The organism is Mesorhizobium sp. P2_D6, from assembly GCF_056404315.1.
Window position 1 is genome coordinate 1 of the sequence record NZ_JBFUEG010000005.1, and the last position, 55,149, is coordinate 55,149.

56 protein-coding genes and 3 tRNA genes (1 of these 59 only partly in view) are annotated in these 55,149 nt (G+C 62.2%); 26 read left to right on the top strand and 33 right to left on the bottom strand.

The window, feature by feature from the left end; genetic code table 11:
* Position 1 precedes the first annotated feature (1 nt).
* Positions 2-1,177 carry an elongation factor Tu gene (gene tuf, locus AC1D1L_RS11960; RefSeq protein WP_013895701.1) on the bottom strand — a complete coding sequence of 392 codons (1,176 nt, stop codon included), beginning with the start codon at positions 1,175-1,177 and terminating at the stop codon, positions 2-4.
* A gap of 294 nt (positions 1,178-1,471) precedes the next feature.
* On the opposite strand from tuf, the gene AC1D1L_RS11965 reads away from it, so the two are divergent.
* Positions 1,472-2,359 carry a DMT family transporter gene (locus AC1D1L_RS11965; RefSeq protein WP_477341489.1) on the top strand — a complete coding sequence of 296 codons (888 nt, stop codon included), beginning with the start codon at positions 1,472-1,474 and terminating at the stop codon, positions 2,357-2,359.
* Positions 2,360-2,407: 48 nt separating this feature from the next.
* On the opposite strand, the gene AC1D1L_RS11970 is transcribed toward AC1D1L_RS11965, so the two are convergent.
* Entirely contained in the window at positions 2,408-2,665 is a 258-nt protein-coding gene (locus AC1D1L_RS11970; protein WP_477341491.1) for a GlsB/YeaQ/YmgE family stress response membrane protein, read from the bottom strand.
* Between the two features lie 133 nt (positions 2,666-2,798).
* On the opposite strand from AC1D1L_RS11970, the gene AC1D1L_RS11975 reads away from it, so the two are divergent.
* Positions 2,799-3,260, top strand: coding sequence for a YidB family protein (locus AC1D1L_RS11975; RefSeq protein ID WP_477341493.1), 462 nt, complete (start codon positions 2,799-2,801; stop codon positions 3,258-3,260).
* A 185-nt stretch (positions 3,261-3,445) separates the two neighbouring features.
* Here AC1D1L_RS11975 and AC1D1L_RS11980 read toward each other — a convergent pair.
* Positions 3,446-3,519, bottom strand: a tRNA-Gly gene (locus AC1D1L_RS11980).
* Between the two features lie 27 nt (positions 3,520-3,546).
* Positions 3,547-3,631: transfer RNA gene (locus AC1D1L_RS11985), tRNA-Tyr, on the bottom strand.
* A gap of 210 nt (positions 3,632-3,841) precedes the next feature.
* Here AC1D1L_RS11985 and AC1D1L_RS11990 point away from each other — a divergent pair.
* Entirely contained in the window at positions 3,842-4,693 is an 852-nt protein-coding gene (locus tag AC1D1L_RS11990; protein ID WP_477341495.1) for a TrmH family RNA methyltransferase, read from the top strand.
* A 44-nt stretch (positions 4,694-4,737) separates the two neighbouring features.
* Here AC1D1L_RS11990 and AC1D1L_RS11995 read toward each other — a convergent pair whose 3' ends face one another.
* The 3 genes from AC1D1L_RS11995 to gcl all read right to left on the bottom strand — a co-directional run bounded on the left by AC1D1L_RS11995 (position 4,738) and on the right by gcl (position 8,423).
* Entirely contained in the window at positions 4,738-5,625 is an 888-nt protein-coding gene (locus AC1D1L_RS11995) for a 2-hydroxy-3-oxopropionate reductase (protein ID WP_477341497.1), read from the bottom strand.
* Positions 5,626-5,816: 191 nt separating this feature from the next.
* Complete coding sequence (otnI, locus tag AC1D1L_RS12000) at positions 5,817-6,614, bottom strand: 2-oxo-tetronate isomerase (protein WP_477341499.1); 798 nt, start codon at positions 6,612-6,614, stop codon at positions 5,817-5,819.
* Positions 6,615-6,641: 27 nt separating this feature from the next.
* Positions 6,642-8,423, bottom strand: a complete 1,782-nt coding sequence (gene gcl / locus AC1D1L_RS12005; RefSeq protein ID WP_477341501.1) for a glyoxylate carboligase — start codon at positions 8,421-8,423, stop codon at positions 6,642-6,644.
* Between the two features lie 204 nt (positions 8,424-8,627).
* Between gcl and bhcR the strand changes: the two genes are divergently transcribed.
* Positions 8,628-9,449 carry an HTH-type transcriptional regulator BhcR gene (gene bhcR / locus AC1D1L_RS12010; RefSeq protein ID WP_477341503.1) on the top strand — a complete coding sequence of 274 codons (822 nt, stop codon included), beginning with the start codon at positions 8,628-8,630 and terminating at the stop codon, positions 9,447-9,449.
* Here the strand turns inward: bhcR and AC1D1L_RS12015 are convergent, their stop codons facing one another.
* Positions 9,450-9,806: a hypothetical protein gene (locus AC1D1L_RS12015; protein ID WP_181061891.1), complete on the bottom strand. Its 357-nt coding sequence runs from the start codon at positions 9,804-9,806 to the stop codon at positions 9,450-9,452.
* 172 nt (positions 9,807-9,978) lie between these two features.
* Between AC1D1L_RS12015 and AC1D1L_RS12020 the strand changes: the two genes are divergently transcribed.
* Positions 9,979-10,350, top strand: coding sequence for a hypothetical protein (locus AC1D1L_RS12020; RefSeq protein ID WP_477341505.1), 372 nt, complete (start codon positions 9,979-9,981; stop codon positions 10,348-10,350).
* A 54-nt stretch (positions 10,351-10,404) separates the two neighbouring features.
* On the opposite strand, the gene AC1D1L_RS12025 is transcribed toward AC1D1L_RS12020, so the two are convergent.
* A complete protein-coding gene (locus AC1D1L_RS12025) occupies positions 10,405-10,713 on the bottom strand; it encodes a BA14K family protein (protein WP_477341507.1) in 309 nt (102 codons plus the stop codon).
* A gap of 275 nt (positions 10,714-10,988) precedes the next feature.
* A complete protein-coding gene (locus tag AC1D1L_RS12030) occupies positions 10,989-11,156 on the bottom strand; it encodes a hypothetical protein (protein WP_112567179.1) in 168 nt (55 codons plus the stop codon).
* Positions 11,157-11,314: 158 nt separating this feature from the next.
* Between AC1D1L_RS12030 and AC1D1L_RS12035 the strand changes: the two genes are divergently transcribed.
* A tRNA-Thr gene (locus tag AC1D1L_RS12035) sits at positions 11,315-11,390 on the top strand.
* 153 nt (positions 11,391-11,543) lie between these two features.
* On the opposite strand, the gene AC1D1L_RS12040 is transcribed toward AC1D1L_RS12035, so the two are convergent.
* From AC1D1L_RS12040 to AC1D1L_RS12055, 4 genes are all read right to left on the bottom strand, one after another.
* A complete protein-coding gene (locus AC1D1L_RS12040; protein WP_477341509.1) occupies positions 11,544-12,095 on the bottom strand; it encodes a DUF2569 family protein in 552 nt (183 codons plus the stop codon).
* A 111-nt stretch (positions 12,096-12,206) separates the two neighbouring features.
* The gene (locus AC1D1L_RS12045; RefSeq protein ID WP_477341511.1) at positions 12,207-12,896 is read right to left on the bottom strand and encodes a TetR/AcrR family transcriptional regulator; all 690 of its coding nucleotides are present in this window, start codon (positions 12,894-12,896) and stop codon (positions 12,207-12,209) included.
* Between the two features lie 65 nt (positions 12,897-12,961).
* Positions 12,962-14,389: an amidase gene (locus AC1D1L_RS12050; RefSeq protein WP_477341513.1), complete on the bottom strand. Its 1,428-nt coding sequence runs from the start codon at positions 14,387-14,389 to the stop codon at positions 12,962-12,964.
* A 99-nt stretch (positions 14,390-14,488) separates the two neighbouring features.
* Positions 14,489-15,517 carry an extracellular solute-binding protein gene (locus AC1D1L_RS12055; RefSeq protein WP_477341515.1) on the bottom strand — a complete coding sequence of 343 codons (1,029 nt, stop codon included), beginning with the start codon at positions 15,515-15,517 and terminating at the stop codon, positions 14,489-14,491.
* Positions 15,518-16,199: 682 nt separating this feature from the next.
* Here AC1D1L_RS12055 and AC1D1L_RS12060 point away from each other — a divergent pair.
* Entirely contained in the window at positions 16,200-16,967 is a 768-nt protein-coding gene (locus AC1D1L_RS12060) for an NAD kinase (RefSeq protein WP_477341517.1), read from the top strand.
* A gap of 191 nt (positions 16,968-17,158) precedes the next feature.
* A complete protein-coding gene (locus tag AC1D1L_RS12065; protein ID WP_477341519.1) occupies positions 17,159-18,754 on the top strand; it encodes a DEAD/DEAH box helicase in 1,596 nt (531 codons plus the stop codon).
* Positions 18,755-18,822: 68 nt separating this feature from the next.
* Here AC1D1L_RS12065 and AC1D1L_RS12070 read toward each other — a convergent pair whose 3' ends face one another.
* The 4 genes from AC1D1L_RS12070 to AC1D1L_RS12085 all read right to left on the bottom strand — a co-directional run bounded on the left by AC1D1L_RS12070 (position 18,823) and on the right by AC1D1L_RS12085 (position 21,861).
* On the bottom strand, positions 18,823-19,431 hold the full coding sequence (locus tag AC1D1L_RS12070; protein WP_477341521.1) for a hypothetical protein: 609 nt from the start codon (positions 19,429-19,431) through the stop codon (positions 18,823-18,825).
* A gap of 238 nt (positions 19,432-19,669) precedes the next feature.
* Positions 19,670-20,320, bottom strand: coding sequence for a YiaD family glycine zipper/OmpA-like lipoprotein (locus AC1D1L_RS12075; protein ID WP_112564362.1), 651 nt, complete (start codon positions 20,318-20,320; stop codon positions 19,670-19,672).
* A 154-nt stretch (positions 20,321-20,474) separates the two neighbouring features.
* The gene (locus AC1D1L_RS12080; RefSeq protein ID WP_477341523.1) at positions 20,475-20,843 is read right to left on the bottom strand and encodes a GFA family protein; all 369 of its coding nucleotides are present in this window, start codon (positions 20,841-20,843) and stop codon (positions 20,475-20,477) included.
* Positions 20,844-20,973: 130 nt separating this feature from the next.
* A complete protein-coding gene (locus AC1D1L_RS12085) occupies positions 20,974-21,861 on the bottom strand; it encodes a LysR family transcriptional regulator (protein ID WP_477341525.1) in 888 nt (295 codons plus the stop codon).
* A 104-nt stretch (positions 21,862-21,965) separates the two neighbouring features.
* Between AC1D1L_RS12085 and AC1D1L_RS12090 the strand changes: the two genes are divergently transcribed.
* On the top strand, positions 21,966-22,835 hold the full coding sequence (locus AC1D1L_RS12090) for an SDR family oxidoreductase (protein ID WP_477341527.1): 870 nt from the start codon (positions 21,966-21,968) through the stop codon (positions 22,833-22,835).
* Between the two features lie 134 nt (positions 22,836-22,969).
* Here the strand turns inward: AC1D1L_RS12090 and AC1D1L_RS12095 are convergent, their stop codons facing one another.
* The 5 genes from AC1D1L_RS12095 to AC1D1L_RS12115 form a co-directional block, all read right to left on the bottom strand.
* Positions 22,970-23,347 carry a hypothetical protein gene (locus AC1D1L_RS12095; RefSeq protein ID WP_112564358.1) on the bottom strand — a complete coding sequence of 126 codons (378 nt, stop codon included), beginning with the start codon at positions 23,345-23,347 and terminating at the stop codon, positions 22,970-22,972.
* A gap of 267 nt (positions 23,348-23,614) precedes the next feature.
* Positions 23,615-24,022, bottom strand: coding sequence for a GFA family protein (locus AC1D1L_RS12100; RefSeq protein ID WP_477341529.1), 408 nt, complete (start codon positions 24,020-24,022; stop codon positions 23,615-23,617).
* A 41-nt stretch (positions 24,023-24,063) separates the two neighbouring features.
* A protein-coding gene (gene prfB / locus AC1D1L_RS12105) for a peptide chain release factor 2 (RefSeq protein ID WP_112564354.1) occupies positions 24,064-25,195 on the bottom strand; the annotation gives its coding sequence in 2 pieces (ribosomal slippage) (positions 24,064-25,128 and positions 25,130-25,195; 1,131 coding nt in all).
* Between the two features lie 130 nt (positions 25,196-25,325).
* Positions 25,326-27,782 (bottom strand): penicillin-binding protein 1A, encoded by a 2,457-nt coding sequence (locus tag AC1D1L_RS12110; RefSeq protein WP_477341531.1) that lies wholly within the window; start codon positions 27,780-27,782, stop codon positions 25,326-25,328.
* A gap of 213 nt (positions 27,783-27,995) precedes the next feature.
* Positions 27,996-29,255, bottom strand: coding sequence for an N-acetylmuramoyl-L-alanine amidase (locus AC1D1L_RS12115; RefSeq protein ID WP_477341533.1), 1,260 nt, complete (start codon positions 29,253-29,255; stop codon positions 27,996-27,998).
* A gap of 649 nt (positions 29,256-29,904) precedes the next feature.
* Here AC1D1L_RS12115 and AC1D1L_RS12120 point away from each other — a divergent pair.
* Positions 29,905-32,880: an Rne/Rng family ribonuclease gene (locus AC1D1L_RS12120; protein WP_477341534.1), complete on the top strand. Its 2,976-nt coding sequence runs from the start codon at positions 29,905-29,907 to the stop codon at positions 32,878-32,880.
* A gap of 232 nt (positions 32,881-33,112) precedes the next feature.
* On the opposite strand, the gene AC1D1L_RS12125 is transcribed toward AC1D1L_RS12120, so the two are convergent.
* Together AC1D1L_RS12125 and AC1D1L_RS12130 are read right to left on the bottom strand one after the other, a co-directional pair.
* Positions 33,113-34,042 carry a glutaminase gene (locus tag AC1D1L_RS12125; protein WP_203279456.1) on the bottom strand — a complete coding sequence of 310 codons (930 nt, stop codon included), beginning with the start codon at positions 34,040-34,042 and terminating at the stop codon, positions 33,113-33,115.
* An 11-nt stretch (positions 34,043-34,053) separates the two neighbouring features.
* On the bottom strand, positions 34,054-35,202 hold the full coding sequence (locus AC1D1L_RS12130; RefSeq protein ID WP_477341537.1) for a pyridoxal phosphate-dependent aminotransferase: 1,149 nt from the start codon (positions 35,200-35,202) through the stop codon (positions 34,054-34,056).
* Positions 35,203-35,357: 155 nt separating this feature from the next.
* Between AC1D1L_RS12130 and AC1D1L_RS12135 the strand changes: the two genes are divergently transcribed.
* From AC1D1L_RS12135 to aat, 6 genes are all read left to right on the top strand, one after another.
* On the top strand, positions 35,358-36,770 hold the full coding sequence (locus AC1D1L_RS12135; RefSeq protein WP_477341539.1) for a M48 family metalloprotease: 1,413 nt from the start codon (positions 35,358-35,360) through the stop codon (positions 36,768-36,770).
* A gap of 57 nt (positions 36,771-36,827) precedes the next feature.
* Positions 36,828-37,631 (top strand): DsbA family protein, encoded by an 804-nt coding sequence (locus AC1D1L_RS12140; protein ID WP_192251637.1) that lies wholly within the window; start codon positions 36,828-36,830, stop codon positions 37,629-37,631.
* A gap of 150 nt (positions 37,632-37,781) precedes the next feature.
* Positions 37,782-38,216, top strand: coding sequence for a type II 3-dehydroquinate dehydratase (gene aroQ, locus AC1D1L_RS12145; RefSeq protein ID WP_112564337.1), 435 nt, complete (start codon positions 37,782-37,784; stop codon positions 38,214-38,216).
* Between the two features lie 26 nt (positions 38,217-38,242).
* The gene (gene accB, locus AC1D1L_RS12150; protein WP_112564335.1) at positions 38,243-38,704 is read left to right on the top strand and encodes an acetyl-CoA carboxylase biotin carboxyl carrier protein; all 462 of its coding nucleotides are present in this window, start codon (positions 38,243-38,245) and stop codon (positions 38,702-38,704) included.
* A 10-nt stretch (positions 38,705-38,714) separates the two neighbouring features.
* Positions 38,715-40,058, top strand: a complete 1,344-nt coding sequence (gene accC, locus AC1D1L_RS12155; protein ID WP_112564333.1) for an acetyl-CoA carboxylase biotin carboxylase subunit — start codon at positions 38,715-38,717, stop codon at positions 40,056-40,058.
* 27 nt (positions 40,059-40,085) lie between these two features.
* A complete protein-coding gene (aat, locus tag AC1D1L_RS12160; RefSeq protein ID WP_477341542.1) occupies positions 40,086-40,703 on the top strand; it encodes a leucyl/phenylalanyl-tRNA--protein transferase in 618 nt (205 codons plus the stop codon).
* Between the two features lie 45 nt (positions 40,704-40,748).
* Here the strand turns inward: aat and AC1D1L_RS12165 are convergent, their stop codons facing one another.
* From AC1D1L_RS12165 to AC1D1L_RS12175, 3 genes are all read right to left on the bottom strand, one after another.
* Positions 40,749-41,135, bottom strand: coding sequence for a hypothetical protein (locus AC1D1L_RS12165; RefSeq protein ID WP_477341544.1), 387 nt, complete (start codon positions 41,133-41,135; stop codon positions 40,749-40,751).
* Positions 41,136-41,211: 76 nt separating this feature from the next.
* Entirely contained in the window at positions 41,212-41,763 is a 552-nt protein-coding gene (locus tag AC1D1L_RS12170; protein WP_477341546.1) for a DUF2155 domain-containing protein, read from the bottom strand.
* Between the two features lie 116 nt (positions 41,764-41,879).
* Positions 41,880-42,278, bottom strand: a complete 399-nt coding sequence (locus tag AC1D1L_RS12175) for an NADH:ubiquinone oxidoreductase subunit NDUFA12 (protein WP_112564327.1) — start codon at positions 42,276-42,278, stop codon at positions 41,880-41,882.
* Between the two features lie 227 nt (positions 42,279-42,505).
* Here AC1D1L_RS12175 and panB point away from each other — a divergent pair, with 227 nt between their 5' ends.
* The 3 genes from panB to AC1D1L_RS12190 all read left to right on the top strand — a co-directional run bounded on the left by panB (position 42,506) and on the right by AC1D1L_RS12190 (position 45,569).
* Positions 42,506-43,336, top strand: a complete 831-nt coding sequence (gene panB, locus AC1D1L_RS12180) for a 3-methyl-2-oxobutanoate hydroxymethyltransferase (protein ID WP_477341548.1) — start codon at positions 42,506-42,508, stop codon at positions 43,334-43,336.
* Positions 43,333-44,190: a pantoate--beta-alanine ligase gene (gene panC / locus AC1D1L_RS12185; protein ID WP_477341550.1), complete on the top strand. Its 858-nt coding sequence runs from the start codon at positions 43,333-43,335 to the stop codon at positions 44,188-44,190. The genes panB and panC overlap by 4 nt, the downstream gene beginning before the upstream one ends.
* A 218-nt stretch (positions 44,191-44,408) precedes the next feature.
* Complete coding sequence (locus AC1D1L_RS12190; RefSeq protein WP_477341552.1) at positions 44,409-45,569, top strand: helix-turn-helix transcriptional regulator; 1,161 nt, start codon at positions 44,409-44,411, stop codon at positions 45,567-45,569.
* Between the two features lie 17 nt (positions 45,570-45,586).
* Here AC1D1L_RS12190 and AC1D1L_RS12195 read toward each other — a convergent pair whose 3' ends face one another.
* Positions 45,587-46,075, bottom strand: coding sequence for an N-acetyltransferase family protein (locus AC1D1L_RS12195; protein ID WP_477341554.1), 489 nt, complete (start codon positions 46,073-46,075; stop codon positions 45,587-45,589).
* Between the two features lie 4 nt (positions 46,076-46,079).
* Positions 46,080-47,579: an Asp-tRNA(Asn)/Glu-tRNA(Gln) amidotransferase subunit GatB gene (gene gatB / locus AC1D1L_RS12200; protein ID WP_477341556.1), complete on the bottom strand. Its 1,500-nt coding sequence runs from the start codon at positions 47,577-47,579 to the stop codon at positions 46,080-46,082.
* Positions 47,580-47,861: 282 nt separating this feature from the next.
* Here gatB and AC1D1L_RS12205 point away from each other — a divergent pair, with 282 nt between their 5' ends.
* Entirely contained in the window at positions 47,862-48,119 is a 258-nt protein-coding gene (locus AC1D1L_RS12205; protein WP_112564315.1) for a YjhX family toxin, read from the top strand.
* A 48-nt stretch (positions 48,120-48,167) separates the two neighbouring features.
* On the opposite strand, the gene AC1D1L_RS12210 is transcribed toward AC1D1L_RS12205, so the two are convergent.
* Together AC1D1L_RS12210 and AC1D1L_RS12215 are read right to left on the bottom strand one after the other, a co-directional pair.
* A complete protein-coding gene (locus tag AC1D1L_RS12210; RefSeq protein ID WP_112564313.1) occupies positions 48,168-48,599 on the bottom strand; it encodes a CBS domain-containing protein in 432 nt (143 codons plus the stop codon).
* A gap of 90 nt (positions 48,600-48,689) precedes the next feature.
* The gene (locus AC1D1L_RS12215) at positions 48,690-49,460 is read right to left on the bottom strand and encodes a rhomboid family intramembrane serine protease (RefSeq protein WP_477341558.1); all 771 of its coding nucleotides are present in this window, start codon (positions 49,458-49,460) and stop codon (positions 48,690-48,692) included.
* Between the two features lie 268 nt (positions 49,461-49,728).
* Between AC1D1L_RS12215 and AC1D1L_RS12220 the strand changes: the two genes are divergently transcribed.
* The 5 genes from AC1D1L_RS12220 to AC1D1L_RS12240 all read left to right on the top strand — a co-directional run bounded on the left by AC1D1L_RS12220 (position 49,729) and on the right by AC1D1L_RS12240 (position 53,864).
* Entirely contained in the window at positions 49,729-50,811 is a 1,083-nt protein-coding gene (locus AC1D1L_RS12220; RefSeq protein WP_477341560.1) for a WD40/YVTN/BNR-like repeat-containing protein, read from the top strand.
* Between the two features lie 59 nt (positions 50,812-50,870).
* Positions 50,871-51,110, top strand: a complete 240-nt coding sequence (locus AC1D1L_RS12225; protein ID WP_477341562.1) for a MoaD/ThiS family protein — start codon at positions 50,871-50,873, stop codon at positions 51,108-51,110.
* Positions 51,111-51,585: 475 nt separating this feature from the next.
* Positions 51,586-52,224 carry a PAS domain-containing protein gene (locus tag AC1D1L_RS12230; RefSeq protein WP_352585934.1) on the top strand — a complete coding sequence of 213 codons (639 nt, stop codon included), beginning with the start codon at positions 51,586-51,588 and terminating at the stop codon, positions 52,222-52,224.
* A gap of 168 nt (positions 52,225-52,392) precedes the next feature.
* A complete protein-coding gene (locus tag AC1D1L_RS12235) occupies positions 52,393-53,010 on the top strand; it encodes a PilZ domain-containing protein (RefSeq protein ID WP_112564302.1) in 618 nt (205 codons plus the stop codon).
* Positions 53,011-53,255: 245 nt separating this feature from the next.
* Positions 53,256-53,864 carry a transglutaminase-like cysteine peptidase gene (locus tag AC1D1L_RS12240; protein ID WP_477341565.1) on the top strand — a complete coding sequence of 203 codons (609 nt, stop codon included), beginning with the start codon at positions 53,256-53,258 and terminating at the stop codon, positions 53,862-53,864.
* Between the two features lie 190 nt (positions 53,865-54,054).
* On the opposite strand, the gene AC1D1L_RS12245 is transcribed toward AC1D1L_RS12240, so the two are convergent.
* On the bottom strand, positions 54,055-54,711 hold the full coding sequence (locus tag AC1D1L_RS12245; protein ID WP_477341567.1) for a DUF2726 domain-containing protein: 657 nt from the start codon (positions 54,709-54,711) through the stop codon (positions 54,055-54,057).
* 265 nt (positions 54,712-54,976) lie between these two features.
* On the opposite strand from AC1D1L_RS12245, the gene AC1D1L_RS12250 reads away from it, so the two are divergent.
* Positions 54,977-55,149 carry the start of an ankyrin repeat domain-containing protein gene (locus AC1D1L_RS12250; protein WP_477341569.1) on the top strand. The gene runs 376 nt beyond the window's last position, so 173 of the gene's 549 nt are visible here — the first part of the coding sequence; the start codon lies at positions 54,977-54,979; its stop codon lies off the right edge, out of view.

Below are 55,149 nucleotides of genomic sequence, written 5' to 3' on the forward strand. Positions count from 1 at the left end.
ATTATTCTTTGATGGTGACGACGATGCCGGCACCGACGGTGCGGCCGCCTTCACGGATGGCGAAGCGCAGCTTCTCTTCCATGGCGATCGGCACGATCAGCTCGACATCGACCGTGATGTTGTCGCCGGGCATCACCATTTCCGTGCCTTCCGGCAGCGACACGATGCCGGTCACGTCGGTCGTGCGGAAATAGAACTGCGGACGGTAGTTGGTGAAGAACGGCGTGTGACGGCCACCTTCGTCCTTGGTCAGGATGTAGGCTTCAGCCACGAACTTCTTGTGCGGCTTCACCGTACCGGGCTTGGCCAGAACCTGGCCGCGCTCGACACCTTCACGATCAACGCCGCGCAGCAGCGCGCCGATGTTGTCGCCAGCCTGGCCCTGATCGAGCAGCTTGCGGAACATTTCAACGCCCGTGCAGGTCGTCTTGGTCGTCGGACGGATGCCGATGATTTCCAGTTCCTCGCCGACCTTGACCACGCCACGCTCGACGCGRCCGGTCACRACCGTGCCACGACCCGAGATCGARAACACGTCTTCGATCGGCATCAGGAACGGCTTGTCCAGCGGACGAACCGGCGTCGGGATGTAGGCGTCGACCTGAGCCATCAGCTCGCGGATCGCGTCTTCACCGATGGTCTTGTTCGAATCTTCCAGAGCAGCCAGCGCCGAGCCCTTGACGATCGGAATGTCGTCGCCGGGGAACTCGTTCTTCGACAGAAGCTCGCGAACCTCGAGCTCGACCAGTTCGAGCAGTTCGGCGTCGTCGACCTGGTCGACCTTGTTCAGGAACACAACGATCGACGGCACGCCGACCTGACGGGCAAGCAGAATGTGCTCGCGGGTCTGCGGCATCGGGCCGTCTGCAGCCGAAACCACCAGGATCGCGCCGTCCATCTGCGCGGCGCCGGTGATCATGTTCTTCACATAGTCGGCGTGTCCGGGGCAGTCGACGTGGGCGTAGTGGCGGTTGGCTGTCTCGTATTCGACGTGAGCCGTCGAGATGGTGATGCCACGGGCCTTCTCTTCGGGCGCCGCATCGATCTGGTCGTAGCGCTTGTATTCGCCAAAATACTTCGTGATCGCCGCCGTCAGCGACGTCTTGCCATGGTCAACGTGACCAATCGTGCCGATGTTCACATGAGGCTTAGTGCGCTCGAATTTACCTTTTGCCATAGTCTCTTTCCTTGGACGGCCTTGACCTTCAGTTCAGTCGAATGCGGGGCGATTAGCGACTACGGCCGAAAAACACAAGTGCCTTGTGGCCGGGTGCGCTGTCCACTCGGTCCGAACCGATGATCCGATTGCGGGGGATATGGCGCTGATATAGGAACGCGCGACGGGAAATGAAATGGCGCCGGCTTCAGCGCGTGTCTGCAACTCCCGGCTATGTCCTGGCTCTTCCTTGCTGGATTGGCAGCCCGCGCCTGGCCCATTGCCGCTGCGGCGCCGGTCTGATTTGGTCGCCCGATGCATTTCATCCCCACATCCATACGCGGCCCGCTGTTCATGATCGTTTCGACGGGGTCCTACCTCGTCAACGACACGATGATGAAGCTCGCCACCGCAGGCTTGCCGTCCTATGAGGTGCTGTTCCTGCGCGGGGTCGCGGCCACGCTGTGGGGCGTGCCGCTGCTATTCCTGCTCGGCTATGGCAGGCAGATCCCGCTGATCTTCGACAAGCGCGTGCTGCGCCGCAACCTGCTCGAGCTGGCGGCGATCCTTTGCTATGTGGTGGCGCTGGCCAACATGCAGATCGCCGATTCAACCGCGCTGGGGCAGATCACCCCGCTTTTGATGCTGGTCGGCTCCTCCATCCTGTTCGGCGAGCGGATCGGCGGCGTGCGCATGGCGTTGATCGGGCTCGGCTTCGTCGGCGCGGTCATGGTGGCGCAGCCGACCATGGAGGGCATCTCGGTCTATGCCTTGCTGGCGCTCGGCAACGCCGCCCTGTCGGCCGCGCGCGATCTCGCCGGCAGGCGGGTCCCGGCCGAGGTGCCGGGCATGATCGTCGCCATTTCCGCCGTCGTGGTGGTGCTGATCGGCGCGGGTGCCGCGCATCTGGTTTCCGAGCGCTGGGTGATGCCGGAAGCCCGTCACCTGCTGTTGATGGCCGGCGCCGGGTTCTTCCTGATCTTCGGCCATTTCTTCATCTTCATGGCCTATCGCGTCGGGCCGACCGGCGTCGTGGCGCCGTTCTACTACTGCTTCACCGTCTGGGCGGTCATTTCAGGCGTGCTGGTGTTCGGGCAGTTCCCGAATGCCTTGGCCGTGTGCGGCATCCTGCTGGTAGTGGCGAGCGGGCTCACGATCGTCTCGCTGGATGAACGCAAGCGCAGACTGACCGTCGTCGCCTAGCCTTCACGGCAACGTATCGGCAGCCAGTCAGATCGACAGAACTGGCCCTTAAAGCGCCCGCCTGCCGCTGATCTGATGATAGGCCCACAGCACGACCACCGCGCCGATCACGGCGACGATCAGGCTCCAGATGTTGAGGCCGGTCACACCCGAAGCGCCGAAGGCGCTGAAGATCACGCCGCCGACAACGGCGCCGACAATGCCGAGCACGATATCCATGATCAGGCCCTGGCCGGTCTTGTTGACGATCTTGCTGCCGATGAAGCCGGCGATGACGCCGAGGATGATCCAGCTGATGATGCCCATTTTTCCTCTCCATTCCCCCCGCCGGCCGATCATGGTCACATGATTGTCAAAAGCTCAAGCCAACTTGAAATTCGGCCCCCGCGCTCCATTCTAGCGATGGGACGGGGCTTGGTCGCTACGGAGGATTGGACCTATGGGACTTTTTGACAACGCCGTACCCGGTGGCAACATCACCAAACCGCTGATGATCGCGCTCGGCGCGCTGCTGGTCGGAAAGATGCTGAGCGGCAGAAATGCCGAACAGCCTGACGTGCCTGCCCAGCCTCAAACGCCTGCCCCTACAGGAACCACCGCCTCCGGCGACGGCGGCCTGCTCGGCGGACTGGGCGGACTGCTCGACAAGTTGAAGGATGCCGGCCACGGCAATGTTGCCGACTCCTGGGTCGGCACCGGGCAGAACCAGCCGATCAACGCCAATGATCTTGGCAGGGCGATCGGCCCTCAAGTCATCCGCGAGATCGCGCAAAGGACCGGGCTCGACGAGCAGGAACTGCTCAAGCAATTGTCCACCGCCCTGCCCGGCATTGTCGACAGGCTGACGCCGAATGGCCAGGTGCCGCCGCAGCACCAGGTCGCGTCCGCTTTCAACAGCTAGGGCGCCGCTCCAGCATTTTCAGCCAAGACGCCCGGCATCGCCTTGCGGCTGTCGGGCGTGGCTTCGACAGCATCGCGAACTGCCTGGCGGTCGATGGATCGACCGGCGTGTAGACGGAAACCGAAAAGTCCCGACGGCAACATCGTGGAGGTATCGCTGAAATCTGATGCGGATTGGGGAAAGTTTGGAGCGGGTAGCGGGAATCGAACCCGCATATTCAGCTTGGAAGGCTGCTGCTCTACCACTGAGCTATACCCGCATCGCTTCAGGGCTGACGGGCTGGCAGTGGTGGAGAGGGTTGGATTCGAACCAACGTAGGCTAAGCCAACGGATTTACAGTCCGTCCCCTTTAACCACTCGGGCACCTCTCCAGCCTGCCGTCGAAGCCTTGCAACGAGGCATTCCCGCCGATCAGGTCGAAACCAAGGTTTTGTCCGAAATCAGCGAAGCGCCTTATGGCGGCAAGGCCAGTGGGTGTCAACCGCACGTCTCGGCAAAATGCGCTGATTTTGACAGCCCGCCCGGCAAGCCGGCTTTCTGCCTGTATCCATGCCCTTGCGACACAGCTATAGAAGCCGGCCATGAGCAATGACAACACGCCCAAGACCGCCAAAGACACCCACTACGCCAAGCTGCGCCGCGCCCACCGCGACGAGAAGGCCGGCGGTGCGCCCACCTTCCGGCCGCGCCAGCCGGTGCCGCCGGGCGAGAACGCCGCAGACGGACTGGTGCGACTCTATGGCCTGCACACGGTGCGGGCCGCGCTCGACAATCCGCGGCGCAAGATCAAAAAAATGCTGGTGACTCGCAACGCCGCCGAGCGGCTTGCGATTGCCGACCTCGCCGCGCTGCCGTTCAAGGCGGAGCTGGTCGAGCCGAAGGAGATCGACAAGGTCACCGGTTCGGACGCCGTCCACCAGGGCGTACTGATCGAGGCCGAGCCGCTGAAGCCGAAACGCCTCGACGCGCTCGGCGATACAAAACTGGTGCTGGTGCTCGACCAGGTCACCGACCCGCACAATGTCGGCGCCATCCTGCGTTCCTCGGTCGCCTTCGGCGCGGGCGCGCTGATCACCACCGCCCGCCACAGCCCGCAGGAATCCGGCGTGCTGGCCAAATCGGCCTCCGGCGCGCTTGAGCATATCGATCAGGTCGAGGTGAAGAACCTGGCCGACGCGCTGGGACAACTACATGAGGCCGGCTTCCAGACCATCGGCCTCGATTCGGACGGCCCGGCCGAACTCGAAACGAGTTTTTCAGGCGACAAGATCGCGCTGGTGCTCGGCGCCGAAGGCAAAGGCCTGCGCCAGAAGACGCGCGAGACGGTGACGACACTCGCCCGCCTCGACATGCCCGGCGCGATTCGTTCGCTCAATGTGTCGAACGCCGCGGCGGTGAGTTTGTATGCAGCGCGGAAATTCCTGGGAAAGTGAATGGTGAATAGTCAATGGTGAATGGTTGAGTGGCTTGCCATTCACTATTCACCCACTTCATGTCCTGCCATCCGCTCCAGCGCCCGAACCAGCGCCGAGTGATCCTCCTTCGCTCCGCCATTGGCCGCACATGAGTTGAACAGCTGCTGCGTGGTCGAGGTGTTGGGTAGCGAAACACCAAGCGCCTTGGCGCCTTCCAGCGCCAGATTGAGGTCCTTCTGGTGCAGTTCGATGCGAAAGCCCGGCGCGAAGGTGCGCTTGACCATGCGCTCGCCATGCACTTCGAGGATGCGCGATGCCGCCAGTCCGCCCATCAGTGCTTGCCTGACCTTGGCCGGATCGGCGCCGGCTTTTGAGGCAAAGACCAGCGCCTCGGCGACGGCTTCGATGGTCAGCGCAACGACGATCTGGTTGGCGACCTTGGTGGTCTGGCCGACGCCGTTCGGACCGACAAGCGTGATGTTCTTGCCCATCTTCTCGAAGACAGGCTTTGCGCGCTCGAACGCCTTGTCCTCACCGCCGACCATGATGGTCAGCGACGCCGCTTTGGCGCCGACCTCGCCGCCCGACACCGGCGCATCGAGATAGTCGCAGCCGAGATCGTTGATCTTTTTGGCAAAGGTCTTGGTCTCGATCGGCGAGATCGAACTCATGTCGATGACGAGCTTGCCTTTGCTGAGGCCGGATGCGACGCCATTGTCGCCGAACAGCACGTCGGCAACCTGCGGCGTGTCGGGCACCATGGTGATGACGATGTCTGCGGCCTTCGCCACGGCGGCATGGCCGCTGACAGTCTTCAGGCCCTTGGCGACGAGATCGGCCGGCGCCTTCGAGCGATGGTCGCTGGCAATGACAGTGTAGCCGGCATCGAGCAGATGCCCCGCCATCGGTGCGCCCATGATGCCGAGGCCGATGAAGCCGATGGTTTCCATTGTTTCTCCTAAAAGTCTTGTCCAGACTGATTGAACGCTAGCACCGCCCCTCATCCGCCTGCCGGCACCTTCTCCCCGTATAGTAACGGGGAGAAGGGAAGCGCTCCGACGCCGGTGACCCCCTCTCCCCGTCCTTCACGGGGAGAGGGTAAGGGTGAGGGGCGGCACCAACGCCGAGTAGTTGCCAACAGCTAAGCCGCCGCGCTCCCCTGCCCGTTGAGCTCCCGGAACCACCCCAGCCCAGCCTCCGTGCCCGCCTTCGGTTTGTATTCCGCCCCAACCCAGCCGGAATAGCCAATCCTGTCGATGTGCTCGTAGAGGAAGGGATAATTGATCTCGCCCGTCCCCGGCTCGTGACGGCCGGGATTGTCCGCAAGCTGGATATGCGCAATGCGGCCAAGGTTAGCCTCGATGGTACGGGCGAGATCCCCCTCCATGATCTGCATGTGATAGATGTCGTATTGCAGGAACAGGTTCTTCGAGCCGACGCGGTCGATCAACGCCAGCGCCTGGTCCGAATAGTTGAGGAAGAACCCCGGGATATCGCGGGTGTTTATCGGCTCGATCAGCAGCCGGATGCCGGCCTGCTCCAGCTTCTCCGCCGCAAACGCCAGGTTCTCGGCGAAGGTATTTTCCAGCACCGAGCGATCCGCCCCTTGCGGCGCGATACCGGCGAGGCAATTGACCTGCTCGCAGCCTAGTGCGTGGGCGTAAGAGATCGCCTTGGCGATGCCTTGCCGGAACTCCGGCACGCGGTCGGGCAAAACGGCGATGCCGCGCTCGCCCTTGCCCCAGTCGCCTACGGGCAGGTTGAACAGCACCTGGCTGAGCCCGTTCTTCTTCAACCGCGCCGCGACCACGTCAAGCGCGTGATCATACGGGCCGATATATTCGACGCCCTTGAAGCCGGCGCGGGCGGCGGCGTCGAAGCGGTCGAGGAATTCGTGCTCGCCAAACAGCATCGACAGATTGGCTGAAAAACGCGGCATTCTTTTTCTCCTTCTTCCCGCCAAAGCTTAATCCAGGAGGACGATGGCCGTCGGCGCATCCTCATGGCTTTCGGCAAGGTCTTCGAATTCGGTGATCTTGTCGATTTCCGTGCCCATGGAAATGTTGGTGACGCGTTCGAGGATGAATTCGAGCACCACCGGCACCTGATGTTCCTTCATCAGCCGCTGCGCTTCCTTGAACGCGCCGGCGAACTCTTCCGGCTTGCGCACCCGCACCGCCTTGCAGCCCATCGCCTCGGCCACCGCGACATGGTCGACGCCATAGCCGGCCTCGGGATCGTCTGCGCGGTTGACGTTTTCGAAGGCGAGGCTGACCTCGAAATCCATCGAAAAACCGCGCTGCGCCTGGCGGATCAGGCCGAGATAGGCATTGTTCACAACGACATGGATGTAGGGCAATTTGTGCTGCGCGCCGGCCGCCAGTTCCTCGATCATGAACTGGAAGTCATAGTCACCCGACAGCGCCACGATGGTGCGGTCCGGATCGGCGGCGCGCACGCCAAGGGCTGCCGGCAGCGTCCAGCCGAGCGGGCCGGCCTGGCCGCAATTGATCCAGTTGCGCGGCTTGTAGACATGCAGGAACTGCGCGCCGGCGATCTGCGACAGGCCGATCGTGGTGACGTAGGTGGTGTCGCGGCCGAAGGCCTTGTTCATCTCCTCATAGACGCGCTGCGGCTTCAACGGCACCTGCTCGAAATGCGTCTTGCGCTTCATTGTCTTCTTGCGCTGCTGGCATTCCTTGGCCCAGCCCGACCAGTCGCGCAGCTTGCCTGCCGACCGCCATTCGGTGGCGACGTCGAGCAGGATCTTCAGCGCCGCACCCGCATCGGAGACGACGCCGAGATCCGGCGCGAAGACACGGCCGATCTGCGTCGGCTCGATGTCGACATGGATGAACTTTTTGCCCTTGGTGTAGACGTCGACCGAACCGGTGTGGCGGTTGGCCCAGCGGTTGCCGATACCGAAAACGAAATCGGCTTCCAGCATCGTCGCATTGCCGTAGCGGTGCGAGGTCTGCAGCCCGCACATCCCCGCCATCAGCCGGTGATCGTCGGGGATCGCGCCCCAGCCCATCAGCGTCGGGATGACCGGCACGCCGGTGATCTCGGCGAATTCGATCAACAGATCGGACGCGTCGGCATTGATGATGCCGCCGCCGGCAACGATTAGCGGCTTGTCCGCCGCGTTGAGCATCGCCAGCGCCTTTTCGGCCTGGCCGCGCGACATGGCCGGCTTGAACGGGACAAGCGGCTCATAGGCGTCGATATCGAACTCGATCTCGGCCAGTTGCACGTCGACCGGCAGGTCGATGAGCACCGGACCCGGCCGCGACGAGCGCATCAAATGAAACGCCTTCTGCAGCGCCATCGGCACAAGATAGGGCTCCATGACGGTGACCGCCCATTTGGCGACAGGTGCGGCGATCGCAGCAATGTCGACAGCCTGGAAATCCTCCTTGTTCAGCCGCGCCCGTGGCGCCTGGCCGGTGATGCACAGGATCGGGATGGAATCGGCGGCCGCCGAATAGAGACCGGTGATCATGTCCGTGCCGGCTGGACCTGATGTGCCGATGCACAGCCCGATATTGCCGGCCTTGGCCCGCGTATACCCTTCGGCCATGTGCGAGGCCGCCTCGACATGCCTAGCCAGTATGTGGCGGATCGAGCCCCGCGCCTTCAGCGCCGAATAGAACGGGTTGATCGCCGCGCCCGGCACGCCGAAGCCGCAGGAAATGCCTTCCTTTTCGAGAACGAGAACCGCTGCATCGACAGCGCGCATCCTGGCCATGTCCAGCCTCCGCAAGATTGTTGGTTGGCTGACAATGCCAGCGCTCCGGCCATTTTTCAATTTTTTCAGAATAATTTTTCATTTCTAGAAAACAGCCACTACTGACTGATTTCTCTTGATTTTTCGTTTTCCATGAATCCAGATCGAAAAATCAGTGAAAAACTTTTTCATTGTTCTTTTGGAGAAATCGACGACAATGCCGCCATGGAAACCAGCGAAAAACGCCAGCGCGGCCGGCCCCGCGCCTTCAATGGGCCGGCCGAGGCCGGTTCGGTGCAGTCGCTCGACCGGGCCTTGCGCATCCTGGCCATCGTTGCCGAGGGCAGCGGCCTGTCGTTGAGCGAAATATCGGCGCGCAGCGAGCTCGCCGCCTCCACCGCCTACCGCATGCTGACGACGCTGCAGAACCACGGCATGGTCGAGTTCGATACATCGGACCAGCTATGGTCGATCGGCGTCGAGACCTACCGCATGGGCGCGGCCTTCCTGCGCCGGCGCAAGCTGGTCGACCGCGCCCGCGTCGTCATGCAGGAATTGATGGAAAAGACCGGTGAAACCGCCAATCTCGGCGTAGCCGAGGACGATTGCGTGGTTTTCGTCAGCCAGGTCGAGACGCATCAGGCGATCCGGGCCTTCTTCCGCCCGGGCACGCGCAGCTCCTTCCATGCCTCGGGCATCGGCAAGGCGGTGCTGGCGCAGCTCGAGCCGGAACGCGTCGCGGCCATCCTGCGCAAATCGGGCCTGCAGCGCTTCACCGACAAGACGCTGTCGGATATCTCGGCGCTCGCCCATGATCTGGCTGTCATCAAGCATCGCGGCTGGTCGGTCGACGACGAGGAGCGTCATCCCGGCATGCGCTGCGTGGCCGCCGCCATCTTCAACGAATTCGGCGAGCCGATCGGCGGTGTTTCGGTCTCCGGCCCGACGGTGCGGGTGACGCCGGAGCGGCTGGGCGAGATCGGGCCGCTGGTGCGCGACGCGGCCGCGGAGGTGACGAAGATGATCGGCGGCGTCAGGCTGACCTGACTAAGCCCCGACCAGCGCGCTCCTCGCCGATACCTCGAAGACATCGAGCAGAATCGCCAGCCCGACGCCGCAGGCGGTCAGGATGATGCCGGCCATGAAGATGCGGTTCGCGCGTTCGTAGATTGGCCGGCGGAGCGAATCCAGGTCGAGCAGCAACGACAGCGCCCGCATCTGCAGGGCGATGCCAACCAGGATCGGCACCACGGCAAGCAAATGATGGAGTTGCCACGGTATCGGGTTGGCCGCCCAATGGGTGACGAAGCCCAGCGAGAACGCCAGCAGGATGCCGACGGTGGTGACCGTACCATTGCGGAAAACCGGCTCGATCAGGTCTTCCTTCGGATCCTGCTCGTCCAAACCACCCTCCCCTCAATTGGCGCTCGGGTGGCAGACTAGACTTTCGCAAAATCGCTGTACATCGCCGGCCACATGGACGTTGCCAGTCTTGCCGCGGCCTTCGCAGGCATGCAAAAGGGCGAGCATGCGGAAAACGGTCCAGCTTTTGCTCTTCGCTTCGCTTTGCGGTTGCGTGGCGACGACACCGCCGCGACCTGAACCCGCCGCGAGCCAGCGCGCCGATCCCATTGCGGTCTCGCTCGCCCTGGAGGAGACCATCACCATTGGCGTGCGCCAGCACTTGAAAAATCCTGTCGCCGCGAGGTTCGGACCCATACTGGCCGGCGAGCGCACGATGAACGGCCGCAAAGAAATCGTGATATGCGGCTCTGTCGATGACAAGAACGCTGCCGGCGGCTCTGCTGACTACGAGCCTTTCCTTGGCAGGATTTACCAGGATGCCGACAACAGCTTCGAACTCGCCGCGATGGGCAACACGCAGCAAGGGGCGATTGCGGATGCCTGCCGCGCGGCAGGGTTGCCGATCGACACGCAGAAATCCTAGCGTGAATGAAAAAGGGGCAGTGGAGCCCCTTCTTCATTGTCTGAAACCGACCTGTTAAAGGCGGCAATAGTGGCGGTAGCCGTCATAGCCGACATAGGTGTCGGAGTACGGATCGTAGCTGGCGTAGCGGTTGGCGCAGCGGCGGACGTGCCAGGAACCACCCTCGTCGTCGACATAGACGGTACGCGGCTGCTGGTTGAGCAGGCTGCCGAGGACGAAGCCGCCAACGCCGGCGGCGATGCCGATGCCGATTTCGCGGTTGTGGTGATGGCTGTGGGCGGCCGAGGGCTGGACGGTGCTGACCAGCGAGGTGGCGGCGACGGTGCTGGCGATAAGGGCAGAAGCGCTTTTGCGCGTGAACATGATGATCTCCTTGTTTCGTTGCTAGAGGCGATCCATCCGCCTCTTGATCATCTGTCGTTGCCGCAAAGAAAAAGGTTCGACGGGTTTTTGACTTTTTTTCTCGGCCAGCAAAAAACGCTGTTGAGGCAAGAATCTCGTCGCTCGGTGGGTCTTGGCGCCACAGCGAAAGGTTCGAGGGTTTTGCGAGTAGTGAGTAGGCAGTAGGAATTAGGTTGGATTCTGCCCTGGCTCCCTAAGCCCCTACTCACTACTGACTATTCCCTACTCACTCTCTGTCACCCCATTCCTGTGACATGCCGCAGCCAGAACGCCATCGCTATAAAACCGACAATGGTGGCGATACCGGTCCAGTCGATATTGGCGCTCTTCACGTCCTTGATGAGCTTGACCAAGAGAAACCAGGCGATGACGACGAGCGGGAGAATGATGACAAGTCTGATCATGCGAGTCCCCTAACCAGGCGATTGCACCTTGATGATATGTAGGAAAGGAATTGGCGGTTTTTAGCATGGCGGCGCCAGCCGGCCCGGTGGGTTCATTAGCAATCGAAAACGGAGTTTTGTCTTTACTGGCGCGGCAAATATGCTAACCGGAGCCCCGTGCCCTTGTAGCTCAGCTGGTAGAGCAGCGGTTTTGTAAACCGAAGGTCGGCGGTTCGATTCCGTCCGGGGGCACCAGCCTTCACTCTTCGAGCTTCGGGTGGCAGGCCACCCAAAGCTCGTTAGAGGAATGAAGTGTCCTTCGAAGCCTTGGCGAAGGAGGACTGCCGACGGTTCTATTTCGGCGGCCGGCGTCACCGACATCAGGCCAACTCGCAACCGTCGGACCTTCTAGGAGAACGTCGCAGCCTGAATGGCCGCCGTATCGCCACCGAACGTGTTTCTCACCCTGATCGACCTGTAGACATAAGCGGCCCAAAGCCCCGTGGTGATGATGGATATGAGAGCCGATATCAATGTATCCCCGTCAAGGAGCTGGTTGATCGGGATACCGAGCATTCTTGATATCCAAACCGTGTCCAGGATGAATAAGAGAGGAATCGCAAACCATTGGCATATGAACAGTTTCGGGAAGCGGTGGCTTCGCCGCAGCATCGAAACGAGCACGACCAGCTGAAGCACTAGAAAGGCCAGATTGAGGGCCACTTCGCCATACACCGCCAAAGCTCCATTTGGCAGTGTGATGAGCCGCTGGTAGTCTTCGACCGATCTGGCAATGTCCACAAGTGTGCGCAACGGCGACAATGACTGACCGATCGCCAGCAGCATCAGCCAGCCGCCAAATCCCTCAAGGTCTGTCGGAGGTCGTGAGCGTTTGCGTGCCGAGCGGACAGCGAAGAAAACAGGCACACCAATCAGCAGCAGTATTGCCCAATGCCACATTCGCCCGTCCCCCTACGACACAACCTGCATTGCGTATAATACACCCTAAGATTGTATCACCTTTCGTTTGCAACTCAAGAGGTTCTTCGGCTGAAAATCGCGCCGCCGCCGTCATTCCAACTCAAAATGCCGCGGAAACGCCTGGTGCAGCAGGAGGAGCATGGTCTTGCGCAGCACGTCGGTGTCGCGACTGGACGGGTTGAGATGATCCCAGTACCAGGCGCCGTGAACCAGATAGTTCAGGCTTTCCGATAACGTGTCGATGTCGACGCCGGTGTAGCCGCCGTCGCGCGCGATTTCGATCAGCAGATCGCGCGCCTCGGCGGTGTATGCGAGATCGCTGGGCAAGCCGATTTCATTGTAGATCTGCATACTCTTGCGGTCGCTGGAGAACACGACGAAGACTGACACCCATTTCGGATGCAGACGGGCAAAGCGCTGCGCGCAATCGACCGCGCCCAAGGCCCGTTCCACCGGCGACAGGCCGGGTGCCCGCACCAGCGTGATCCACAGCGCGTCGTATTGATCGCTGAGATATTGCAGCACAGCCCGGAACAAATTCTCCTTGCTGCGAAAATGAAAGACCACCAGCGCGTTGGACGAGCCGACATGCTCGGCGATGCGCTGCATGGTGACGCTGGCAAGGCCCTCCTCCGCGATAAGTTCGATGGTGGCGTCGATGATGCGCTGGATGCTCGCTTCGCCGCGCTCGCGCCGGCGGTCCTTAGGGGCAGCGTCGTTCGCTGCACCCTTGGTCGCCTTGCTTTTTCCCGCCTCAGCGGTGGCTTTGCGTTGCGCCATTGTCGTCAGGCCTTTCCCCGGCGAAACATCCCGCCGCTGCTTTGGCACGCCGGCTCTTCGCGGACTCAGAGCGACGGGCGTGTCCCGGCATTCGTGTACCATTGACCCTGAGCCGTCTCATAGGCCATCGCCGCCCGGAAAACATCGGCGTCGCTGTAGGTGCGGCCGACAATCTGGATGCCCGTCGGCACGCCGTTGGCGGCGCGGCCCGACGGCACGGACAGAACCGGGCAGCGGCTCAGCATGTTGAACGGCGTCGTCATCACCCAACCCAGCGACGGGTTTACGTGCTCGCCGTTGATCTCGACCGTGCCTTTGGTCTGATCGAATTCCGCCGGCACCGCCGGAAGCGCGTTTGTCGGGCAGATCAGCACGTCGTATTTTTCCAGCAACGGCCCCAGCGTCTGGTACATCCTGGCCGCTACGTCCAGGGTCGCGACAAAATCCGTCGCCTTCGACTTTTGCCCTTCCTGCGCAAACTGCCTGGCATAGCTGGTCATGTCCTTGCCGTGCTTGGCGAGCAGGGGCGCCAGCGAGGCACCGAAGAGATGCTCCAGATAGGCCATGCCGGCCTTGAGCACCTCGTCGCCCCAGCCAAGGTCGACCTCCTCGACGGTAGCGCCAAGCGAGCGGAACACGTCGCAGGCAGCGAGCGTGTTCTTGCGCACGTCAGGGTGAACCTCAAAAGAACCGAGATCCATGGAGAAGGCGATCTTCCAGCCTTTGATCGGCTTGTAGTCGAGCGGCAGGCGCAGTTTCGGGCGAAGCGTGGCGATGTCGAGCGGGCTCGGTCCGGCCATGACATTCTGCAGCAGGATCGCATCCCCGACATTTCGGGCGAGCGGCCCGGTGTGGCAATAGAAGTCGAGGTTGAAGGGCGGCTCGTCGGGGTTGCGGCCGTAAGGCGGCTTGAAGCCGACCAGGCCGCAGGCCGAGGCCGGGATGCGGATCGAGCCGGCAATGTCCGAGCCGGTGGCGATCGACGATGTGCCCGAGGCCAGCGTCGCCGCCGAACCGCCCGACGAACCGCCCGGCGTATAATCCAGATTCCAGGGGTTGCGCGTCACGCCCCAGCGCTTCGACCAGGTGTAACCGGCGCAGCTGAATTCGGGCGTCGCCGTGCGGGCATGCACTATGCCGCCGGCCTTCGTGACACGCTCGTTCATCGTCGACGTGTGGCCGCCAATGGCGTCCTTCGACAGCAGCGAGCCATGCGAGGTCGGCTTGCCCTTGATGTAGCTCTCATCCTTGATGCCGATCGGCAGGCCCTCGAGCGCACCGGTCCTGGCGCCCTTGGCGTATTTCGCTTCGGCTTTTCTGGCGAGATTCATCGCCTCGTCGAAATGGGTGAAGGTGAAGCAGTTGATTGTCGCCTTGGTCGCTTCGGCGCGGCGGATGGTGGCCTGCATCAGGTCGACAGGCGACAGTTTCTTCGCCTTGAACAGCCGCAACGCCTCGCTGGCCGGCATGTAGCAAAGGTCGAGATCGGACATCAAAATCTCCCGCGGCGGCTTGACCGCATCTGGCATGAGGGATGGCCGGGCCGCCGTGAGCGGCCCGAAGGATGTTGGCAAGTTCGGCTGACGGCGCTGCTATTTCTGCAGGTCGGTCCAGATCCTGGTGTAGAGCGCCTGGATGTCGGCGGGGCAGGTCGGCATGAATTGGCCCTTGTCGGCAAATTCGGCCGGAACGTCCACTTCGGGCGCCCCCTTCATGTCGTCCGGCAGGAACGGCTCGGAGCCCTTGATGCCGTTGGCGTAGTGCGCGAAGGCCGAGATCAGCGCGGCGTTTTTCGGGTCCATGATGAAATTCTGGAAGAGCTTGGCGTTTTCGACGTTCTTGGCGTCCTTGAGCACCGCGACATTGTCCATCCAGATCGGAAAGCCCTCTTTGGGATAGCCGTAGACGATCTTGTCGTTTTCAAGCCGCTCGCGCAGCGATATGCCGTTCCAGTTGACGCCGGCGGCAATGTCGCCCCGGCCCAGGCCATCAACGGCAGCGTAATCGAGCGACAGCCATTTGCCCTTCGCCTCGACCAACTTGTCATGCACCTTCTTCAGCAGCACCTTGTCGTCGGTGCAGTACTTGCCCCCCTCATAGGCAATTGTGAGGAACATGATGTCCCCCATTTCGGGCACGACATTGATCTTGCCGACGAGTTCCGGCGGCGGATCGAGGAAAATCGCCGAGGTGTTAGGGTCGCCCGCATAGACCGATTTGTTGACCGAGATGCCGGTCGTGCCCCATTGCCACGGAACGGAGTATTTGCGGCCGGGATCGAACGGCACATCGACCCATCTCGGATCGACATTTTTAAAGTTTTCCATCGTGTTGGGATCGGTCTCCAACAGCAAGCCTTCGCTGATCCAGATCGGCATCACGCTGGCCGAGGGCACGACGATATCGTAGCCGGAGGCGCCCTGGCGGACCTTGGCCAAGGCGGTGTCGTTGGAATCATAGTCGGTGACGGTGACCTTGATCTTGTAGGTGTCCTCGAACTTCTTGATCAACTCCGGACTGGTGTAGTTGCCCCAATTGTAGATTTGCAGTTCGCCATCGGCGCGGGCAATGCCGGTCATGGCCAGCAGCGCGAGCGCCGTCGCGGTGGATTTCAGCTGCATGCTTATTGTCTCCCATTGTCGGGACCGGCGGGATTGCCGCCTCGAGTCCGTATGTTCCCTTCGTCCTGGTGGTCATTCACCGGCGGATGCCGGCTGACCAACTCGGTATGTCCGCGACGGTATTAATTACTAAACATACAGTCAATATCTTTTTGCCGGCATGGCGACGGTATCGGCCAGACGTCGACGAGCTGGTCGATGCCGTCAAACCTACAGATTATCAGGCAGTGGGTGATGGATTGCAGCCGCGCCGTCGGCGGATCGGCTGCGGCTTCAGCCTACAAAGCGTTTTGCGGGCATGGCATGCCGGCGTCGCCGCAGCGTGAGGCCGTCGGCCTCGGCCTGGAACTCATGTCCTCGGACTGTCGCACAAGTTCGGCGAAGAGAAGCGCGAAACTTCCCATCACGAGGAAGACGATAATCAGGCGTGTCACCGGCAATAGACAGGTCTCGACTGGCTAGCCCCCCAGCCACCCATCCTCTGCCGGCTAACATGATCGATCGGGCTTTACGAGTGTTTAAGCTCGCTCTTAACCATCACATTCGCCTCTCCGGCGACATGAAGCGCGAGCCATGGTTTTCGATCCGGCGCAGCCGCGGTGGCACCGGACGCGGCCTCCCTTTGCAGATGCGCTTGCCCATGCTACCCCACGCAACCGCCGCCGACCGCCATCGGGAAGTCATGAGCAACGCCAGTCTCGCCTTCGTCTCGTCCGACACCGCCGATGCCAGGGCGGCGATGGAAAGCCTGTCGGCCCGCTATGGCCAGACCTCGTTCGAGGACGCCGAGGTGGTGGTGGCGCTGGGAGGCGACGGTTTTCTGCTGCAGACCTTGCGTGACACGATGAGCACGGGAAAGAAGGTCTACGGCATGAACCGTGGTACCATCGGTTTCCTGATGAACGAATACCGCGTCGGCGGCCTCACCGAACGCATCGCCGCTGCCGTCGCCGAAACGATCCGGCCGCTGGAGATGCTGGCGGTGACGCATGAGGGCGAGACGATTTCAGCACTTGCCATCAACGAAGTGGCGCTGTGGCGCCAATCCTATCAGACCGCAAAAATCCGCATCACCGTCGACGAACAGATCCGGATCGAGGAACTGAACTGCGACGGCGTGATGATCGCGACGCCGGCCGGCTCCACCGCCTACAATCTGTCGGCGCACGGGCCGATCCTGCCGCTCGACGCGCCGCTGCTCGCGTTGACCCCGGTCAGCCCGTTCCGGCCGCGCCGTTGGCGGGGTGCCCTGTTGTCCAACAAGGCGACCGTTCGCTTCGATATTCTGGAGCCGGAAAAGCGGCCGGTGAACGCCGCCGCCGACCACACCGAGGTCAAGGCGGTGACTTCCGTCACGGTTCGGGAATCACTGAGCGCGACGGCGACGCTGCTGTTTGACCCCAACCATTCGTGGAACGAACGCATTCTCGCCGAGCAGTTTCGCTATTGAGCCGGCACAAAAAGACACTACCTGATTAAGCATCGCGATTAAGCGTACGTTTCACAATCGCACCAATCCCGCCCGTTTCTGTTGACAAATCGCGGGCTTGCGCCTAATCGCAATACCAATCTTGCAGGCACGCTGTGCTTGCCGCGACGGATGCCGTTGCGCTTCCCCGAACCAGCCAAAGACAACAACACTTGTCCTCAGACACCACGACCGCTCCAGAAGCGTTGACCTTTTCAGACCTCGGCCTGTCGCCCAAGGTCCTTTCCGCAGTCACCGATGCCGGCTACACGCAGCCGACGCCGATCCAGGCCGGCGCCATCCCGCATGCGCTGCTCGGCAAGGATATTCTGGGCATCGCCCAGACCGGCACCGGCAAAACCGCCTCCTTCGTGCTGCCGATGCTCACCCGCCTCGAAAAAGGCAGGGCCCGCGCCCGTATGCCGCGCACGCTGATCCTCGAGCCGACGCGCGAGCTCGCCGCGCAGGTCGAAGAGAATTTCATCCGATACGGCAAGAACCACAAGCTCAACATCGCGCTGCTGATCGGCGGCGTATCCTTCGATGAGCAGGACAAGAAGCTCGAGCGCGGCGCCGACGTGCTGATCGCCACGCCCGGCCGCCTGCTCGACCACCGCGAACGCGGCAAGCTGTTGCTCAACGGCGTCGAGATCCTCGTCATCGATGAAGCCGACCGCATGCTCGACATGGGCTTCATCCCAGACATCGAGCGCATCTGCGAGATGATCCCGTTTACCAGGCAGACGCTGTTCTTCTCGGCGACGATGCCGCCGGAGATCACCAAGCTCACCGAAAAGTTCCTGCATGCACCGGTGCGCGTCGAGGTTTCCAAGGCCGCGTCCGCTGCCACCAACATTATCCAGCGCCTGGTCAAGTCGGGCTCAAAGCCCTGGGACAAGCGCGAGACGCTGCGCAATCTGATGAAGGCCGAAGATGCCGAGCTGAAGAACGCCATCATCTTCTGCAACCGCAAGGTCGAAGTGTCGGAACTGTTCCGCTCGCTGCTGAAGTATGATTTCGACGCCGGCGCGCTGCATGGCGACATGGACCAGCGCGCCCGCATGCAGATGCTGGCCAATTTCCGCGACGGCAAGCTGCGCTATCTCGTGGCATCCGACGTCGCCGCGCGCGGCCTCGACATCCCCGACGTCAGCCACGTCTTCAACTACGACGTGCCGATACACGCCGAAGACTATGTCCACCGCATCGGTCGTACTGGCCGCGCCGGACGCTCCGGCAAATCCTTCACCATCGCCACCAAGTCGGACACCAAATACATCGACGCTATCGAGCGGCTGATCGGCAACAAGATCGAGTGGCATGACGGCGACCTGTCGACGGTGGTCGCAAGCGAAAGCAGCGAGGACGAAGCGCCCCGCCGTGGCCGTGGCGCCCCGCGCCGCGCCGGCCGCAAGGACGAAGACCGCAAAGATCGTGGCGAGCGCAAGCCGCGCGAGCGCCATGCCAAGCCCAGCGACGAAGCCCCGGCGGATGCCGCGCGCGAGGAACAGCCGGTCGTAGCCGAAGCCGCGGTTGCCGACATTGGCGAACAGCGTCAGCGCAAGGAAGCGATCCGCTCCGAAAATGGCGAGCGCAAGGTCTCCGATCGCAACAACGAGAACCGTGCTCCGGAACGCGGCGACACCCGGCCGCAGCGCTCTGGCAACAGCCGCCCTGCCCGCAACAACCGCGGCGGCGACGACAATGACGGCACGGTCGGCTTCGGCGATGACATGCCGGCCTTCATGAAGATCGTCGCCAAGGTCTGATTTCCGGTTTTCGGTTTCGCGAGGCAAGCCGATCACCCGGCTTGCCTGCCGCGATCATTTCCGTCCCGTCACATCGGTCCGGGCATCATCTTGGTCGGCTTTTCCAGCATCGGAAACTCGGCCTTGCTGCATTTCACCTTCGGGTTCGTCGGGCTGAACATGCCGTTCGGATTGTCCCTGAACAGCCAGGCATGAAGGTCGTAGTGGACGAACTCCTTCGGAATGAGCGGATAGTGCCCTTCCATCGGTCCCTTGAAGGTCTGGCCGAATAGCTTGGGGGCTTCCTTGACGTCCGGCGTCAGCGGCACCAGCCATTCCACGCCCACCAGCTTCAAGCCTTTTTTGGTCGGCTCGTAGATCAAGACATTGGGTTTCATTGGGTCGAGTTTCTGGCCGACGCTGGGAACATTGACGAAATGGATGCCCATAGCGCCCTTTGGATAGTCCATGGTGCCGGGTATCTTTTCGCCGCTGAAGTAGACGCAACCTTCGGTCGACAGATAGAGGTCGCGGATGGCGGCCGTGTAGTCCTCATATTTGGCGAGCGATTTCTTCAAGGCTTCGATGTCGGCCTTGTTGGCGTCCTCGGCTCGAGCCGTGGCGCCCACGCACCAAACAGAGACCAGACCAGCCAAAACGAGGGCGCCGAAACGCCCGAGACGAGCCGTTCTTGTCATGCATTCCTCCCAGATTTCGTTATCTGGCCGTGCAGGACCGGGGCCGGCTAAGTGATGATTGCGCGGCCGTTTGTACCGCCCCATCCCCTCTGGAACGGCACCAATGCTAATCCTTTCCAAGGTGTCCGGAAAGAGATTATTAGAAAATTCTAATGCTTTAGACCGTTTGGCCGACGACAGGAGCCAAAATGAAAACGACCCCTTGCGGGGCCGCCTTCGCATTTGGATGCCGGCCTGATCAGGTGAGCGGCGAAAGCTGGATCTCGACGCGCCGGTTCTGCGCGCGGCCGGCCGACGTTGCGTTGGATGCGATCGGACGGGTCTTGCCGAAGCCGGTGACGGCGAAGCGGCGCGAATCGACACCCTGTCCCGACAGATAGTTGGCGACCGCCAATGCACGGCGCTGCGACAGATCGAAATTGTGCTCGTCGCCACCGGTCGAATCGGTGTGGCCGAACACATCGACCGTGGTCTGGCGGAACTTGTTCAGCACCAGCGCCACCGAATTCAGCACCTGGTAGAAGCCGGGCTTCACCGCATCCTGGTCGACGTTGAAGGTGATGTCGGACGGCATGTTGAGGATGATCTGGTCACCGGTGCGGGTGACGCTGACGCCGGTGCCCTGCAGCTGGCGGCGCAATTCAGCCTCGTTCTGGTCCATCGTGGCGCCGATGGCGCCGCCGGCCAGCGCGCCGATACCGGCCCCGATCAGCGCATTGCGGCGGTCATTGCCGCCGGCAAGCAGACCAAGGCTGGCGCCGGCCAAGGCACCAAGGCCTGCACCCGCGGCTGTGTTGGAAATCTTCTGATCGCCGGTATATGGATCAGTGGTCGTGCAGGCGCTCACCAGCACAGCCGTCGCAACGGCGACGAGCACAGTCTTTTTCATGAGATAACGTCCCTCTCCAAACCGCGGCCTTTGCGGCCCGCGCATATCAGCCCTTCCACGGGTCTTGTACCATGAAATACGGCGAAAAGCGGAACGGAGAAAGCGGCTTTTCCCCCGCTTGCGCCACCCTTGTGCCTCTGCCGCTATTGACGGCCTACCAGAGATTCTTGCCGTCGATAACGACCACCTCGACCTTGTCGAGGTCGAAATCGTCGAACAGCCGCGAATTGACCGAGATCTTGGGGTTGTCGAAGTCGGGTTTGCCGGTCGACCAGTCCGGCGTCTCGGTGAAGGTGCCGCAGCCGCAAATGGCGCAAAACCCGTGTTTGACGGTCCTCGATCCCCATTGATAGACGGAGACGTTCTTTGCCGGGCTGGTGAGCTTGAATTGCGACGGAACGTAGTAGGCCCACAGCGAGCCGCGCTTGGAGCAGAACGAGCAGGTGCATTGCGTTACTGTCTCGGGCGCTTGCGAAACCTCGAATGTCGTCGCCCTGCAGTGACAGCTGGCCTTGATGGTCATGAAAAGCTCTCCTCTCCGTTGCCCGCCGCCATGCGGCAAAGGCACCATAAAGGAAGGCTCCTGACAACCGTCTGTCAGCAGGCTCTGATCGATAGAGCCGAGCGGCGCTCTGGCTGAAGCGGGTCCGTCGTCACCTGCCAATATAGGCAGCTAGTTCGTCCGGCGTCCCATTTGGGAAAGCCTGTCTTAGAAAATCCAGGAACGCCGACACTCGCGCGCTGAGCAGCCGCCGGGATGGGTAGAGCGTCCATAGAGAGATCTCGGGGCCGTCAATATCCCCCCAATTCACCAGTGTGCCGTCGGCCAAGTCGTGGGCCACCAACGAAATGGGAAGACGTGCTGCACCGACCCCGGCTCGCACCGCATCCCGGACCATGATGAGCGTCGACAAAGCAAGGACCGGCTCGATTTTAATTGTCGACTGGTCACCTTGGGTCTTCACGTGCCATGTTTGCCGTTCGCCTGTCCCGCGCGCAACGCCAGGAGCGGGGCGGCCGGTCGTGCGAGGAAGGTGAGGGCTCGCCACGACGACCAAGCGGTCGCGGAGAAACGCCCGTCCGACCAGGCTTTCGTCGGGATCTGGATTGACCCGGATTACCAGATCGTAGCCTTCCTCGATCATGTCGACATGGCGGTCCTCTGTCGTCACCTCAAGCCTCACCTCCGGATATTTAAGGGCAAAACCCGCCGCGATCCTCCCCATTGCCGTCTGAGAAAAAAGCATAGGTGCGCTGATCCGCAGTCTCCCCTTGGGTTTTTGACCACCCGAGGCGATCGCTGCAGCCGTCTCGTCCAGTTCGGCAAGCAATGTTCCGGTCCGCTCGAAGAGGGCCCGTCCTTCTTCGGTCAGCTTCAGGTTACGCGCACCCCGTTCAAACAGGCGCAGATCAAGACTGCTTTCCAATTCTCCAACGCGCCGGGACAGCGTTGCCTTGGGCCGACCGGTGGCCCTTGCCGCTTTGCCGAAGCCACCATGGCGGGCAACGAGATTGAAATCGGTGAGGGCCAGAAGATCCATGAAGTGTCCCGCCAGTGAGACGATGTGTCTAAAATTTCCTTCTACTGGACTCTTTGTGAGCCACACATATTGGCCCTGTCAAGCAACCCAACAGGAGAAATTCCATGACCATTCTCGTTACCGGCGCCACGGGCAATATTGGCCGCCAAGTCGTCGAACAGCTCGTCGCGCGCGGCGCTGATGTGCGTGCTCTCGTGCGCGATCCGTCGAAAGCCAGCTTCCCGGCTGGTGTATCCGTCGTGCAAGGCGACTTTCTCGATGTCGATTCGCTGCGCAAAGCCATGTCTGGGGTTTCCACGCTGTTCCTCTTGAACGCCGTGGTACCGGATGAATTCACCCAGGCCTTGATCGCGTTGAACGTGGCCCGATCGGCCGGCATCGAGCGGATCGTCTATCTGTCGGTGATCCACGCTGACGTCTATGTGAACGTGCCGCATTTCGCGGGCAAGTTCGGCGTCGAGCGGATGATCGAGCAGATGGACTTCAAGGCTACGATCTTGCGTCCGGCTTACTTCATCCAGAATGATCTGACGATCGAAGACATCATCACCGGCTATGGCACCTACCCAATGCCGATCGGCGCCAAGGGTCTCGCCATGATCGACGCCCGTGATATCGCCGAGATCGCCGCTCTTGAGCTGCTGCGCCGCGAACAGTCCGAGGAGCCGCTTGCGTTCGACCGGATCAACCTCGTCGGTCCGCAGACACTGACCGGGACGGATATTGCCGCAATCTGGTCAGACGTGCTTGCCCGCCCGATCACCTACAGTGGCGACAATACAGAGGGCTTTGAGCAAAATCTCAAGCAGTTCTTGCCCGCCTGGATGGCCTACGACATGCGCCTGATGGGCGAGCGCTTCTTCACCGACGGGATGCTGCCTGAGGCCGGCGACGTCGAGCGCCTGACGGCGCTTCTGGGCCGTCCACTGCGCCCATATCGCGACTTCGCCTCAGCAGTCGCTCCTTCCGTGTGACGGAAGCACAAAAACACCTAAGGCTGAGAAGCGCTTGCCAATGTCATGGATGGCCCCACGTCACATGCCAGCCTTCTCAGCAAAAAATGTTCTGGAACTACGGCCTGCCTTCCGATGAACTTTGTCAACAGCCGTCAGTAGGAACGCGGCGGTACGAACAGGCAGATCGTCTTGCCGGCGTCGAGACCAGCCTGGTGCGCGCACCAGTGGAAATCGCCGTCGGGTGAGTCCTTGACCCGCTTGTCGCTCATCGGAACGACCTCCCCCGTTCCGGCGATGACATAGCCCTCCGGCTTTTCCAGCACCTCGCCCGTATGGGTGGTGCGGCAGTCATAGTTGGCGCAGCAGGCGAAGGGATAACTCCAGCCTTGCGGCTTCGCCGCCGTCGGCTTGGCGTCATGGGCGAAGCCGGGTGCAGTCAGCACCGCGATCGCGCCGATCACGAACAGGGAAAACAGAAGTCGGCCAGCCGGTTGAACGGCTCTGGCCGATCGGACTATGGCAGCAGACATGGAAACGTTCCTTTCAAGCGAGCATCAAGCGTTTGCTTGCCCGTTCTTGGAACGTGTCTTCCCAGTGGCCGAACCGTCAGCTCGCAGATATGCCGCGCCCGGCCATAAATGCTTTTCACTCTCAGCCCGGGATGCTGGGCTGATTCCTTGGTCGGCGCAAGAAGTGCATAGGTACTACAGTGCCGCACCCCGCGCGCCGACATCTGCCATCCAAAGGGTGCGCCGGCTTGGTTAACGAGAGGTTAACGACGCGGCGCCCAAGAGGCGTTAGCCGTCGGAGGCATGCCCTTCATATTGCGGCAGGTTGTCGGCGATGGTGAACCACGGCGCCTTGGAGCCGACGAAAATATGCGCGGTCGGCCGGATGGTGGGATCGTCAACCAACGTGCCCATGGCGACATGGACATAGGCGCCGTCGCGGACCAGCGAATAGAGCAGCGAGCCGCAGCGGCTGCAATGGGCATCGTGGCCGCTGTCGTCGCCGAAATGGATGAGCCCGTGATGCCCTTCGGCAAGGGCAAACTTGTCGCGTTCGATGCCGGCGAACGGCTTGAAAGCCGAACCTGTGGTGCGCCGGCAGTTCGAACAATGACAATTCGCGGCATAAACGAATTCGTCCGCCACCTCATAGTGGACCGCGCCGCAGAAGCACTTTCCGCTGAGCTTGCGAGTCACCGGCTTCTCCTTTGCCCAATGCCTGAGGATATGGACGTACCCTAGTCTAGATCGGCAACCGCTTCACCAGCACCGCCTTCGATGCGCTGCGACAGCGAGGCTTCCATGAAGTCGTCGAGATCGCCGTCGAGCACGCTCGACGGGCTGGTGCTTTCGACACCGGTGCGCAGGTCTTTCACCAGCTGGTAGGGCTGCAGCACATAGGAACGGATCTGGTGGCCCCAGCCGATATCGCTCTTCGACGCCTCGGTGGCGTTGGCCACCGCTTCGCGCTTCTTCAGCTCTTCCTCGTAGAGGCGCGAGCGCAGCATTTCCCAGGCCTTGGCCTTGTTCTTGTGCTGCGAGCGTTCGGCCTGGCAGGCGACCGCAATGCCCGTGGCGATATGGGTGATGCGGACCGCCGAATCCGTCGTGTTGACGTGCTGGCCACCCGAACCGGACGAGCGGTAAGTGTCGATGCGCACGTCGGATTCAGAGACGTCGATCTCGATCCTGTCATCGACGACCGGATAGACCCAGATGCTGGAGAAGGACGTGTGGCGGCGCGCATTGCTGTCATAGGGCGAAATGCGCACCAGGCGGTGGACGCCGGATTCGGTCTTCAGCCAGCCATAGGCGTTATGGCCCTTGATCAGCAGCGTGGCGGACTTGATGCCGGCCTCTTCGCCGTCATGGACTTCCAGCACTTCAACTTTAAAGCGGCGCCGTTCGGCCCAGCGCGTATACATGCGCAGAAGCATCGAGGCCCAATCCTGGCTCTCGGTGCCGCCGGCGCCGGCATGGACTTCGAGATAGGTGTCGTTGGCGTCGGCTTCGCCCGACAGCAGCGTCTCGACCTGGCGGGCCTTGGCTTCGCCTTGCATCGAGCGGATGGCGGCTTCGGCCTCGGCGACGACGCCCTCGTCGCCCTCTTCCTCGCCAAGCTCGATCAGGCCAATATTGTCTTCCAGCGCCTGCGTCAGGCCCTTGACCGCGGCGATTCCCTCTTCGAGGCCCTGACGCTCGCGCATCAGCTTTTGCGCTTCCAGTGGTTCGTTCCAGAGGCTGGCGTCCTCAGCCCGCACATTCAGGTATTCAAGCCGCTTTATGGCCTGATCCCAGTCAAAGATGCCTCCTCAGCAGGGTTATCGCCTGCCTGATCTCGTCGACAATGTTCTGCGTTTCCGCGCGCATGGCTGGTTGTTCTGTCCTGTTTTTGAAATGGCGCTTGGGTCGGCGCGATACATAGGGACGGCATTGCTGCCTGTAAAGCGAAATGGGCCGGCTTAACAAGCCAGCCCATTCAACATATGAAATCAGGTCGTCAGTAAAGCCCGCCGCCGGGCGCCTGGATGGCTTCCGTCGCCTGCGGCGACAGCGGTCCGCCTGCGCCATTGGAGCCGTCGGCCCCCATGCCGATCACCCAATAGCTGTCGGCAGGGCCGGTGCCCGGCTTGAAGGCTTCGATGATGGTGCCGGCATCGCCCGCCGCGGCACGCATGCCGGTCTTGCGGTTGATGGCGACCAGGTTCATGCCTTCCGGCACCTTGAAGTCGACATTGGGCGTGCCGTCCAGCGCCACGCGCATGAAGTCCTTGAAGATAGGCGCCGCCAGACCACCACCGGTGGCGCCATGGCCAAGGCCGCGCGGCGTGTCGTAGCCCATGTAAAGGCCGACGACGAGGTTCGGCGTATAGCCGATGAACCAGGCATCCTTCTCGTCATTGGTCGTGCCGGTCTTGCCGGCAATATGGCGGCCGAGTTCGGCGATCGTGGCGCCGGTGCCGCGCTGGACGACACCTTCCATCATCGAGGTGATCTGGTAGGCGGTCATCGGATCGAGCACCTGCTCGGAATTGTCGACCAGATCCGGTTCGGGCTGGTTGTTCCATTCGGACGCATTGCAGCCTTCGCAGCCGCGCTCGTCCTGCTTGAACACCGTCTTGCCGTAGCGGTCCTGGATGCGGTCGATGAGCGAGGGTTTGATCGACTTGCCGCCGTTGGCCATGATCGAATAGGCCGACACCATGCGCATCACGGTCGTCTCGCCGGAGCCCAGCGCCATCGGCAGATACGGCGCCAAATGGTCGTAGACGCCGAAACGCTCGGCATATTCCACCACCAGCTTCATGCCCATGTCGTTGGCCAGCCGCACCGTCATCAAATTGCGCGACTTTTCGATGCCGGAGCGCAAGGTCGCGGGGCCGGCGACCGTGCCGTCATAGTTCTTCGGCGTCCAGGTCGTGTTGCCGCTCTGGATGGTGATCGGCCCGTCCATGATCACCGAGGCCGGCGTATAGCCATTGTCGAGCGCTGCCGAATAGACGATCGGCTTGAATGACGAGCCCGGCTGGCGCATCGCCTGCGTGGCGCGGTTGAACTCCGACTGCGCATAGGAGAAGCCGCCGACCATGGCCAGCACGCGGCCGGTATGCGGATCCATGGCGATCAGGCCGCCCTCCACTTCCGGCACCTGGCGCAGCGTGTAGGCGCCTTCCGAACCTTCGTTTTTCTGCACGAAGATGACGTCGCCCGGCTGCAGCACGTCGGCCGGCGACTTGGCCTTGACCGTCTTGCCATCGACCACATGGCGCATGGCAAAGCTCATGTCTTCCTTGCTGACGGTGCCTTCGACGCGTTCCTTGACGATATCGCCTGAAATCTGCCTCGTCGGCTGCAGGCCGATGGAAAGGCCGGTCTCCGAGCTGTCGAGCACGACGGCAAGCGACCATTCCGGCACGTCTTCCAGCCCCTTGACGGCGCCCAGCGCCACGCCCCAGTCGCCGGAAGCATCGATATGCGTCACCGGTCCGCGATAGCCGCGCAGCGTATCGTATTTGAGCAAGCCGTTCTGCATCGACTTGCGGGCGATGAGCTGGATCTTCGGATCGAGCGTCGTGCGCACCGACAGGCCGCCCTCATAGAGCGCGTTCTCGCCATAGCGGGAGATGATCTGGCGGCGCACTTCCTCGGTGAAATATTCGCCCGCGAACAGATAGGAGCCGTTGCGGCGCGGCGTTACGCCCAGCGGCTCGGCCTTGGCCTTGTCGCCTTCCTCACGCGTCACGTAGCCGTTCTCGACCATCTGGTCGATGACCCAGTTGCGGCGCTCGATGGCGCGGTCGGCATGCTTGAAGGGATGGTAGTTGTTGGGACCTTTCGGCAGCGACGCCAGATAGGCGGCTTCCGCGACGGTCAGTTCGTTGACCGACTTGTCGAAATAGGTCAGCGCCGCGCCCGCAACGCCATAGGCGCCGAAGCCGAAGAATATCTCGTTGAGGTAGAGCTCGAGGATGCGGTCCTTCGAATAGGCCTGCTCGATGCGGAAGGCCAGGATCATCTCCTTGATCTTGCGCTCATAGGTCTGGTCCGAGGACAGCAGGAAGTTCTTTGCCACCTGCTGGGTGATGGTCGAGGCGCCGACCTGGCGCCTGCCCGAGCCCACATTCTGCAGGTTGACGTAGATGGCGCGGCCAAGCCCGGTGATGTCGATGCCGGGGTGGTTGTAGAAATTCTTGTCCTCGGCCGACAGGAACGCCGCCTTGACCCGGTCCGGAACCGCCTGGATGGGCAGATAGAGCCGCCGTTCGCGCGCATATTCTGCCATCAGCGAGCCGTCGGAGGCATGGATGCGGGTCGTAACCGGCGGCTCGTATTTGGCCAGCACTTCGTAGTCGGGCAGGTCCTTCGCCAGATGGCTGATGTATATCGCCACGCCCGCGGCAACCAGAAGCGCCAGCGTCGTGCCGATACCAAAGAAATAGCCGATGAGACGAATCATGCCCGCTCCAGTCCGAGGTTCGGGAATTTCCTAGACGAAGCCGCCTTTCGCGCAAGCCTTCGCAACGGTCCCGATCCGTGATGGAAAACCCATGTCGCCACCATGTGGACAAAATGGGGCAGCGCCCGATTTCTGCATCCCCCACCGGAAATAAAAGCGCCCGGTGTTGTCGTCGTGCAACGCTGCCTCTGGTTGTAGGCGGCGTCGGCCATCTCAGCCTCCGGTTCCCGTTCCCATCTTGGCGGAGGCAAACAAAGCGACGGCGTTGGTGATGCTCTGCGCCGCCTTGCCGCGCCAGTCGGCGTCGAGTAGCTGCGCCTCGTCCTTGGCGTTGGAGAGATAGCCGAGTTCGACCAGCACCGACGGCACATCGGGCGCCTTCAGCACCTTGAAGCCTGCCGAGCGCTGCGGATTGTTGATCAGGCCGACGCTGGTGGACAACTGGCCGACCAGCGTGTGGGCGAAGCTCATCGAGAAATTATGCGTCTCGCGGCGGATCAGGTCGATCAGTATGTCGGTGACTTCCTTGTTGTCGTCCTTGATCACCATGCCGGCGAACTGGTCGGAGAGGTTTTCGCGATCGGCCAGCGCCTGCGCTTCCGGATCGGATGCCTTGTCGGAGACGGTGTAGACGGTGGCGCCTCTGATGGCCTTGACGCCGATCGTATCGGCATGGATCGAGATCAACAGGTCCGCCTCGTGCTGGCGGGCGATGCGCACGCGGTCGTCGAGCCGCAGGAATTCGTCGGTCTCGCGCGTCATGAACACGTCGTAGTTGCCGACGGCGGCGAGCTTGTCGCGCAATTCGGTGGCGAAGGCCAGCGTGACGTTCTTCTCGATGGTGCCGTTGAGGCCTTCGGCGCCGCCGTCGATGCCGCCATGGCCGGGATCGATGACGACGGTGAAGCGGTGCCCCGGATTGGAGATCGGCCCGGTGCCGACCCTGGCGCCCTTGTCGGTGGAGACGGTCGAGCCGGTGGTCAGCGCCTGGTTGGCAAGGGCTTCGTCGAACTCGCGATCCGAGGCCGCCGACATGTCGATAGCGATGCGGTAGCCGGTTCCGTCCTCATTCTTGAGCACGTCGAGCTTGTCGACCGAGAACGGCCCCTTGCCGGTCAGGATCAGCCGCGATCCCTCGCCTTGATCGCCATAGCGCACCGCCTTGACCAGGCCGCGCGCCTTGGCGTCCTTCGCGCTGATGGCGAATCGTGTGCGCGGCAGATCGACGACCAGCCGGTTGGGGCCGCGCAACAGGAACCATTTGATGTCGGGTTCGCGGTCGAAATCGATGACGATGCGCATCTTGGTGGCGTCGCCCGCCATCTTGTAGGCGGTGGCGCCGAGCGGCGCATCAGCCGCGCGTGAACCCGGCGCAAAACCGAAGCAGAGCGCCAGCAGCAAAAGCACAATCGCAGGGCGCAGCAAAAGGCCTGCGCGGCCATGGCCCTTGTCTGTGGTGCCCGCCAGTCCCATCTCTTTGCAGTCGCTCCCGGTTTGGCGCCTCGCGCCCGCGTGGTTGGTCGAAATGCCGGTCAGGCCGCAGACTCGATTAACGATTGGTATCCAGAGAAGGTTAACCAAGCCTTTTCATTGAGGATTAAGGCCTGTGCTTCCGTTACGGCACTGCTTTTTGCCGGCATCCGAAATCGGGGTTGCCTTCCACCCCGTCAAATCATAAAAGCGATAGTGGATCACTGCAATCCTGGAACCGCTTCTCCCGCAGCTTCCCGCTACAGGTCAGATGAAAGGCGGCTCCTTTCGCTTCCAGCGAAAAGGCTTCAGGTGATCGCGACGAATTTCGCAGGTGTGCGCCCGTGGCGGGGGAATCGCCTGCGTGAGGAAAACGGCCGGGTTTGTTCCCGTGCCGGCTCTGTATGAGCAAACAAGCTGGTCCGGTTCGTCCGGGCTTTGGTTCAAAAGGTTCTGCTGGTGACGATGGCTTCAAGCGCAATCATGGAAAGGTCCGCATCAAACCGCGCCATTATGGCTGCGGGCGGCACCGCCATGGCGCTCAAGCGGCGTCCCGCGGACATTCAGACATCCGGCACCCACATCCCAGACACGCAGCAGCGGGCTTTGCCTCGCAAGCTGCGGCTGATGGCTGCCGGGAGGAAACGTAATAATGCCCAACAAAATGCTGATAGACGCCTCCCACCCGGAGGAAACACGCGTTGTCGTTATCCGCGGTAACCGTATTGAAGAATTCGACTTTGAATCCCAGGACAAGAAGCAGCTCAAAGGAAACATCTATCTCGCCCGCGTAACGCGCGTCGAACCTTCCCTTCAGGCAGCCTTTGTCGAATATGGCGGCAACCGTCACGGTTTCCTCGCCTTCAGTGAAATACACCCCGACTATTACCAGATCCCGGTCGCCGATCGTCAGGCTCTGCTGCGCGCCGAAGCGCAGGAAGCCGAGGACGAGGAGAACGAGGACAATGACGGCGACGACCGCCAGAGCCGTGATCGCGGCCGGCGCGGCCGCCGGCGCGGCGGCAAAGGCCGCGAGCGTGGCGAACACAAGCGCGACGCCGGCACCGATGATGAAAGCGGCGAAATTGGCGACACCGGCAGCGATGCTGTTGCCGAAGAGCCTGCTTCCGAGCGTGCCGCGGCTGATACCGCCGGGCATGAAGATCACGCCGCGCACAGCGACAGCGAAACCTCAGAGACCGAGACATCCGAGACCGAACCCTCAGAAGGCGGCCCGACATCGATCGCGGCAAGCGTCGAAGCGGATGTGATCTCCGAAGCCGTCCCGCCGGCTGAGGCCGGCGACGAGGCGGCCCCCAGCGAGGCTAGCAGCGAAACTGTTTCGGCCGATCACAGCGGCGAATCCACCTCCAGCGACAATGATCGCGGCATGCTGGAAGAGGTGCAGTCCTCGCATCTCGACGACCACGAGATTGAATCGGTTGGCGCCGAGGATGCGCTGGAAGAGGTACGCAACCGCCGCAAGCCGGTGCGCCGCCAGTACAAGATCCAGGAAGTCATCAAGCGCCGGCAGATCCTGCTGGTGCAGGTGGTCAAGGAAGAGCGCGGCAACAAAGGCGCGGCTCTCACCACCTATCTGTCGCTTGCCGGCCGCTATTCGGTGCTGATGCCCAACACGGCGCGCGGCGGCGGCATTTCGCGCAAGATCACCAGCGCGGTCGACCGCAAGCGCCTCAAGGAAGTCGTTGCCGATCTCGAAGTGCCGCAGGGCATGGGCGTGATCCTGCGCACCGCCGGCGAAAGCCGCACCAAGGCCGAAATCAAGCGCGACTACGAATATCTGATGCGGCTTTGGGAAAACGTCCGCAGTCTGACGCTGCAATCCACCGCCCCTGCCCTCGTCTACGAGGAAGGCAGCCTGATCAAGCGCTCGGTGCGCGACCTCTACAACAAGGATATCGACGAGATTCTTGTCTCCGGCGAGGAAGGCTATCGCGAAGCCAAGGATTTCATGCGCATGCTGATGCCGAGCCACGCCAAGGTGGTTCAGCCGTTCCGCGACACGACGCCGATCTTCGTCCGCAACGGCATCGAGGCACAGCTCGACCGCATGCTGCAGCCGCAGGTGACGCTGAAGAGCGGCGGCTACATCATCATCAACCAGACCGAAGCGCTGGTCGCCATCGACGTCAATTCGGGCCGCTCCACCAAGGAGCACTCGATCGAGGACACCGCGCTCCACACCAACCTCGAAGCGGCGGAAGAAGTCGCCCGGCAGTTGAGGCTGCGCGATCTCGCCGGCCTGATCGTCATCGACTTCATCGACATGGAGGAGAACCGCAACAACCGCTCCGTCGAGAAGCGGCTCAAAGACCACCTCAAGAACGACCGGGCTCGCATCCAGGTCGGCCGTATCTCGCATTTCGGCCTGATGGAAATGTCGCGCCAGCGCATCCGCGCCAGCGTACTGGAATCGACCATGAAGCCCTGCCCGCATTGCGGCGGCACCGGCCATGTCCGCTCCGACTCGTCGGTGGCGCTGATGGTGGTGCGGGCGATCGAGGAATTCCTGCTCAAGGATTCGCGCAGCCACATCACCGTGCGGACGCCGGCGGCAACCGCGCTCTATGTGCTCAACCACAAGCGCGGCACCTTGGTGGAACTCGAAAGCCGCTTCGGCCTGACCATCACCATCGAGGCTGATGACACGGTCGGTGTGCAGCACTATGCCATCTTCCGCGGCGCTATTGCCGAAAAGCCGGAAGGCTTTGTCGAACAGCGCAGCCTGCCCGCTTATGTCGAGCCGGAAGAGCCCGAGGACGAGATCGTCATCGAGGAGGAAGACGACGAGGTTGTGGTGCAGGTCGAGCAGCCGCGCCAGGCGCAGCCGCAGTCGCAGCAGCAGCCGAGATCGGCTGAGGACGGCGAAGGCCGCGACCGCAAGCGCCGCAAGCGCCGCAGGCGGCGTGGCGGCAAGGATCGCGACCGCGAGCACGGCGAGCGCGAGCATGGCCAGACCGCCGAAGGCGCTTCGGCCCCTGCGGCAAGCGCCGACTTTGCCTCTGAACCGGGCGGCAACGATGCTGCACCGCAAGACGAAGCCCCGGTTGGTGCCGTCGAAACGGTGGAAGCGTCTGATGACACCCAGGGCAAGAAGCGCCGGCGCGGCAAGCGTGGCGGGAAGCGCAATCGCCGTGAGGACGGCGAAGGCGGCACCGAGACCGAAGCCGGCGAAAGCGCCGACGCTTCGGTGGTCGATGCTGCTGAAGCCGAAACGGTCGCAAGCGAGCCGGTCGCGGCGGTAGCGGTTGAAGAAGCCGCGGCTCCCGCCGCGGCGAACGACGACACGCCAGCCGAAAAGCCGAAGAAGAAGCGCGCCTCGAGGGCGAAGAAGGCCGCGGCCGAAATCCCCGCCGAGACGGTGGCCGAAGTGCCGGCCGCCGCCGCTGTCGAGGACATCGCACCGGTCGAGGCGAAGACGTCTGCGCCTGCCGCTGCCCCGGCGACTGAGGAAGAAGCACCCGCCAATGTCCGCCCGACTCGGCGCAAGCCTGTGGCGATCGATGCCCCTGTCGTGCCGGTGGTCTCCTCGACGGTCGCCGATGAGGCCAAGGCTGAGGAAAAGCCGAAGCGTGCCGGCTGGTGGCAGCGGAAGGGCTTTTTCTAAGCTTTTCAGCTAATTAAGATAGATTTCTGACAAAAAATCCCGCGTCGTTCGAACCACGACGCGGGATTTTTTGTTATGTGGCGCGACGTCAGGACTTGCCGAGATTCAGGTCAGGCCGAGTCGAGAATGGTGGCTTCCGAGAACCGGAGCGGAGCGTACTTAAAGTACGTGAGCACCGGAAGCGCAGGAAGCTGCCATTCGCAGGCCGGCCTCACCTGAATATCGGTAAGTCCTAGGGTGCGAAGATCGACCAGTTCATCACCCTGGCCAGCTTTTCCAGCGCGATCGACCCCAGCTTCGAATTGCCGTTGGCGTTGAGACCTGGCGACCACACGGCGAGCGAGGCGACGCCCGGCACGATCCCCAATATGCCGCCGCCGACGCCGCTTTTGCCGGGAATGCCGACGCGGAAAGCAAAATCGCCGGAGCCGTCATAGTGGCCGCAGGTCAGCATCATGGCGCCGATGCGGCGTGCGCGCTCGGCCGACACCACGGAATGGCCGGTCGCTGGGTTCTTGCCGCCATTGGCGAGGAAGCGGCCGGCCAGCGCCAGTTGCCGGCAGCTCATGGCGATGGCGCAATGGTGGAAGTAGACGCCCAGCGCCAGCTCCGGCGCATGGTGAAGATTGCCGAAGGATTTCATGTAGTTGGCAAGGGCAAAGTTGCGGTAGCCGGTGGCGCGTTCGGACGCCGCGACCTCGCGGTCGATGATGATCGTCTCATCGTCGGCGAGGAACTGGATGAAGCGCAGGATCTCGCCGATCGCTTCACGCGGCTGGTGGCCGGCGAGCAGGATGTCGGAAACGACGATGGCGCCGGCATTGATGAACGGATTGCGCGGAATGCCGTTCTCATGCTCGAGCTGGACGATCGAGTTGAACGGATTGCCCGACGGCTCGCGCCCAACCCGCTGCCACAGCGCATCGCCGACATTGCCCAGCGCCAGCGTCAGCGTAAACACCTTCGAAATGCTCTGGATCGAGAACGCCTGGTCGGCATCGCCGGCGACAAGCACGTGGCCGTCATTGGTCACCGCCGCAATGCCGAATTTCTTCGGATCGACCTTGCCGAGCTGCGGGATGTAGGTGGCGACGTCGCCACGATCGGTGCGTTCCGCCATCTCGGCGGCGACATCGGCCAGCGCTTGTTCGAGTTCCGGCATTGTCGTCCCCGCTATTTCAGCCAGCGCTCGATGCGCGTCATCGCCTCGACCATATCGACATGGCTGCCGGCATAGGAAAAACGCATCGTTCGGTGTCCGGCCAGCGGATCGAAATCACGGCCGGGCGTCGCCGCCACATGCGCCTCGGCCAGCATTTTGCGCGCAAAGGCCATGCTGTCATTGGTATGCCGGGTGACATCGCAGAAAGCATAGAACGCGCCATCCATGGGGGCTGCCAGCGGAAATCCGAGCTCCGGCAGGCGCTGCATCAACAGCTCGCGATTCCAGGCGTAGCGCGCCTTCACCGCTTCCAGCTCTTCCGTCGCCTTGAACGCTTCGATCGCGGCGATCTGCGACAGTTCCGGCGGCGAGATGTAGAGGCTCTGGGCGATGCGCTCGACCGGCCGCACCAGTTCTTCCGGCAGCACCATCCAGCCGATGCGCCAGCCGGTCATGCAATAGTATTTTGAGAAGGAATTGATCACCGTTACGCCCGAGCCATAGGCCAGCGCCGTAGTGTCGGGCGCGGCATAGGCCAGCCGGTGATAGATCTCATCCGATATGACCGCGATGCCGAGTTCTTCGGCTGTCCTCACCAGCGCCGAGAGCTCATCGGCGGGAATGACGGCGCCGGTCGGATTGGCCGGGCTGGCGAACAGCACGCCCTTCAACGGGTTTTCCCGATGCGCCACCTTCAAATGGTCGGCATGCAGATAAGCGTCCAGGCCGAGCTCGATCTCGACGATCTCGATGCCGAGCGCGGCCATGATGTTGCGATAGGCGGGATAGCCGGGTGCCGCGATGGCGATGCGGTCGCCCGGATCGAACATCGCCAGGAAGGCCAGATTGAAGGCTGCCGACGATCCCGTCGTCACGGCGATGCGGTTCGGCGCGACATCAATTCCGTAGTGATCGCCATAATGCGCGGCGATCGCCTTGCGCAGATCCGCCAGGCCGAGCGCATCGGTGTAGCCGATGCGGCCGATCTTCAGCGCATTTACGGCGGCTTCCCTGACCCCCACCGGCGCCGGATCGGATGGTTGCCCGACGGCCATGGACACGACAGGCACGCCTGTCGCCTTCAGCCGGTTGGCCTCGGCCAGGATGTCCATGGCGTGAAACGGCTCGACTTCACCGCGGCGCGACAGCGAAACAACCATTTGACCTCACCTCTTCCGCCCAATCCTGCCGCACCAGGCCAGCAACCCCGATGGCAGCGCCGCACAAATGCCCGATTGATGTGAGGATCACAAGTTAGCCTAGTTTCGGTGCCGACTCTTTTCATCGTTCGCCCGCTCGTTTACCAGTGGACCTCATGCTGAGCCGACCCAAATCGACGATTTCAAAATATTCCATCGGGAAGACAGCGCGCGGCTTCGCGACGCTTTTGCTTGCCGCCGCCGTTGCCATCTCCGGCTCGGTGACAGCATTCGCGCAGGCGGTGCCGGTGGTGCGCGATGCCGAGATCGAGGCGCTGGTGCGCGACTATGCGCGGCCGATCTTCAAGGCGGCTGGTCTCGCCAATGACGGCGTCGATATCGTCCTGGTCAACGATCAGAGTTTTAACGCCTTCGTCACCGGGCGCCGGCTGTTCATCAACACCGGCGCGCTGATGCAGGCCGAAACGCCCAATGAGATCATCGGCGTCATCGCCCACGAAGCCGGCCACATCGCCGGCGGCCATCAACAGAAATTGCGCGACCAGCTCGAGCGCGCCAAGACGATGGCGATTATCGCCACGCTGCTTGGCGCCGGCGCCATCGTTGCCGGCGCCACCACCAACAGCCGCGGCCTTGCCGGTGCCGGCATGGGTGTCGCCGCCGGCGGCGGCGAGATGGCGCAGCGCAGCATTCTTGCCTACCAGCGCACCGAAGAGTCGACCGCCGACCGCTCGGCCATCACCTATCTCAATGCCACCGGCCAGTCCGGCATGGGCATGCTGAAGACCTTCGCCCGCTTCCAGAACGCGCTGTCTCTGTCCGGCACGCAGGTCGATCCCTACCGGATCAGCCATCCCATGCCGCAGGAGCGCATCGCCAATCTCGAAGTGCTGGTCAAGCAAAGCCCCAATGTCGACAAGGTCGATCCGCCCGCGCTGCAGCAGCGGCACGACATGATGCGCATCAAGATCGCCGCCTATATGGGCGGCCAGGCCGCCGCGACGCGGCTGATGCGCAAGGCCCCGGGCAGCCTCCCATCGCGCTATGGCGAGGCGCAGATGGCCTATCTCTACGGCAATCTGGGCGCGGCACTCACCAAGACCAACGCCTTGATCAAGGAACAGCCGAAGAACCCCTATTTCCAGGAATTGCGCGGCGACATCCTGATGAAGGCCAACAAGCCGAAGGACGCGGCGGATGCCTATGCCAAGGCGGTCAGCCTCGATCCGGTGAAGTCGGGCCTGTTGCCCGTGTCCCTCGGCCAGGCGCTGATGGCCATCGGCACGCCTGATTCACTGAAGAAGGCGGTGGTGCAGATCAACAACGGTCTCGGGCGCGACAAGGAAAACACCGCCGGGTACCGCTATCTGGCCCAGGCCTATGGCGAACTCGGCAACATCCCGGCCGCGGAGCTCGCCACCGCCGAGGGCCATTTCTATTCCGGCGACTACAAGAATGCGAAAATCTTTGCCATGCGCGCGCAAAAGGACTTGAAGCGCGGCGAGCCCGGCTGGATTCGCGCGCAGGACATCATAAACTACAACCCTTCAGGCAAACTCAAGAAATGAACCTTCCGGTCGCTCGCAGCGACTAAAATAGACCGGAACCGGTAAGAGGATCAGACGATGAACAAGGCAATATTGCTAGGCACGACGGGAGTGGCGGCTGCTCTTGCCATGCTGGCTTTCGGGTTCGTCGCCGGCAGTCCGCAGGTGGCTAAGGCCGATACGGCGCAGATCGTGCAGGTAGCGTCCTCGGACACCAAGATCGACCGCGCCGAGGTCGAGGGCATCATCCGCGACTATCTGTTGAAGAACCCGGAAGTGCTCCTCGAAGTGCAGGACGCACTGGAGGCCAAGCAGAAGGAAGAGCAGCGCATTGCCGCCCTCGGCGTCATCAAGAACGCCAAGGATGAGATCTTCAACTCGACCTTCGACGGCGTCGTCGGCAATCCCAAGGGCAAGGTCACCATCGTCGAGTTCTACGATTACAATTGCGGCTTCTGCAAACGCGCCATCGAGGACATGCGGGCACTGACCAAGTCCGATCCGGACCTGCGCTTCGTGCTCAAGGAATTCCCGATCCTCGGCCCGGATTCGCAGAAGGCCAGCGTCGTCTCGATGGCCTTCCACCTGATGAAGCCGGAAAAGTATGGCGAGTTCCACAATGCGCTGCTCGGCGGCCAGGGCCGCGCCACAGAGGCTGCGGCCATCAAGGTGGCGCTGTCGCTCGGTGCCGATGAGGCGGAGTTGCGCGAGAAGATGAAGGATCCGACCATCACCGAGGCTTTCTCCAAGACCTTCGACCTCGCCAACAAGCTGGCCATCACCGGAACGCCGTCCTACGTGGTCGGCAATGAGGTGGTGTTCGGTGCGCTTGGCCAGGAAGTGCTGGCCGAAAAGATCGAGGCGGCGAAAGCCGCTCTCTGATCTTGCGCGCGAGCCTATCTCTCACGGGCAATTTCGGCCTGTTGTGGACAGTGAAAGATCGCACTTGCGCTCTTTCCGCGGGCGACTATGCCCATTATAGAAGGCCCTGCGCGCCGGCTTGAGGCAGGTGCCGGGAAAAGGTCGGCATTTTTGAAAACGATTTTCGTCCTGAACGGTCCCAACCTGAACGCGCTCGGCAAGCGCGAGCCCGGCATCTATGGCGGCAAGACGCTTGCCGCGATCGCCGACGACTGCAAGCAGGCAGGCGCCGCACTTGGCCTCGAGATCGATTTTCGCCAATCGAACCATGAGGGCGACCTCGTCGACTGGATCCAGGAGGCCGGCGACAAGGCCGCCGGCATCGTTATCAATCCGGGTGCCTACAGCCACACCTCGATCGCCATTCACGACGCCATCCGTGCTATCGCGCCGCTGCCCGTCGCCGAAGTTCACCTCTCCAACATCCACGCGCGGGAACCATTCCGCCACGTCTCCATGGTCGCGCCGGTCGCTGTCGGCATGATCTGCGGGTTCGGGCCGCTTGGCTACTCGCTGGCGCTGCAGGCGCTGGCGGCACGCCTATGACCGGCCCACAAACAGAAGGCTCGAAAATGTCGATAAAGAAGACCGGTGTTGACCAGCAACTGATCCGCGATCTGGCGGGCATACTGAACGACACCAATCTGACCGAGATCGAGGTCGAGCTCGGCGACCTGAAGGTGCGCGTATCGCGCCAGGCGCCGGCGGCCGTCCACGCCATTGCAGCACCTCAAGCAGGCTATGCACCGGCAGCGCAGCCCGCGGCGAGCGCTGCTGCACCCGCGGCAGCCGATCCGTCCAAGAACGCAGTCCCCTCGCCGATGGTCGGCACCGCCTATCTCGCCCCCTCACCCGACGCCAAGGCCTTCATCGAGATCGGCCAGAAGGTCAAGGAAGGCCAGACGCTGCTGATCATCGAGGCGATGAAGACAATGAACCAGATCCCTTCGCCGCGGGCCGGCACGGTGACGGCGATCCTGTTCGAGGACGGCCAGCCGGTCGAATACGGCATGCCGCTCGTCGTGATCGAGTAGAGCGGGCCGGATGTTCCAGAAGATCCTCATCGCCAATCGCGGCGAAATCGCGCTTCGGGTGCTGCGCGCCTGCAAGGAACTCGGTATCCAGACCGTGGTGGTGCATTCGACCGCCGATGCGGACGCCATGCATGTCAGGCTTGCCGACGAGAGCGTGTGCATCGGCCCACCGCCGTCGCGCGACAGCTATCTCAACATCCACCAGATCGTCGCCGCCTGCGAGATCACCGGCGCCGACGCCGTGCATCCAGGCTATGGCTTCCTGTCGGAGAACGCCAAGTTCGCCGACATCCTGGCCGCCCACAACATCACCTTCATCGGCCCGTCCGGCGACCATATCCGCATCATGGGCGACAAGATCGAGGCCAAGCGCACCGCAAAACGCCTCGGCATTCCGGTCGTGCCCGGCTCGGACGGCGCCGTCACCGATCAAAAGGAAGCCAAGCGCATTGCCGCCGAGATCGGCTATCCCGTGATCATCAAGGCGTCGGCGGGCGGTGGTGGGCGCGGTATGAAGGTCGCTCTCACCGAGGCCGACCTTGAGATCGCCTTGCAGACAGCGAGCACGGAGGCGGGTGCGGCCTTCGGCGACGATGCCGTCTACATCGAAAAATACCTGCAAAAGCCGCGCCACATCGAGGTGCAGGTGTTCGGCGACGGCGCCGGCCGCGGCGTGCATTTCGGCGAGCGCGACTGTTCGCTGCAGCGCCGCCACCAGAAGGTCTGGGAAGAGGCGCCCTCGCCGGCCCTCAACGCCGAGGAGCGCGCCCGCATCGGCGGTATCTGCGCCAAGGCCATCGCCGACCTCGGCTATTCCGGCGCCGGTACCATCGAATTCCTCTACGAGAACGGCGAGTTCTACTTCATCGAGATGAACACGCGCCTGCAGGTCGAGCATCCGGTGACGGAAGCCATCACCGGCATCGATCTCGTGCACGAGCAGATCCGCGTCGCCTCAGGCGGCGGGCTTTCGGTGCGCCAGGAGGACATCAAGTTCAATGGCCACGCCATCGAATGCCGCATCAACGCCGAGGATCCGCGCACCTTCACGCCCTCGCCCGGCACGATCACCCATTTCCACACGCCTGGCGGCCTCGGCATCCGCGTCGATTCCGGTGTCTATTCCGGCTACAAGATCCCGCCCTATTACGACAGCCTGATCGGCAAGCTGATCGTGCATGGACGCAACCGCGTCGAATGCATGATGCGGCTGCGCCGGGCGCTCGACGAATTCGTCGTCGACGGCATCAAGACGACGCTGCCGCTGTTTCGCGACCTTGTCGGCAATGCCGACATCGCCAATGGCGACTACGACATCCACTGGCTGGAAAAGTATCTGGCCAAAGAGGAATAGCGCCCAAATTGCCGCTATGATGCCGCAATGACCCGCCCCTACGCGCCCGGCTATCGCATTCCGACCGACCTTTTGCTCAAGGCCTATGCCTCGGGCGTCTTTCCGATGGCTGAGAGCGCTTCGGACCCTGAGGTGTTCTGGGTGCGGCCGGAGACGCGCGGCATCATCCCGCTCGAGGGTTTCCACACGCCGAAGAGCCTGAAGAAGACGATCCGCAAGCACCCGTTCGACATCCGCTTCGACTTCGATTTCGAGGCGACGATCGATGGCTGCGCCGAAAAGCGCGAGGAGCGCCGCTCGACTTGGATCAACGCGCCGATCCGCGAAGCCTATGTCGAGCTGCATCGGCTGGGGCACTGCCACTCGGTCGAGGCCTGGCGGGAGGAACGGCTGGTCGGCGGCCTCTATGGCGTGTCGCTCGGCCGGGTGTTCTTCGGCGAAAGCATGTTTGCCCGGGAGACCGACGCGTCCAAGACCTGTCTCTATTATCTCGTCGAGCAGCTGAAGGCGCGCGGCTTCGCGCTTCTCGACACGCAGTTCACCACCGAACACCTCAAGCGCTTCGGCGCGGTCGACGTGCCGCGTGGCAAATACGAGAAGATGCTTGCCGACGCGCTGAAGGGCGAAGCAGTATTTTATCCCTGACCGGCATACCGGGCGCGGCCGGTCCGCTTGACCGGTGAAAGAAGATCAGCCCTTTGCCGCGGTCTCCATCGGTGTCTGCGAGTGGAACATCATCTTCCAGCCGTTGACGCGGTGGACATAGCCGGTGCTGACAAGCGCGGCGTAGGCTTCGCCGTTTTCCCGTGTCGCATGAGCCTCATAAGTCAGCATGATAATGTCGCTGCCGGGCTCAATAATGCCTTTGAGGTCGATCTGCAGATCGCGCCAGCGGTGGGGCTTGGTCGCGGTCTTGGCGAGGTCGGCATTGTCCATCGCCTTTGCCATCTCAGGAAATGCCACCAGGCATTCTGTGTCGGCGTTGGCCGCGTAATAGGCCGAGTCGCCCGTCCAGAACCCCTTTTCAAGGTCGAGCAGGTCTTTCTTGCTGGCCGTGATCCGCTTGCTGTCTGACATCGCAAAATCCTCCAAGCGCATAAATGCGCGGTCGTTCATGGCCCAAACGCGTGGTGGCCACGACGGTTCCGGAGGATCAGTTGGTGTCGGTCGCGTCAGGCTCCGTGGGGTCTGGCTGTTCCACAGCCGGAGCAGCGGCGGGCTTTGGCTTGGAGGTATCGACTTTGGGCGTCTCGGCCTTGGCCGCGTCCGGCGGCGGCACATCCGACTTCTGCTTGCAGCCCTTCAGCCAGACGTCATAGACGGCATGCTCGACGGCATTGAGACCGGGGCTTTCGGCGAACATCCAGCCGGTGAAGATACGGCGGATCTTGCGGTCGAGCGTGATCTCGTCGACCTCGACGAAGGAATCGGTCTTCGGTTCCTCGTTCTCCGGCCGCGAATAGCAGATGCGCGGCGTCACCTGCAAAGCGCCGAACTGCACCGTTTCGTCGATATAGACATCGAAGGTGATGATGCGGCCGGTGATCTTGTCGATGCCGGCGAATTCGGCGACCGGGTTGGTGATGCGTTCCGAGATTGCCGGCGCCGCGGCGGGCTCCTGGGCTGCAGCAAACCCGGTCGGGCACATGGCAACAGCGGCAACTGCCGTCAGTCCGGCCATCCATGTCAGGCTGAAAATGTTCATGCTGATATACCGGTGGTTTGGGCCTGGGTGATTCTGTCACGCCCCAAGGCTATTCGCCGTTGTCATATCAACAAGCAGCTAAACGCCAATTGTGGCGACAAAAGACCGCCCGGTGGTCAAGAACCAGGCGTCCACGCATCGTAGTCGCCCGTGACCTGCGGACGGTGCTGATTGGTGAGCACGGAACCCTTCGGGCGATAGGCAGCCGGTGTTCCCGTGAGGTTCGGTTCGTGCGCCTTTTCCCATTCGCGCGGGCGATAGTCGTCGCTCGGCGGCGCGACATCGACGCGGTGATGGATCCAGCCGTGCCAGCCCGGAGGAATCGCCGAGGCTTCCGAATAGTTGGCGTAGATGACCCAGCGGCGGGTGCGGCCTTCCGAATCGACGCCGCCCTCATAGTAGACATTGCCGGTCGCGTCCTGGCCGACCTTGCTGCCGTGGCGCCAGGTGTGGAAACGCGTTCCCAGCGTCTGGCTGTTCCACCAGGTGAAAAACTGCGTAAGGAAGGTTTTCATCAAAAATCCTCGCGGCGCGCGCGGCGGTGCCTGCTTCCCTGCTTATGGCGTCAGGTCATCGCGAAGGCAAGGGTTTTGCGCTGCCTGCGGCACTGACGGCATGGCGAAAGCACGGGCGTCGGTCGGTCCATTTCGCACCCGCGAACAGCACGCTTGCCAAGCCGGCTGCGTCTTCCTAAAGCTCTCATCGCCCGGCGCTGGTCAACGCCGGCCGCGGGAGGTGAGGAATGGCCACAGCTGTCGTCAAGATCAGCGCGGAGACCATACGCGCCCGCAAGGGCGGCGTGCCGATCGTCTGTCTGACCGCTTACACCTATCCCGTCGCCCGCCTGCTCGACGACCATGTCGACCTTCTCCTGGTCGGCGACAGCGTTGCCATGGTGCTGCACGGCCACAAGACCACGCTCGGCGCTTCGCTGGAGATGATGATCGCCCATGGCCAGGCGGTGATGCGCGGCTCGGCAAAGGCATGCGTGGTGGTCGACATGCCGGCCGGCAGCTATGAAAGGTCAGTCGCGCAAGCCGTTGCCTCGGCGCGCCGCATCTCTGAGGAAACCGGCTGCCAGGCGGTGAAGCTGGAAGGCGGCGTCGACGTCGCCGGCCAGATCGCGGCCATCGTCGCATCCGGCATTCCGGTGATGGGCCATATCGGCCTGCAGCCGCAATCGGTGGAAAAGGACGGCGGCTACAAGATCAAGGGCCGCACGCCGGAGAATGTCGCAGCCCTCATGCGCGACGCCGATGCGGTCGAAAAGGCCGGCGCGTTTTCGCTGGTCATCGAAGGCACGGTCGAGACTGTTGCCGCCGACCTGACCCGAAGCATCGCCATTCCGACCATCGGCATCGGCGCCAGCAGCGATTGCGACGGCCAGATCCTGGTCATCGACGACATGATCGGCCTGACCGTCGACCGGGTGCCGAAATTCGTAAAGGAATATGCCGATTTGCGCAGCGTGGTCGCCGATGCCGCCGCGCGTTATGCGGCAGAGGTGCGCAGTCGCACCTTTCCCGGACCAGGCCATGTCTTTTCAGCCAAAACGGGCAAGGACAACGCATGAACCAGCCCGTCGTCGTCGACACTGTGCTTGCCCTTCGCGCTGCGATCCGCGACTGGCGGCGCGACGGCCTCAGCGTTGCCATGGTGCCGACCATGGGCGCGCTGCATGACGGCCATATCTCGCTGGTCAGGGCCGCGCTTTCGACGGCCGATCGCTGCATCGTCTCGATCTTCGTCAATCCGGCCCAGTTCGCCCCTACCGAAGACCTCGACAAATATCCGCGCCAGCTGGCCCGCGACCTCGACCGGCTGACGCATGCCGGCGCGCATCTGGCCTTCACGCCGGCGGTTTCCGAAATGTACCCGGAGGGTTTCGCGACCAGGATTTCGGTCGGCGGCCCGTCTTCGGGGCTGGAATCGGATTTCAGGCCGACCTTCTTCGAGGGCGTCGCCACGGTCGTGGCCAAGCTGTTTCTGCAAGCCTTGCCCGATCGCGCCATTTTTGGCGAAAAGGACTACCAGCAGCTTTGCGTCGTCCGAACACTCTGCCGCGATCTCGACCTGCCTGTGGACATTGTCGGCGCGCCCACGGTGCGCGACGCGCACGGCCTCGCGATGTCGTCGCGCAATGCCTATCTCGGCGCCGCCGAACTCGATGTCGCACGCCAGCTCAATCTCATCTTGCGCCAGGCAGCGGCGGCGCTTGCGGCCGGCACAGACGAAAGCAGCGTGACCGCCAAGGCTGCCGCCGAGCTTCTCGAGGCAGGCTTCGACCGCGTCGACTATGTTGCCGCGCGCGAGAGCCTGACCCTTGCCCCCTGGCGGCGTGACAGCGACGGCCGCCTCCTCGCTGCCGCCTGGCTTGGCAGGACCAGGCTGATCGACAATGTGGAAGTTTCCTCATTTATTCCCTGAAAAATTCCAAATTCGTTCACTTTGATTTGTATCGCAGCTTGGCGCGAGCGCCCGTAAACAGCGGTCATTCAGGGTCATATCGGCTTGTCTGATAGCGATAACGCACCAAAACGTCGCTGTGAGATGTTTCACAGACGCGGCGTACCCGGCAATGTTGTGTTACCTCAGGCAGAGACAATGTGTGACATGCCACTACGCTGCGATGCAAACGAGGCTCTATGTCTATCCAGGCCAACATCAACGGTCGCGCTCTGCCGCAGATCGTCGAGGCTATCTATGATTCGATTGCCGATGTCGGCCGTTGGCAGTCGACCCTTGAATCAATCTGCAAATTGGCGATCGGCCGGCTTGCCATGCTGGCGGTCGTCGACACATCAAGCAATTCGGCGCGGTTTTCGATGTCCTGCGGCGATCCCGCCCTGCTTGACCCACTGCAGCGCGACTACGCCTCCGAAGTGCCTTTCTTCAAAGCAGTGCCGAAGATGGACATCGACATGCCGTTCACCATCGATGGCGTCTATGCGCTGCAAGGCCCCGACGCGCGGCAGAACTGGGTCGAAAGCCGCATCGTGCGCGAGTGGGTGGAACCCAACCGTCTCGACGATTTCTTCTGGGTGGCGCTGATGAAGCAGCCGGCACGCACCGGCACGATGATGGTGGTGACCGACAAGGAAAGGCCGCTGATTTCGGCCAGGGATCTCAACCTGATTTCGACGCTCGCACCTCACGTCCGGCGCGCAGTGACCATCGGCGACCTGTTCGAGGCCGAGCGGCGCAAGGCTGACATCTTCCGCTCGATCATTGAGAGCCTCGACCATCCGGTGCTGATCGTTGCCGACGACATGCAGATCATCGTCGCCAATCCGGCAGCCGAAGCGCTGCTCGCGCAAAACACCTCCGTGTCCTCAGTGCGCGGCCAGCTGTCGTTCGCCTATGGCAATGCCAACGCCGCCATCGGCCGCGCCGTTTTGCTCGGCACGCGCGACGAATTCGCGCTCGGGCCGTCAGGCATCAACATCCCCCTGGTCCGGTCCATGGTTCCGGCGGTGGCGCATGTCATGCCGCTGGCGCGACGCGACATTTCGGCCCGTATGTCGCAACGCGCCGCCGCCGCCATCTTCATCGCCGCCGCCGGCGCAGCACCCGTGCCGGCGCTGGAAGCGATCGCAGCGCTGTTCGGATTGACCGCGGCGGAAAAGCGCGTTGCCGGCCATGTCTTCGCTGGCCGGACGCGGCGCGAAATCGCGGCTGCAAGCGGCGTCTCGGACGGCACCATCAAATCACAGCTGGCGACGATCTTCGACAAGACCGCCACCGGCGACCAGCGAGAACTGCAGCTCCTGATGCGGGAATTGACGCCGCCGCTGCGCTCGGCCTGACACGCGCCGTCAGCTATCTATCCCAGTGGCTTCTCAAAGATCAGCGCTGGCAATCCTGAGCCACCGCCGCAATCGGCAGTGCTGCCGGCTGGCACAAACCCTTTCGCCCGATAAAAGGCTATGGCCGGCGCGTTGGCCTCTTCCACCTCGACGCGCAAGGTGTTTGCCTCGGGAAAGCTGGCCTCGACCTCGTCCAGCAAGGCCTGGCCGATGCCTTGCCGCTGGCAGGCGGGCAGGACATAGAGCTGGTTCAACAGCACGATCTTCGCATCCGTCGTAGCGGCGGCGAAAGCCATGCCGCCGATGCGCTTGCCGTCGTCGGCGACCAGGAATTCTGAATTCGGCCTTATCAGCCGCGCCTTGAGCGAGGCGATTGAATGCCAGTCGTCGGTGATTTCTCTCACCCGCTCAGTGCCATAGATAGCGTCGTAGGTCGCATGCCAGGTTTCGACCAGCAGCGCGCGGATGGCGGCAAGGTCGCGCTCGCTGGCGGTGCGGACGAACATGGCCCTATTCGATGCCGAGCTTGGCCTTGACCAGATCGTTGACCGCCTGCGGGTTGGCCTTGCCGCCGGTCGCCTTCATCACCTGGCCGACGAACCAGCCGGCCATGGTCGGCTTGGCGCGCGCCTGTTCGGCCTTGTCTGGGTTGGCGGCGATGACCTCGTCGACCGCCTTCTCGATGGCGCCGGTATCGGTAACCTGCTTCATCCCTCGGCTTTCGACCAGCTGGCGCGGATCGCCGCCCTCGTTCCAGACGATCTCGAACAGATCCTTGGCGATCTTGCCGGAGATGGTGCCTTCCTTGATCAGGTCGATGACGGCACCGAGCTGCTCCGGTGTGACAGGAGCATTTTCAATATCTTTGCCGGCCTTGTTGAGCTGGCCGAGCAGATCGTTGATGACCCAGTTGGCGGCAAGCTTGCCGTCGCGGCCGCTGGCCACCTGCTCGAAATAATCGGCGATCGGCTTTTCCGACACCAGGATCGAGGCGTCGTAGGTCGATAGCCCGAGCGAAGAGGCCAGCCGCGCCTTCTTGTCGTCGGGCAGTTCCGGCAGGTCTTTGGCCAGCGCATCGACATAGGCCTGGTCGAATTCCAGCGGCAAAAGATCGGGATCGGGGAAATAGCGGTAGTCATGCGCCTCTTCCTTCGAACGCATGGAGCGCGTCTCGCCCTTGACCGCATCGTACAGCCGCGTTTCCTGCTCGATCTTGCCGCCGTCCTCCAGGATGGCGATCTGGCGGCGCGCCTCATAGTCGATGGCCTGGCCGATGAAGCGGATCGAGTTCATGTTCTTGATCTCGCAGCGCGTTCCGAACTCGGCACCGGGCCGGCGTACCGAGACGTTGACGTCCGCGCGCATAGAGCCTTCGTCCATGTTGCCGTCGCAGGTGCCGAGATAGCGCATGATGGTGCGCAACTTGGTGACATAGGCCTTGGCCTCGTCACCGGAACGCAGGTCAGGCTTGGAGACGATCTCCATCAGCGCCACGCCCGAACGGTTGAGGTCGACATAGGACATGGTCGCATGCTGGTCGTGCATCGACTTACCGGCATCCTGCTCGAGGTGCAGCCGCTCTATGCCGACCTCGATATCCTCGAATTCGCCTTGGCGGTCGGGGCCAACAGAAACGATCACCGTGCCCTCGCCGACGATCGGCTGCTTGAACTGCGAGATCTGATAGCCCTGTGGCAGATCCGGATAGAAATAGTTCTTCCGGTCGAAAACCGACTTGTGGTTGATCTGCGCCTTCAGCCCGAGACCGGTGCGGATCGCCTGCTTGACGCATTCCTCGTTGATCACCGGTAGCATGCCCGGCATGGCCGCATCGACCAGGCTGACATTGCCGTTGGGGGCCGCACCGAAAGCGGTCGAAGCGCCAGAAAACAATTTTGCTTCCGAGATGACCTGCGCGTGCACTTCGAGACCAATGATGATTTCCCAATCGCCGGTGGCGCCGGAGATCAGGCGCTTGGCGTCGGGCGTGCGGGTATCGATGAGGGTCATGGTGGCCTGCGTACCTAGAATTCTCGGATATGCATGAGACGCATATTTGGATGTGAAACTTCGCTAGTGCAAACCGCCAAAAGAGACAAGGCCAAAGCCGCAGTCTGGCCTTTTCCGCCACTTTCGCCTATAGGACGCCCATCCCAATGGAGAGTGGATGTCCACTTACGCTCAGTCCCGGTAAGGCCCTGACCTCGTAGCGAGGCAGGGCAAGATGACCTGAAACCCCGTGCCACGAAGCTTCGCGGCGGCGGATTTTTTCGTTTCCCGGGAATTCTTCATATGGATATTTCGCGTACTGAACAGCGCATCCTGCACCTGCTCGCACAGGGCGGGCGTATCGAAGTCGAAAAGAACGACAAGAAACGCATTGCCAACGTCAAATGCATGACGCGCGACGGCTGGCACTATCCAGGCGTCGATCTCGATCTGTTTCGAAAACTGAGGCGAAGGAAGGCGGTTTCATCTTGCGATGGCGGCCCCTACCGCATCACAAGGCGCGGACTGCAACTCGTCCGCTCCGAACTAGACAACCGATAGAGTAAAATACCGCCGGCCGGTCTTTCGGTCGGCGGATTCTTCGTCGAGTCAAGCCGTTGCGATATAGGCCCGGATCTCTTCAGCCTCGCGCTCGACATCCTCGATGCGGCGCTTGACCACGTCGCCGATCGACACGATGCCGTCGAGCATCCCGTCCTTTTCCACCGGCAGATGGCGGAACCGGCCTTTGGTCATAATCTCCATCACCTCGTTGACCGTGTGGTTCTCGTTGCAGATCTTCACTTTCGGCGTCATCGCCGAGCGCACTGCGATATCAAGTGCGGCAGCGCCTTCCTTGGCAACCACCCGCACGATGTCGCGCTCGGAAAGGATACCGACGATCTTGCGATCGCCATTGGTGATGACCAGTGCGCCGATCTTGTGGTCGACCAGGATTCGAATGGCTTCGCTCAGCTTTTCATTCGGCCCGAGCGTGAACACGTCATGGCCTTTTTTCTCGAGAATTGCCTTAACCGTCATGGCGTCCTCCTCCTCCTGCTTGCCTAGCCAGCTCCCGCCCTGGCCGGCTTCACATAAGAGTGAACATCGTGCGCCGTGAACGGTTGCATTTCAAGTGTGCTGGTCGCTCTGGTCCTCGGGGATTTCCCATTCAGGCGCCTGCCAGCGCGGGTCGAACCAGCGCAATCCGAAGAAACCGGCGACAAGCCCGCCAATATGCGCCTCCCAGGCGATCTGGCCGGGCTCGCCGAGCCCGAGACCGTAGAGGCCGGTGACGAGATTGATGATCATCCAGGCGCCGAGAAAATTGACGACGCCGCGCATGCGCAGAACGATTGCGATCGGCAGCACGGGACCGGCAAAGGCAGCCCTGCCGGACGAGCGGTCGGTACGGAACCCGAAACGCGCCGCAGCACCCATCATGCCCGATATCGCACCCGAGGCGCCGACCAGAGGCGCCTCACCGAATGGATGGACCGCCCAGAACAGCACCACCGCGGCCAAGCCGGTAACGGCGAAAAACAACGCGAACCAAAGCCAGCCGAGACGGTTGGCCAGCGGCGAACCGAAGGCGGCGAGCGCGATCATGTTGATGGCAATGTGGGCAAGGCCGCCATGCATGAAGGCATAGGTGAAAGGACGGGTGAAGAGGAACCAGTCGAAGCCGTACTGGCCGGTGTAGAGGACGGGAATGAAGGCCCCGTCGGTGAGCAATGTTATCTGCTGGTCCTCGGTCAGCACATATTGCTGCAGCAGGAAGACGGCTACGCAGATGCCGATTATCGTCAGCACCACCGGCGGCAGGTTGAACACCGGCTCGCGGCGCGGCGGCGGCGGCTCTTCGGTCTGTTCGGTCTCGGCGGGGCTTGTCGGTTCGCTCATTCACTTGGGTCCAGGATTCGTTCCGCGAGCTTTAGAGCATGGATGCTTCGGTTGAAACTGCCCTGCATCCTCCGACACCTCGCATGACGCTTTCCAGCCTGGCATCGGGGACAGCACAGATCGCGCTGTCCCCGATGCCAGAGCCAGGGAGGCGGCAGGTCTTCTCACCTTGGCCTCGACGGGTTTAGACTGAAAAAAATCGTTGGCCCTGTCGGCTAGGCCCGCGCTCCGCCGTCCTTGATGAAAGCGACGCAATCGGGAGGAGAAAATGCCAGAAAAAATCCTCGTGCTCATCGGCACGAAAAAAGGCGCCTTCATCGCCGAGAGCGATGGCAAGCGCGGGTTGTGGAAGCTGCGCGGTCCGTTCTGCGAGCACTGGCCGATGAACCATGTCGTCGGCGACCCCGAGACCGGCGCGATCTACGGCGCCGGCGGCAACGAATGGTTCGGTCCGGCGGTCTGGAAGTCGGACGACCTTGGCCAGACCTGGACGCATTCCAGCGAGGGCTTGGCCTATTCGGCTGGCGACGAACCGATCAAGGCGGTGTGGAGCCTCGCCAAGCGCAACGGCAGCCTCTATGCCGGCGTGCAGCCGGCCGGCCTGTTTCGCTCCGACGACGGCGGGGCCACCTGGAGCCACATCAAGGGCCTGCAGCATCACCCGAGCCGCAAGGACTGGAACCCAGGTGGCGCGGGCCTCATCCTCCATTCCATCGTCACGCACCCCGCAGACGAGGAGCAGATCTGGGTGGGCATCTCGTCCGCAGGCGTGTTCTACACCTGGGACGGCGGCAAGACGTGGGAGCCGCGCAACCGTGGCACCCGCGCCGACTTCCTGCCCGAAGGACAAAACTATCCAGAATTCGGCCAGTGCGTACACTGTCTGGTGATGGCGCCCGGCAAGCCCGACCGGCTCTACCAGCAGAACCATTGCGGCATGTACCGCTCCGACGATGGCGGCAAGAACTGGCAGAGCATCGAGAAGGGCCTTCCCTCAACCTTCGGTTTTCCCGCGGCCACGCATCCGCGCGACGCCGACACGCTCTTCCTTCTGCCGCTCAACGGCGACAGCGCCGGCCGCTACGTGCCGGACGCGAAGGCGGCGGTCTGGAAGACGGAGGATGCGGGAGCCACATGGCTCGACGAGCGCAAGGGTCTGCCGCAGGAGAACTGCTATGCGGGCGTGTTGCGGCAGGCTATGGCGACCGACAGCCTCAAGCCGGCCGGAGTCTATTTCGGCACCAGCGGCGGCTCGCTCTTTGCCAGTGCCAACGAAGGCGAAAACTGGTCGGAGATCGCTCAGCATCTGCCCGCGATTCTGTCCGTCGAGACGATGGTGGTGGGCGAGTAGGGCAAATGTCGAACAACTCCGCCCGCAATGTGCACCATGTCATCGCACGGCTCCCGGGCGTGCTCATCGACCTGTTTCCTGGCGCGCCGCGCCGGGTCGAACTGCCGGCCTCGACTGTGAAGGAAATGATCGACGGGTTGGACGCGCTCTGGCCCGGCATGCGCGACCGGATGTGCGATTCCCGCCCTGCCATCCGCCGCCATATGAACGTTTTTGTCGATGGCGAGAAGGCAACCCTGGAAACCGGGCTCGCGCCCGGCACCGAGGTTTTTATCCTAACGGCAATCAGTGGCGGTTAGGCCAGGGAACAGGTAGCCCACCCTCCCGACGATATCCCTGGCCGCAAGCGAGGGAGAAGGGATCAGTTGGAGGGATCCGGCTGGTGGCGGCGCGTTCATCGCTCGCCGACGGCAGGAAGCTTGGCGTCGAGACCCTCGACCGTTTTCGAAGCGCGCGAATCACCGGGCGCGAATCAAAAAGAAGCCGTCCAAGGTTTCCCTTGAACGGCCGGTCGAGCCCCTGCTCCCCCTAAAACTCTTGACTGAAGTGCTGCCGATCGTCGCGAAACGACCGCTTCTGGAGTGGTTTTGCTGTGCCATGGCGGCCTCGCCCGCGCAACGTAAACCACTTGTTAACCTTAACGTCCCCGACCCGTGAACAAGTGTTAACGACGCTGGCACGCATCCTGCGAGGCACCGCATGTAGGTCATCGGAGAGCGCCCTTTCTGTTCACCGATGGGACACCAAAAGACAGATCGCGCGGAGCCGCATAGCATGAACCAGAACGGATCAATCACGCTGTTCCAATATTGGAACCGGCTGCGTGATAGGCGCCCTGCCCCGAAACGATCGGAAGTCGAACCCGCCGACATCAAGGCGCTTTTGGCCGATACATTCATCCTGGAAAGAGACACGCGCGGCGAAGCGGTGTTCCGGCTTGCCGGCACCAGGCTTTGCGCCGGCTATGGCCGCGAACTCAAGGGCTTTTCCTTCCCGTCGCTGTGGCGCGACAAGGACCAGCGGCTGGTGTCGCGGCTCATTCACGGCGTCTTCGAGCAGAAATCCGTGGTGCTCATCACCTATGAGGGGTTCAGCCGCAACGGCCGTTCGAACCGCTTCGAACTGCTTGCCCTGCCGCTCGACGGCGGTGTCGAGAACCCGCGCTGCCTCGGCGTCGTCAGCGCCGTCGAAAAGCCGTTCTGGCTGGGCGCAGACCCGATTACCGACGCCTTGATCGATGCCATCCGTGTCATCGATCCCGACAAGGAACCGATGTTCCTGAAAAACCGGCCGGAAATACCGGTTCCTTCACTGGCTCCTACCGAGCTCGACGCCCCGGAGACCATCTCGGCGCTCGGTCGGTCGCGACGCATCCGCCACCTCGTCGTGTTCGAGGGAGGGCGTGGTGAATAATGCACGTGGCCTGAATGCGTTCAAACACGACGCGCTTTAGGCTCAAATCCAGGCCCCGACCTTAAGTATCGGCAGCCCGCTTTTCCCCTTTGTTAACCTGATTTGCTGTAGCGTTTCGGCGTGAAGTTCCACGCACGACGCGGGAATCCCAACGGGGTGTAGGCAGTCATGAGGTCAGCGGCGGTCGAATATGCGCCGTCCCGCGCCGAAAGGCGTAACTTTCAGCGCGTCCGGGTCAAGATCTACGGGCGCTTCATGCTGGAGGACCGCACCGAACACCCCTGCCAGGTGGTCGACATGTCGCCGGGCAATGTCGCGCTGCGCACCGACCGTGTCGGCATGCCGGGCGAAAAAGTCATTGCCTATATCGATCATATCGGCCGCATCGAGGGCGTGGTGACGCGCACCTCGCAGGACGGCTTTGCCATGACCGTCATTGCCTCGGACCGCAAGAAGGACAAGCTTGCCGCGCAGCTGACCTGGCTTGCCAACAAGCATGAGCTCGACCTGCCGGAAGATCGCCGCCACGAACGCGTGGCGCCGCGCAACCCGACCAGCGTGCTGCAGCTCACCGATGGGCGCCAGTATCAGTGCCGCATTATCGACCTGTCCCTGTCGGGCGCGGCGGTCGAGATCGACGTCAAGCCGGCGATCGGCATCCAGGTGATGCTTGGAACCATGCGCGGCCAGGTGGTGCGTCATTTCGAGGACGGCGTCGCCATAGAATTCGCTGTCATCCAGCGCCCGGAAACGCTCGATTCCGAGTTCAATGCGCCGCGCGCCTGAACGATCGGCAAACACGCTGTAAAAAACGAACCGGCCCTTCGCGGCCGGTTTTTTGTTGCCCGGCATCCCGCCTCGGCACGCAAGCAAAAGCTCCGACTTTTGCGCCCGTGTCTGAACGATTTTATATTAAAATAGATCAAATTTTACGCTTATTCTATTGGGGTTTTACTCAATGTCTACTTCGGGTTTTTGGGTGAAATAAATCGACCCGTGTCATTGTCTCCTCAAACGGAGAGACTGACCAAATGGCGAAGACGTGGGGCAAGCTGTTGCTCTTGGCAATGGCGATGCAGCTTTCCGCTTGGGGAACGGCGCAAGCAGCGGGACCGGCCTACATGCACACTGGCGGCCGCACCACACAGCCGGTCGGTCACTACGAATTCTGTCAGAAGCTGCCGCAGGAATGCGCGCAGCGCACACCCAAGGAGGCGCCGGTCGAACTGACCCGCAAGCTGTGGGCGTCGATCGTCAGCATCAACAATTCGGTCAACATCCGGATCGTGCCGCGCACCGACATGGAAATGTGGGGCAAGGAAGAAGTCTGGTCCTACCCCGATAGCGGCTTCGGCGACTGCGAGGACTATGCGCTGGAGAAGCGCCGCGAGTTGATGGCGCTCGGCGTTCCGGCTGGCAATCTGCTGATGACCGTGGCGCGCCAGCCAAATGGCGACGGCCATGCGGTGCTGACCGTGCGCACCAGTCTTGGCGAGTTCATCCTCGACAATCTGGAGTCCAAGGTGCTGTCCTGGACCGACACCGACTACACTTACCTGAAGCGCCAGTCCGACACGAATTCCGGCGTCTGGGTAACGATCAATGACGGCCGCGCCGACGCGGTTGCCAGCGTCCGTTAGGACGCCAAACAAGAATCACGTCCGCTCAGGACGCGACGAGAAAGCCCGGTCGAGTCCCCACCCTCCCCGTCCCCAACGACCGGGTTTTAGGAGCCGGCCCCGTCCCCGGGCCGGCTCCACCATTTCTGGCGGTAGGCAGTTTTGGTCGAACCCGAGACGGGGGCATCACGCCGCAAACATAGGCGAGCAGCTATGCCGCCGAAGGCTTGTCCACGAGCTTCTCAACCAGCCGCCTGAGTTCGGAAGGTGTCGTTTGGCCGCCAACGATCTCGTGATAGCTGATGCCTGCTCGCCGCAATGCTTCCTTCTTGACCGCGTCCCGCGCTGCGGCCGCACCTTGATGATGAGCATGGCCTTGGTATTCGACTGCATGTCGCGGCAGACAATTCTCATCTACAAGAAGAAGGTCCACCCGTTTCGAGTTGATGCAGCTGTAGGCGTCGGCATCCTTGCTGCGCAGAATTTCGCCCAATGACACTTGGGCCATCACCTGCCATCCCGGATTGCAGCCGATCACCATGCGATCAAGTTCCTTGAAGACGCGCACTTCGCTCCGGTTGAGGAGTGGCTGAATAGTGAAGTTCGCCTTCATAACAATCCGCAACTGGTCAGCTGCATCGGTCCATTTCGGTAGCGCGGAAACAGGCTTCGGGGCGACCCACAGGCCGCTAAGGATGTCACCTCCACTGCGCTGTCTCGCCCAGCGCGCGCGGTTCCTTTGCCTCCATGCTTGCCGCCGCTTCCTCGACAGGAAACGCTCCAGGACCATACCCGCAAGCACGCCGGCAAGGAATATGACCACTAGCAGAATAGGTTTCGCTGTCAGCTCGACAAGCTCAGGTCGCATGCAAGTAAGCTACCTCCAAGACATAGATTTACGCATTAACGGTCATGTCTGAGTTGCAACAATAAGCGACCAAGAGGCGTCCGATGTCAATTTGAGCACTAATGTTTGCCAAGAAGTGCGCCACCAAGACGACGATGAACGCTTGATATCCAAAGGTCACTGATCTCATCGAGCCGCCAGGCGCACGTGAAGATCGCGACACGGCTTTTCACGCACACAAGATCGAAGCACTATATCCGTTAGTTCCACCTTCTGGATCACGGCGATGTTGGAAATCCCGGAAGATCGATGCGAACGCCATCGCCTGTTCAAGGCGATCGACGATGCCTTCAAGGTCGGCGATTTCCAGGGGCTCGGCGTAGCATTGGGCGGCTCGCCCCGCTGGTTCGACGAGCGCATGCCGTTCGAGCTCGGCCTCGGGCATCCGCTGGAATATGC

Coding starts and splice junctions, on each gene's coding strand:
- AC1D1L_RS11965 (WP_477341489.1), top strand. CDS start 1,472: ATGCATTTCATCCCCACATCCATACGCGGCCCGCTGTTCATGATCGTT.
- AC1D1L_RS11970 (WP_477341491.1), bottom strand. CDS start 2,665: ATGGGCATCATCAGCTGGATCATCCTCGGCGTCATCGCCGGCTTCATC.
- AC1D1L_RS11975 (WP_477341493.1), top strand. CDS start 2,799: ATGGGACTTTTTGACAACGCCGTACCCGGTGGCAACATCACCAAACCG.
- AC1D1L_RS11990 (WP_477341495.1), top strand. CDS start 3,842: ATGAGCAATGACAACACGCCCAAGACCGCCAAAGACACCCACTACGCC.
- AC1D1L_RS11995 (WP_477341497.1), bottom strand. CDS start 5,625: ATGGAAACCATCGGCTTCATCGGCCTCGGCATCATGGGCGCACCGATG.
- otnI (WP_477341499.1), bottom strand. CDS start 6,614: ATGCCGCGTTTTTCAGCCAATCTGTCGATGCTGTTTGGCGAGCACGAA.
- gcl (WP_477341501.1), bottom strand. CDS start 8,423: ATGGCCAGGATGCGCGCTGTCGATGCAGCGGTTCTCGTTCTCGAAAAG.
- bhcR (WP_477341503.1), top strand. CDS start 8,628: ATGGAAACCAGCGAAAAACGCCAGCGCGGCCGGCCCCGCGCCTTCAAT.
- AC1D1L_RS12025 (WP_477341507.1), bottom strand. CDS start 10,713: ATGTTCACGCGCAAAAGCGCTTCTGCCCTTATCGCCAGCACCGTCGCC.
- AC1D1L_RS12030 (WP_112567179.1), bottom strand. CDS start 11,156: ATGATCAGACTTGTCATCATTCTCCCGCTCGTCGTCATCGCCTGGTTT.
- AC1D1L_RS12040 (WP_477341509.1), bottom strand. CDS start 12,095: ATGTGGCATTGGGCAATACTGCTGCTGATTGGTGTGCCTGTTTTCTTC.
- AC1D1L_RS12045 (WP_477341511.1), bottom strand. CDS start 12,896: ATGGCGCAACGCAAAGCCACCGCTGAGGCGGGAAAAAGCAAGGCGACC.
- AC1D1L_RS12050 (WP_477341513.1), bottom strand. CDS start 14,389: ATGTCCGATCTCGACCTTTGCTACATGCCGGCCAGCGAGGCGTTGCGG.
- AC1D1L_RS12055 (WP_477341515.1), bottom strand. CDS start 15,517: ATGCAGCTGAAATCCACCGCGACGGCGCTCGCGCTGCTGGCCATGACC.
- AC1D1L_RS12060 (WP_477341517.1), top strand. CDS start 16,200: ATGAGCAACGCCAGTCTCGCCTTCGTCTCGTCCGACACCGCCGATGCC.
- AC1D1L_RS12070 (WP_477341521.1), bottom strand. CDS start 19,431: ATGACAAGAACGGCTCGTCTCGGGCGTTTCGGCGCCCTCGTTTTGGCT.
- AC1D1L_RS12075 (WP_112564362.1), bottom strand. CDS start 20,320: ATGAAAAAGACTGTGCTCGTCGCCGTTGCGACGGCTGTGCTGGTGAGC.
- AC1D1L_RS12080 (WP_477341523.1), bottom strand. CDS start 20,843: ATGACCATCAAGGCCAGCTGTCACTGCAGGGCGACGACATTCGAGGTT.
- AC1D1L_RS12085 (WP_477341525.1), bottom strand. CDS start 21,861: ATGGATCTTCTGGCCCTCACCGATTTCAATCTCGTTGCCCGCCATGGT.
- AC1D1L_RS12090 (WP_477341527.1), top strand. CDS start 21,966: ATGACCATTCTCGTTACCGGCGCCACGGGCAATATTGGCCGCCAAGTC.
- AC1D1L_RS12095 (WP_112564358.1), bottom strand. CDS start 23,347: ATGTCTGCTGCCATAGTCCGATCGGCCAGAGCCGTTCAACCGGCTGGC.
- AC1D1L_RS12110 (WP_477341531.1), bottom strand. CDS start 27,782: ATGATTCGTCTCATCGGCTATTTCTTTGGTATCGGCACGACGCTGGCG.
- AC1D1L_RS12115 (WP_477341533.1), bottom strand. CDS start 29,255: ATGGGACTGGCGGGCACCACAGACAAGGGCCATGGCCGCGCAGGCCTT.
- AC1D1L_RS12120 (WP_477341534.1), top strand. CDS start 29,905: ATGCCCAACAAAATGCTGATAGACGCCTCCCACCCGGAGGAAACACGC.
- AC1D1L_RS12125 (WP_203279456.1), bottom strand. CDS start 34,042: ATGCCGGAACTCGAACAAGCGCTGGCCGATGTCGCCGCCGAGATGGCG.
- AC1D1L_RS12130 (WP_477341537.1), bottom strand. CDS start 35,202: ATGGTTGTTTCGCTGTCGCGCCGCGGTGAAGTCGAGCCGTTTCACGCC.
- AC1D1L_RS12135 (WP_477341539.1), top strand. CDS start 35,358: ATGCTGAGCCGACCCAAATCGACGATTTCAAAATATTCCATCGGGAAG.
- AC1D1L_RS12140 (WP_192251637.1), top strand. CDS start 36,828: ATGAACAAGGCAATATTGCTAGGCACGACGGGAGTGGCGGCTGCTCTT.
- accB (WP_112564335.1), top strand. CDS start 38,243: ATGTCGATAAAGAAGACCGGTGTTGACCAGCAACTGATCCGCGATCTG.
- accC (WP_112564333.1), top strand. CDS start 38,715: ATGTTCCAGAAGATCCTCATCGCCAATCGCGGCGAAATCGCGCTTCGG.
- aat (WP_477341542.1), top strand. CDS start 40,086: ATGACCCGCCCCTACGCGCCCGGCTATCGCATTCCGACCGACCTTTTG.
- AC1D1L_RS12165 (WP_477341544.1), bottom strand. CDS start 41,135: ATGTCAGACAGCAAGCGGATCACGGCCAGCAAGAAAGACCTGCTCGAC.
- AC1D1L_RS12170 (WP_477341546.1), bottom strand. CDS start 41,763: ATGAACATTTTCAGCCTGACATGGATGGCCGGACTGACGGCAGTTGCC.
- AC1D1L_RS12175 (WP_112564327.1), bottom strand. CDS start 42,278: ATGAAAACCTTCCTTACGCAGTTTTTCACCTGGTGGAACAGCCAGACG.
- panB (WP_477341548.1), top strand. CDS start 42,506: ATGGCCACAGCTGTCGTCAAGATCAGCGCGGAGACCATACGCGCCCGC.
- panC (WP_477341550.1), top strand. CDS start 43,333: ATGAACCAGCCCGTCGTCGTCGACACTGTGCTTGCCCTTCGCGCTGCG.
- AC1D1L_RS12190 (WP_477341552.1), top strand. CDS start 44,409: ATGTCTATCCAGGCCAACATCAACGGTCGCGCTCTGCCGCAGATCGTC.
- AC1D1L_RS12195 (WP_477341554.1), bottom strand. CDS start 46,075: ATGTTCGTCCGCACCGCCAGCGAGCGCGACCTTGCCGCCATCCGCGCG.
- gatB (WP_477341556.1), bottom strand. CDS start 47,579: ATGACCCTCATCGATACCCGCACGCCCGACGCCAAGCGCCTGATCTCC.
- AC1D1L_RS12205 (WP_112564315.1), top strand. CDS start 47,862: ATGGATATTTCGCGTACTGAACAGCGCATCCTGCACCTGCTCGCACAG.
- AC1D1L_RS12210 (WP_112564313.1), bottom strand. CDS start 48,599: ATGACGGTTAAGGCAATTCTCGAGAAAAAAGGCCATGACGTGTTCACG.
- AC1D1L_RS12215 (WP_477341558.1), bottom strand. CDS start 49,460: ATGAGCGAACCGACAAGCCCCGCCGAGACCGAACAGACCGAAGAGCCG.
- AC1D1L_RS12220 (WP_477341560.1), top strand. CDS start 49,729: ATGCCAGAAAAAATCCTCGTGCTCATCGGCACGAAAAAAGGCGCCTTC.
- AC1D1L_RS12230 (WP_352585934.1), top strand. CDS start 51,586: ATGAACCAGAACGGATCAATCACGCTGTTCCAATATTGGAACCGGCTG.
- AC1D1L_RS12235 (WP_112564302.1), top strand. CDS start 52,393: ATGAGGTCAGCGGCGGTCGAATATGCGCCGTCCCGCGCCGAAAGGCGT.
- AC1D1L_RS12240 (WP_477341565.1), top strand. CDS start 53,256: ATGGCGAAGACGTGGGGCAAGCTGTTGCTCTTGGCAATGGCGATGCAG.
- AC1D1L_RS12245 (WP_477341567.1), bottom strand. CDS start 54,711: ATGCGACCTGAGCTTGTCGAGCTGACAGCGAAACCTATTCTGCTAGTG.